39 protein-coding genes (1 of these 39 running past the window's edge) are annotated in these 57,671 nt (G+C 65.3%); 9 read left to right on the top strand and 30 right to left on the bottom strand.

Going from position 1 to position 57,671, the window contains the following annotated elements:
* The 9 genes from SR3_RS03845 to SR3_RS03805 all read right to left on the bottom strand — a co-directional run.
* Positions 1–2,340: the 5' portion of an efflux RND transporter permease subunit gene (locus SR3_RS03845; protein WP_068080975.1), read on the bottom strand. 837 nt of this gene lie to the left of the window's left edge; the window shows 2,340 of its 3,177 coding nt (coding positions 1–2,340); the start codon lies at positions 2,338–2,340; its stop codon lies off the left edge, out of view.
* Positions 2,341–2,347: 7 nt separating this feature from the next.
* Positions 2,348–3,646, bottom strand: coding sequence for an efflux RND transporter periplasmic adaptor subunit (locus SR3_RS03840; RefSeq protein ID WP_084454892.1), 1,299 nt, complete (start codon positions 3,644–3,646; stop codon positions 2,348–2,350).
* Between the two features lie 255 nt (positions 3,647–3,901).
* On the bottom strand, positions 3,902–5,734 hold the full coding sequence (gene glgX, locus SR3_RS03835; protein ID WP_068080973.1) for a glycogen debranching protein GlgX: 1,833 nt from the start codon (positions 5,732–5,734) through the stop codon (positions 3,902–3,904).
* A gap of 18 nt (positions 5,735–5,752) precedes the next feature.
* Complete coding sequence (locus tag SR3_RS03830) at positions 5,753–7,393, bottom strand: alpha-D-glucose phosphate-specific phosphoglucomutase (RefSeq protein WP_068080971.1); 1,641 nt, start codon at positions 7,391–7,393, stop codon at positions 5,753–5,755.
* Entirely contained in the window at positions 7,390–8,940 is a 1,551-nt protein-coding gene (glgA, locus tag SR3_RS03825) for a glycogen synthase GlgA (RefSeq protein ID WP_068080969.1), read from the bottom strand. The genes SR3_RS03830 and glgA overlap by 4 nt, the downstream gene beginning before the upstream one ends.
* A gap of 1 nt (position 8,941) precedes the next feature.
* A complete protein-coding gene (gene glgC, locus SR3_RS03820) occupies positions 8,942–10,210 on the bottom strand; it encodes a glucose-1-phosphate adenylyltransferase (protein WP_084454891.1) in 1,269 nt (422 codons plus the stop codon).
* Positions 10,207–12,471: a 1,4-alpha-glucan branching protein GlgB gene (gene glgB / locus SR3_RS03815; protein ID WP_084454890.1), complete on the bottom strand. Its 2,265-nt coding sequence runs from the start codon at positions 12,469–12,471 to the stop codon at positions 10,207–10,209. The genes glgC and glgB overlap by 4 nt, the downstream gene beginning before the upstream one ends.
* A complete protein-coding gene (locus tag SR3_RS03810; protein WP_407668147.1) occupies positions 12,468–14,879 on the bottom strand; it encodes a glycogen/starch/alpha-glucan phosphorylase in 2,412 nt (803 codons plus the stop codon). Before SR3_RS03810 ends, glgB begins: the two co-directional genes overlap by 4 nt.
* A gap of 265 nt (positions 14,880–15,144) precedes the next feature.
* Positions 15,145–17,238 carry a RelA/SpoT family protein gene (locus SR3_RS03805; RefSeq protein ID WP_068081331.1) on the bottom strand — a complete coding sequence of 698 codons (2,094 nt, stop codon included), beginning with the start codon at positions 17,236–17,238 and terminating at the stop codon, positions 15,145–15,147.
* Between the two features lie 265 nt (positions 17,239–17,503).
* On the opposite strand from SR3_RS03805, the gene SR3_RS03800 reads away from it, so the two are divergent.
* On the top strand, positions 17,504–19,333 hold the full coding sequence (locus tag SR3_RS03800; protein ID WP_307558614.1) for a M28 family peptidase: 1,830 nt from the start codon (positions 17,504–17,506) through the stop codon (positions 19,331–19,333).
* 109 nt (positions 19,334–19,442) lie between these two features.
* On the opposite strand, the gene SR3_RS03795 is transcribed toward SR3_RS03800, so the two are convergent.
* The 5 genes from SR3_RS03795 to sdhC all read right to left on the bottom strand — a co-directional run bounded on the left by SR3_RS03795 (position 19,443) and on the right by sdhC (position 24,213).
* On the bottom strand, positions 19,443–19,748 hold the full coding sequence (locus SR3_RS03795; protein WP_068080959.1) for a hypothetical protein: 306 nt from the start codon (positions 19,746–19,748) through the stop codon (positions 19,443–19,445).
* Between the two features lie 138 nt (positions 19,749–19,886).
* Positions 19,887–21,365, bottom strand: coding sequence for a M28 family peptidase (locus tag SR3_RS03790; RefSeq protein ID WP_245653758.1), 1,479 nt, complete (start codon positions 21,363–21,365; stop codon positions 19,887–19,889).
* Positions 21,366–21,605: 240 nt separating this feature from the next.
* Positions 21,606–23,414 (bottom strand): succinate dehydrogenase flavoprotein subunit, encoded by a 1,809-nt coding sequence (gene sdhA, locus SR3_RS03785; RefSeq protein ID WP_068080956.1) that lies wholly within the window; start codon positions 23,412–23,414, stop codon positions 21,606–21,608.
* A gap of 1 nt (position 23,415) precedes the next feature.
* Entirely contained in the window at positions 23,416–23,799 is a 384-nt protein-coding gene (gene sdhD, locus SR3_RS03780; RefSeq protein ID WP_068080954.1) for a succinate dehydrogenase, hydrophobic membrane anchor protein, read from the bottom strand.
* Positions 23,800–23,811: 12 nt separating this feature from the next.
* Positions 23,812–24,213 (bottom strand): succinate dehydrogenase, cytochrome b556 subunit, encoded by a 402-nt coding sequence (sdhC, locus tag SR3_RS03775; protein ID WP_068080952.1) that lies wholly within the window; start codon positions 24,211–24,213, stop codon positions 23,812–23,814.
* A gap of 222 nt (positions 24,214–24,435) precedes the next feature.
* Between sdhC and SR3_RS03770 the strand changes: the two genes are divergently transcribed.
* Positions 24,436–25,485 (top strand): 50S ribosomal protein L11 methyltransferase, encoded by a 1,050-nt coding sequence (locus SR3_RS03770; RefSeq protein ID WP_084454889.1) that lies wholly within the window; start codon positions 24,436–24,438, stop codon positions 25,483–25,485.
* Between the two features lie 214 nt (positions 25,486–25,699).
* On the opposite strand, the gene SR3_RS03765 is transcribed toward SR3_RS03770, so the two are convergent.
* The 6 genes from SR3_RS03765 to SR3_RS03740 all read right to left on the bottom strand — a co-directional run bounded on the left by SR3_RS03765 (position 25,700) and on the right by SR3_RS03740 (position 32,342).
* A complete protein-coding gene (locus SR3_RS03765) occupies positions 25,700–26,464 on the bottom strand; it encodes a class I SAM-dependent methyltransferase (protein ID WP_245653757.1) in 765 nt (254 codons plus the stop codon).
* Positions 26,465–26,570: 106 nt separating this feature from the next.
* Positions 26,571–28,739: an NAD-dependent DNA ligase LigA gene (ligA, locus tag SR3_RS03760; RefSeq protein ID WP_068080948.1), complete on the bottom strand. Its 2,169-nt coding sequence runs from the start codon at positions 28,737–28,739 to the stop codon at positions 26,571–26,573.
* Positions 28,740–28,748: 9 nt separating this feature from the next.
* Complete coding sequence (locus SR3_RS03755; RefSeq protein ID WP_068080945.1) at positions 28,749–29,426, bottom strand: GNAT family N-acetyltransferase; 678 nt, start codon at positions 29,424–29,426, stop codon at positions 28,749–28,751.
* A 296-nt stretch (positions 29,427–29,722) separates the two neighbouring features.
* Positions 29,723–31,408 (bottom strand): DNA repair protein RecN, encoded by a 1,686-nt coding sequence (gene recN, locus SR3_RS03750; RefSeq protein WP_068080943.1) that lies wholly within the window; start codon positions 31,406–31,408, stop codon positions 29,723–29,725.
* 83 nt (positions 31,409–31,491) lie between these two features.
* Positions 31,492–31,752, bottom strand: coding sequence for a hypothetical protein (locus SR3_RS03745; protein ID WP_157098613.1), 261 nt, complete (start codon positions 31,750–31,752; stop codon positions 31,492–31,494).
* 113 nt (positions 31,753–31,865) lie between these two features.
* Positions 31,866–32,342 carry an RrF2 family transcriptional regulator gene (locus SR3_RS03740; protein ID WP_068081320.1) on the bottom strand — a complete coding sequence of 159 codons (477 nt, stop codon included), beginning with the start codon at positions 32,340–32,342 and terminating at the stop codon, positions 31,866–31,868.
* 239 nt (positions 32,343–32,581) lie between these two features.
* Between SR3_RS03740 and SR3_RS03735 the strand changes: the two genes are divergently transcribed.
* The gene (locus SR3_RS03735) at positions 32,582–33,043 is read left to right on the top strand and encodes a hypothetical protein (protein WP_157098612.1); all 462 of its coding nucleotides are present in this window, start codon (positions 32,582–32,584) and stop codon (positions 33,041–33,043) included.
* Positions 33,044–33,118: 75 nt separating this feature from the next.
* Here the strand turns inward: SR3_RS03735 and SR3_RS03730 are convergent, their stop codons facing one another.
* Together SR3_RS03730 and dapA are read right to left on the bottom strand one after the other, a co-directional pair.
* Positions 33,119–33,898, bottom strand: a complete 780-nt coding sequence (locus SR3_RS03730; RefSeq protein ID WP_068081317.1) for an outer membrane protein assembly factor BamD — start codon at positions 33,896–33,898, stop codon at positions 33,119–33,121.
* A gap of 265 nt (positions 33,899–34,163) precedes the next feature.
* A complete protein-coding gene (gene dapA, locus SR3_RS03725; RefSeq protein ID WP_068080936.1) occupies positions 34,164–35,045 on the bottom strand; it encodes a 4-hydroxy-tetrahydrodipicolinate synthase in 882 nt (293 codons plus the stop codon).
* Between the two features lie 111 nt (positions 35,046–35,156).
* Between dapA and SR3_RS03720 the strand changes: the two genes are divergently transcribed.
* On the top strand, positions 35,157–37,418 hold the full coding sequence (locus tag SR3_RS03720; RefSeq protein ID WP_068080933.1) for a lytic transglycosylase domain-containing protein: 2,262 nt from the start codon (positions 35,157–35,159) through the stop codon (positions 37,416–37,418).
* A 2-nt stretch (positions 37,419–37,420) separates the two neighbouring features.
* On the top strand, positions 37,421–37,975 hold the full coding sequence (gene mobA, locus SR3_RS03715; protein ID WP_068080928.1) for a molybdenum cofactor guanylyltransferase: 555 nt from the start codon (positions 37,421–37,423) through the stop codon (positions 37,973–37,975).
* Here mobA and cobA read toward each other — a convergent pair.
* The 7 genes from cobA to SR3_RS03680 form a co-directional block, all read right to left on the bottom strand.
* Positions 37,941–38,723: a uroporphyrinogen-III C-methyltransferase gene (gene cobA, locus SR3_RS03710; protein WP_068080924.1), complete on the bottom strand. Its 783-nt coding sequence runs from the start codon at positions 38,721–38,723 to the stop codon at positions 37,941–37,943. The genes mobA and cobA overlap by 35 nt on opposite strands.
* Before the next feature lie 50 nt (positions 38,724–38,773).
* Entirely contained in the window at positions 38,774–39,142 is a 369-nt protein-coding gene (gene nirD / locus SR3_RS03705; RefSeq protein WP_068080922.1) for a nitrite reductase small subunit NirD, read from the bottom strand.
* The gene (nirB, locus tag SR3_RS03700) at positions 39,139–41,637 is read right to left on the bottom strand and encodes a nitrite reductase large subunit NirB (protein ID WP_068080919.1); all 2,499 of its coding nucleotides are present in this window, start codon (positions 41,635–41,637) and stop codon (positions 39,139–39,141) included. Before nirB ends, nirD begins: the two co-directional genes overlap by 4 nt.
* A gap of 234 nt (positions 41,638–41,871) precedes the next feature.
* Positions 41,872–43,239, bottom strand: coding sequence for an alginate export family protein (locus tag SR3_RS03695; RefSeq protein ID WP_245653756.1), 1,368 nt, complete (start codon positions 43,237–43,239; stop codon positions 41,872–41,874).
* Positions 43,240–43,477: 238 nt separating this feature from the next.
* A complete protein-coding gene (locus tag SR3_RS03690; RefSeq protein WP_068080917.1) occupies positions 43,478–44,686 on the bottom strand; it encodes an ABC transporter substrate-binding protein in 1,209 nt (402 codons plus the stop codon).
* Complete coding sequence (locus SR3_RS03685) at positions 44,683–45,264, bottom strand: ANTAR domain-containing response regulator (protein ID WP_068080909.1); 582 nt, start codon at positions 45,262–45,264, stop codon at positions 44,683–44,685. Before SR3_RS03685 ends, SR3_RS03690 begins: the two co-directional genes overlap by 4 nt.
* Positions 45,265–45,507: 243 nt before the next feature.
* Positions 45,508–47,196: a bifunctional protein-serine/threonine kinase/phosphatase gene (locus SR3_RS03680; RefSeq protein WP_068081311.1), complete on the bottom strand. Its 1,689-nt coding sequence runs from the start codon at positions 47,194–47,196 to the stop codon at positions 45,508–45,510.
* Positions 47,197–47,303: 107 nt separating this feature from the next.
* On the opposite strand from SR3_RS03680, the gene SR3_RS03675 reads away from it, so the two are divergent.
* The gene (locus tag SR3_RS03675) at positions 47,304–48,527 is read left to right on the top strand and encodes a nitrate/nitrite transporter (RefSeq protein WP_068080906.1); all 1,224 of its coding nucleotides are present in this window, start codon (positions 47,304–47,306) and stop codon (positions 48,525–48,527) included.
* A 203-nt stretch (positions 48,528–48,730) separates the two neighbouring features.
* Here the strand turns inward: SR3_RS03675 and SR3_RS03670 are convergent, their stop codons facing one another.
* A complete protein-coding gene (locus tag SR3_RS03670) occupies positions 48,731–49,702 on the bottom strand; it encodes a LysR family transcriptional regulator (RefSeq protein ID WP_068080904.1) in 972 nt (323 codons plus the stop codon).
* Positions 49,703–50,201: 499 nt separating this feature from the next.
* Here SR3_RS03670 and SR3_RS03665 point away from each other — a divergent pair, with 499 nt between their 5' ends.
* The 3 genes from SR3_RS03665 to SR3_RS03655 all read left to right on the top strand — a co-directional run.
* A complete protein-coding gene (locus SR3_RS03665; RefSeq protein WP_068080901.1) occupies positions 50,202–52,991 on the top strand; it encodes a bifunctional diguanylate cyclase/phosphodiesterase in 2,790 nt (929 codons plus the stop codon).
* A gap of 201 nt (positions 52,992–53,192) precedes the next feature.
* Positions 53,193–54,782 carry a TolC family protein gene (locus SR3_RS03660; protein WP_068080898.1) on the top strand — a complete coding sequence of 530 codons (1,590 nt, stop codon included), beginning with the start codon at positions 53,193–53,195 and terminating at the stop codon, positions 54,780–54,782.
* A 120-nt stretch (positions 54,783–54,902) separates the two neighbouring features.
* A partial coding sequence (locus SR3_RS03655) for a beta strand repeat-containing protein (protein WP_068080895.1) occupies positions 54,903–57,671 on the top strand: 2,769 nt, incomplete at its 3' end.

Here is a 57,671-nt window from a genome sequence, read left to right as displayed (position 1 = left end):
CAGACTGTCACGCTGCTCGGCCTTCAAACGCACCATGATCGAGAAGTGGCGGTCGGTGCCCTTCTCATACAGGTCACCCGGCGATTGCCCGCCGATGGCGGCCTGCACCACGGCGTTGATGTCGTCGGGCAGGATGCCGTAGCGGCTGGCTTTCACCCGGTCGATGTCGATGCGCACAGTGGGTTGGCCCAGCGACTGGAACACGCCCAGATCGGTGATGCCCTGCACCTTCTGCATCTCGGCCTTCAGCTTGTCGCCCAGTTGCACCAGCGTTGCCAGATCCGGCCCGAAGATCTTGACCGAATTGGCACCCTTCACGCCCGAGGCGGCCTCCTCGACGTTGTCCTCGATATACTGGCTGAAGTTGAACTCGATGCCCGGGAAGCGCTTCTGCAGATCGGCGTTCATCTGCTGCGTCAGCTCTTCCTTGGTGATGCCGCCGGGCCATTCCTTGGCGGGCTTCAACGGCACGAAGAATTCGGCGTTGAAGAAGCCGGTGGCGTCAGTGCCATCGTCAGGCCGCCCCTGCGCCGAAAGCACGCTTTCGGCCTCGGGATAGGTGGCGATCACCTTGCGGATGGCGTTGACCGTCGGCTGGCCGCCCTCAAGGCTGATCGAGGCAGGCAAGGATGCGCGGATGTACATGTTGCCTTCCTCGAGATGGGGAAGGAACTCCACGCCCAGCGAGCGCATGCCGAACATCGCGATGATGAACAGCAGACACGCCCCGCCCAATGTCAGCAGACGGTTGGCCAGAGCGAAACGCGCGGCAGGCACATAAAGCCCGCGAATGCGCGCCACCAGCCAGGTATCCACCTCATCCAGATCATCGGGCAGCAGCATAGTGGCCAGCACCGGCGCGATGGTGAAGGTGGCGATCAGACCGCCCAGAATGGCATAGGCATAGGTCTTGGCCATCGGGCCGAAGATATGCCCTTCCACACCGGTCAGCGTGAAGAGCGGCAGGAAGCTGGCGATGATGATCGCGGCGGCAAAGAAGATGCCGCGCGACACTTCGGACGAGGCATGCAGCACCGACGACAAACGCGTCGCCAGCGAGAAGTGGCCATGGCCAGATTTCACATGCTCGGATCGTTCGACCATATGGCGGAAAATGTTCTCCACCATGATGACGGTCGCATCCACCACCAGACCGAAGTCCAGCGCGCCCACCGAGAGCAGATTGGCGGATTCGCCCTGAAGCACGATGATGAGCACCGCGAAGGAGAGCGCGAAGGGGATGGTGATCGCCACGATGATCGCGCTGCGCAGGTTGCCCAGAAAGGCCCATTGCAGCACGAAGATCAGGATGATGCCCACCACCATGTTCTCGATCACGGTCGAGGTGGTGTGGTTGATGAGATCCGAGCGGTCATAGATGCGTTCGAGATGGACGCCGGGCGGCAGGATGCCACTGGCGTTGATATCGGCCATCTGCTGCTTGACGGCGGTGATGGTCGGCATCGACTTGGCGCCGCGCTGCATCAGCACCACGCCTTCCACGATGTCGTCATCCTGGCCGAAACCGGCGATGCCCAGACGCGGCTCATTGCCAATCTCGACCTGCGCCACGTCCTTCAGCAGCACCGGGACGCCGCCATTGGTCGTCACCAGCACATTGTTGATCTGCTCGACCGACTGGATCAGGCCCACGCCGCGCACGATGGCCGCCTGAGGACCGAAGTTGATCGTCTGGCCGCCCGCATTGGCGTTGGAGTGACCGATGGCCTGCATCACCTGCGCCACCGTGGCGCCGTGACCGTTGAGCTTGTTGGTGTCGACCGTAACCTGATAGCTGCGGATCTTGCCGCCCCAGCCGGTCACATCGATGACGCCGGGGATGGCCTTGAACTTGCGCTCCAGCACCCAGTCCTGCAGCGTTTTCAGGTCCATCACCGAATAGCCCTTGGGGCCCACGACGCGGTAACGGAAGATTTCGCCGATGGGGCTGGTGGGCGAGATGCCCGGCTGGGCCCCGCCCGGCAGCGTGCCCATCTGCGACAGGCGGTTGATCACCTGCTGCTGGGCTTCCTGAAAGGTGTAGTCGTAGGTGAACTGGATCTTCACGTCGGACAGGCCGAAGAGCGAGATCGCGCGGATGGTGTTGAGATGCGGAATGCCCGCCATCTGCACCTCGATGGGGATGGTGACGTTGCGCTCCATCTCCTCGGCCGAAAGCCCGGAGGTCTGCGTGACGATCTCCACCATCGGCGGAACGGGGTCGGGATAGGCCTCGATGTTGAGCTGTGAAAAGGCAATGCCGCCCGCCGCCAGCAAGGCGACAAGGAAGCCGATAATCAGCATGCGGTTACGCAGCGACAGGCGGATCAGACTGTTCATGAGCGTATCAGTTGTCCAGCCCGGCTTCGTTGACGAAGATCGCCCCGGTGGTGGCCACCACCTCGCCCGCCTTCAGCCCTTCGGTGATGCGCACGCGCCCGCCGCTGCTGTCCGCCACCTGCACCTCGCGCGAGACGAGGCGACCATTGCCCTGCGAGATCCACACGCGGGCGGCATCGCCCTCATGGATCACAGCCTGGGCCGGCACCGTCACGCCATCGGGGCGGTTGCCCGTGTTGACGGCATGGCGGATGGTGAAGTTGGCGAACATCTGCGGCTTGAGCGCACGATCAGCGTTCGCGATCGTGGCGCGCACCGGCAGGCGGTGCGTGGTGGGATCGAGCTGCTGGGCCACATTGTCGATGGTGGCATGGAAGACCCGGTCCTTGAGGCCCGGCACCGTCACATCCACCCCGTCGCCCAGATGGACGGCGGAGGCATCGCTTTCGGCCAGCTGCGCCACCAGCCATACGCGGCTGGGATTGGCGATGGTCAGCACCGGGCTGGAGCCGCCCGACTGCACATACTGCCCCGTCGAGACCGAACGCTGCGCGATCACGCCCGCGATGGGGGCGTGGAACACGGTTTCGGCGTGGAGCCCGCCGATGTCGCCCGCATTCTGCAGCTTGCCGATCTCGGCGCCGGTCTTGCCGAAGACCACCAGCTTGTCGCGCGCGGCGGCAAGGGCGCTTTCGGCGCTGCGCTGGGCGGCCTGAGCCGCCACGAAATCGTTCTGCGCCTGCTGATAATCCTTCAGCGCGCCGCCGGCGGTCTTGTAGACCTGCTCGGCGCGGGCGAGGTTGGCCTGCGCCAGCTTCAACTGCGCGTTGGCGCTGGCATGCTGGGCGGTGGCGGCAAACAGCGTGTTGCGCGCATCGACCACATCGCCGGTGCGCACCCTGAGCAGCGGCTGGCCCGGCGTCACCTGAGCGCCCGCCTGCACGAACACATCGGTCACCTGCCCGGAGTAAGGCAGGAAAACCGGCGTGGAGAGCGTATCATCCGCCGCGATCTGGCCGGTGGCATTGGTGCGCTGGTAATCGTCGCCAGCGTCCACGCGTTCCAGCTTCACGCTAGCCATCTGGCTCTGCGACAACTGGACCACGCCGGGCGGGAGCGGCGCCGCGGGCTTGTCCTCATGATGGAACAGGGTTTTCCCCAGCATCACCAAAGCCGCGATGCCAGCAATCCCGGCCCCCGCCAGGATCAGATAACGCACTTGCACCGATTTGGGCAAAGCATGACGAGCGTCGGCCGAATCATGGCCAACACCATCATGCCCGCCAGACACGTGGTCAGCAGACATTCCAATTCCTATCCCCAAAATCGCCGGGAAGATTCCGGCAGATTTTGCCAAAGCCACACTGCCTTATGCGTCAGCCCGATTGAACTCAAGCTTTCCGGTCAGGCAGGGTGATTCCCCTGCCCTGTGGCGACAAGACAAGACAATTCGGTGACGGATGGCAAGGAAAGCCGTTCTTTTGGCCGGAAAACGCCGTTCTGTCGCGCATGGTGGCAGACTGCCCCATGCGCTTCGCCAGCAGGGGATGGGGTAAATGCCTCAGGCTTCCGCATCCCTGTCATCCAGCCGAACGCTGTGCGCTTTGCGATCAATGGCAAAGCGATAGGCCGAGCTGGTGTAGGCCAGGGCATCGGCCTCAGGTACTTCCCAATCGGCGATGCTCATGGCTTCGCCTTTCGCGTTCAGCCATAGGCCATCCTCTGGGAATTGCTCGAAACTTTCCACCCGCGCCGCGCGCCATGCCGACAGGCCAGCCACAAACCCCTCAAGCGCCAGATCGCGGGCATGCCAGTCGATCCAGCCGATGGGACTGTCCTGACAATAGGCGTTGTTGTTGCCCTGCTGACTTCGACCGAATTCATCACCCGCCGTCAGCATGATCGTGCCCGTGCTGGCGAACAGCGTGGCCAGCAAGGCGCGGGCATCCCTGGCGCGCGCCTCCACCACCTGAGGGTCTTGGCTCGGGCCTTCCACGCCATGGTTCCAGCTGTGATTGTCGCCATGGCCATCGCGGTTATGCTCGCCATTGGCCTCATTGTGGCGCTGATCGTAGGACAACAGATCGGCCAGCGTGAAACCGTCATGCGCGGCGAGGAAATTGACGCTACGGCAGGCCTGTTCGCCAAAGATATCGCTGCTGCCCGCCAGCCGCGTGGCCAGAGCGCCGATGCTGCCCTCTCCCTTCCAGAAGCGGCGCAGATCGTCGCGGAAACGGTCGTTCCATTCCAGCCAGTTGTCGGGAAATTGCCCCAGCTGATAGCCCCCCGCGCCGATGTCCCATGGCTCGGCGATCATGATGCGGTCGGCCAGCACGGGATCGGCGGCGATCTCGTTGAACAGCGGCGCATGGGGATCGTAATCGGGACTCCGCGCCAGCACCGGCGCCAGATCGAAGCGGAAGCCATCCACGCCGACCTGCTCGACGAAATGGCGCAGGCTGGCCAGGGTCAGCGTGCGGACATGCGGCTGCGCGAAATCCAGCGTGTTGCCGCAACCGGTGATGTTGACCAGCTGGCCATCGCCGTCATGGGCATAGGTTTCATTGTCCAGCCCGCGCAGTGAGAGGATCGGCCCCTCCTCATCGCTTTCCCCGCTGTGGTTGAACACCAGATCGAGGATCACCCCGATCCCCTCGCGATGCAGCGCCGCGACAGTCGCCCGCAATTCAGCCACCCCGCCCGGACAAAGCCCCGGATCGAGCGCCATCATCGCCACCGGATTGTAGCCCCAGAAATTGCGCAGCCCGAGCGGCGGCAGATGCCGCTCATCCACCCATGCGGTGATCGGCATCAGCTCCACCGCGCTGACCGACAGTTTCTTCAGATGCGCAATGATCGCCGGATGGGCCAAAGCGCCGACGGTGCCGCGCAAACCTTCCGGCACGTCGGGATGCAACAGGGTAAAGCCCCGCACATTCAGCTCATAGATCAGCCCGCCGCGCCTGAAGAGCGGTGCTTCATGCGGCGCCGCCTCCCTCTGCCCCGGCACGATGGCGTGAGGCACCAGCCCCAAAGTATCGACACCATAATCCGACAGCGCCAGATCATGGACGAACCGCCGATCCAGCTCGACAGCATAGGGATCGACCAGCAGCTTGCTGGAATCGAACCACAGGCCCTTTTCCGGCGCCCATTCGCCATCGGCGCGATAGCCATAGGCGGCGCCTGCCAGATCGCCTTTCAGCGTGGTGCGCCAGAACTCGCCCTGCCGGTGCATCGGCGTGCGATATTCCTCACCCTGAGCAAAGATGCACAGCGACACGCCACTGGCCCGGGGGGAGCGCACCGCGAAATGCGTATAGGCCCCACCCTCGCCGGCGATGACATGGGCGCCCAACTGGGCCTCCAGGGCAATCGTCGCGGCGTCATCCATGGTTCGGTCCCTTTTGGCTCAGGTGATCACATCGGGCTGCGTGCGCCCCGTGTGGCGCGTGATGCCCGCCAGTTCCTGAGCCGCCGCGATCAGATCGGCGAGCATATCGGGCGTCTGAGCCGCCAGATCGCCGCCGACCGGCTCATAACGCTCAAGATAGACGCGCAGAGTGGCGCCCTCCGTGCCGGTGCCGGACAGGCGGAAGACAATGCGCGACCCGCCCTCGAACAGGATGCGCAGGCCCTGATTCTTGCTGACCGAGCCATCGACGGGGTCGGTGTAGGCGAAGCTGTCTGCCGTAGCGATGGTCAGCGGGCCCACAGCCTTGCCGGGCAGCGCGGGCAGCGAGGCGGTCAGCTCAGCGATCAAAGCATTGGCCGCTTCTGTGGGCAGCGCCTCATAATCGTGGCGGGCGTAATAGTTGCGGCCATAGGTCGCCCAATGCTCGGCGGCCAGATCGCAGACGGGGATCTGGCGAACGGCAAGAATGTTGAGCCAGAGCAGCACCGCCCAGAGCCCGTCCTTCTCGCGCACATGGTCGCTGCCGGTCCCCGCACTTTCCTCACCGCAGATGGTGGCCATGCCCGCATCGAGCAGATTGCCGAAGAACTTCCAGCCGGTCGGCGTTTCAAAGGCGGGAATGCCCAAAGCCTTGGCCACCAGATCGGCCGCCGCGCTGGTGGGCATGGAGCGCGCGATGCCCTTCAAACCACCCTTATAGGCCGGGGCCAGATGAGCATTCGCCGCCAGCATCGCCAGACTGTCCGAAGGCGTGATGAAGATGCCCTTGCCCAGGATCAGATTGCGGTCGCCATCGCCATCGCTGGCCGCGCCGAACGCAGGCGCATCGGCATCGAACATCGTGTCGAACAGCACCTTGGCATGGACCATGTTCGGATCGGGGTGATGGCCGCCGAAGTCCTCCAGCGGCGTGCCGTTGCGCACCGTGCCGGGGCGGAAACCGAGGCGCTTTTCGAGGATCTCATGGGCGTAAGGCCCGGTGACGGCATGCATGGCGTCGAAGGTCATCGACAGGCCCTCCTTCACCGCGCGCCGAATCGCGTCGAAATCGAACAGGCTTTCCATCAGCGTGGCGTAATCGGCCACGGAATCGATCACCTCGACGGTCAGCCCCGCGACATCGGTGCTGCCCTGCACATCCAGATCGACATCGGGCGTTTCCACCGTCAGCCAGCGGTCGATGTTGGTGGTGCGTTCATAGACGGCATCGGTGATCCCCTCGGGCGCGGGGCCGCCATTGGCGATGTTGTATTTGATGCCGAAATCTTCATCCGGCCCGCCCGGATTGTGGCTGGCCGACAGCACCAGACCACCGCTGGCGCCATAATGGCGGATCACATGCGAGGCGGCGGGCGTCGAGAGAATGCCCCCCTGCCCCACCAGCACCCTTCCATAGCCATTGGCCGCCGCGATGCGGATCGCCTGCTGGATCACGGTGCGGTTGTGATAGCGGCCATCGCCGCCGATCACCAAAGTCGCGCCCTTTTCAGGCTTCACCACATCGAAGACGCTCTGAATGAAATTCTCGGCGTAGTTTTCCTGAGCGAAGATCTTCACCTTCTTGCGCAGGCCCGATGTGCCCGGCTTCTGCCCCGCAAAAGGCGTGGTGGGCTTGGCGATGACGGTCAGCGTGCTCATTGGTCCCCCGGGAGGTTTAGGGCGCCCTCAGCCGAGGGCTCTTGAACATAGGTGCGGTAGAGGGCGGCATAGGCCGCCGCGCTCTGGTTCCAGCTGAAATCCATGCGCATGCCGGCGCGGCGAACTTCGGTCCACACATCCTGCTGGCGATAAAGATCGACGGTGCGGGTGATGCCCAGCGCGAAGTTCTGGTAATCCACCCCGGCGAACTGGATGCCGGTGGCGGCGCCCGCCTTGATCGCGGCCAGATTGGCATCGACCACGGTGTCGGCAAGGCCCCCGGTGCGCGCCACCACGGGCACGCAGCCATAGGCCAGGCCATAAAGCTGGGTGAGCCCGCAAGGCTCGAAGCGACTGGGCACAAGAATGGCGTCACCACCCGCCTGCATGCGATGGGCCAGTGCCTCGTCATAGCCGATGCGCAGCGAAACCCGGCCCGCATGACGCGCGGCGCCCCTGTGCAGTTCGCTGACCAGCGCGGCGTCACCCGTGCCCAGCAACGCCAGACGCCCGCCAAGGCCGACCAGATGGTCCAGCACCTCGCAGAGCACATCCATGCCCTTCTGCCAGGTCAGGCGACTGACCACGATGAACAACGGACCATCATCGCGGTCGAGGCCGAATTCCTTTTCCAGCGCGCGCTTGTTGGCCACGCGCTTCGCCAGCGCGCGGGCGGAGAACCGGGCGGCGATGGTCTTGTCTTCGGCGGGGTTCCAGTCCTGGGCGTCGATGCCGTTGACGATGCCGCGCACATTGTCGCCCCGGCTCTGGATCAGGCCTTCCAGCCCCATGCCGAACTGCGGGCTGCGGATTTCCAGCGCATAGGTGGGCGAGACGGTGGTGATGCCATAGGCCGATTCCAGCCCGGCCTTCAGAAAACCGACGCCGCCGTGATACTCCACGCCATTGACCGCCCATGCCTCGGGCGGCAGGCCCAGACGCGGGAAGACGTCCGCCGGATAATAGCCCTGGAAGGCCATGTTGTGGATCGTCATGATCGAGGGCACGGCGCGCCCTCCCGCAGGCGGCGCGAATTTGAGATAGGCCGGGGCCAGACCTGCCTGCCAGTCATGGGCGTGGAGCAGATCGAAGGTCATGCCCTCCACCGCGCCGCCCGCCACATCGGCGCCCGCGCGCGACAGGGCGGCAAAGCGGCGCCAATTGTCGGCCCAGTCGCGCCCGGAGCCATCGGCATAGGGGCTGCCGTCGCGGTTGAAGAGGTGCGGCGCGTCCAGCACCAGCAGATCGCCCGCCTGATCGCCATCGAGGTGGCCCGAAAGCAGGCGCGCCGGGCCGCCGAACAGGTCTTTCCATTCATGGACCACCGGCGGCGCGGCGGGTTTCCTGGCCTTTCCCCCCTTGCCCTTGACGCCCTTGGCGACGGGCGGGCTCAGGCGCGTGAGCACCTGTGGGTAGCCGGGGATCATCACGCTCATCTGCACGCCATGGGCGGCGATGGCATGGGGCAGAGCGCCCACCACATCGGCAAGGCCGCCGGTTTTCACCAGCGGCACAGCCTCCGAAGCGAGCGAGAGAACACGGATCATTCTATCGCCCCGCCAGATATTGATCCATCATCGCCTTGGTGATGAGGCATACACCATTTTCCGTGCGGCGCCAGCGGGTTGCGTCCAGTTCAGGGGCTTCGCCCACCACCAGATTTTCCGGAATGCGCACGCCGGAATCGACGATGACACGCTTGAGCGAGGCCCCCCGCCCAATGTTGCAATAGGGCAGGATCACCCCTTCGCTGACGCTGGAGTAAGACCCCATCTTCACGCCGGTGAACAGCAGCGAGCGATGCGCCGTGGCGCCCGAGACGATGCAATCCTGCGAGATCAGCGAGGACACGGCAGAGCCGCGCCGCCCTTCCTCGTCATGCACGAACTTGGCCGGGCTGGCGACGACCTGATCGGTCCAGATGCGCCAGTCGCGGTCATACATGTTGAGGCGGGGCACCACGTCCGTCAGGTCCAGATTGGCCTCGAAATAGGCGTCCAGCGTGCCGACATCGCGCCAGTATTCGCCAATTTCCTCCGCCGCGCGCACGCAGCTTTCGGTGAAGCGATGCGCCACCGCCTTGCCGTGCTTGACGATGCGCGGGATGATGTCATGCCCGAAATCGCGGCTGGAATTGGGGTCCGCCGCGTCTTCCTTCAGCCGGTCGAACAGGTATTTGGTGTCGAAGACATAGATGCCCATGCTCGCCAGCGACCAGCCAGGCATGCCGGGGATCTCGGGCGGATTGGCGGGCTTTTCGACGAAATCGGTGATCGTATCGCTCTCGTCGACATGCATCACGCCAAAGGCCGTCGCCTCTTTCTGCGGGACGACCAGACAGCCGATCGTGACATCCGCGCCGCTGTTGACATGCTGGCGCAGCATCAGCTCGTAATCCATCTTGTAGATGTGATCGCCCGCCAGAATGACCATATATTTCGGGGCATGCGCCGCGATGATGTCGATGTTCTGATAGACCGCATCCGCCGTGCCTTCGTACCACTGGCTTTCGGAAACGCGCTGGCTGGCGGGCAGAATGTCGAAGCTCTCGTTACGCTCGGGGCGCATGAAGTTCCACGCGCGGTTCATATGGCGGATCAGGCTGTGGGCCTTGTACTGCGTCGCCACGCCGATGCGGCGGATGCCCGAATTGATCGCGTTGGACAACGCAAAGTCGATGATCCGGCTCATGCCCCCGAAATAGACGGCAGGTTTGGCGCGGTTGTCGGTCAACTCCTTCAGGCGGCTTCCCCTGCCGCCCGCCAGCACATAGGCCATGGCCTCGCGCGCCAGTGGTTGTCCGGAGGTGTCCCTCATGCAGCCTTCTCCCCTTTGGTCTTCTGACCCGTTCCTTTGCCAGAAGCCGCCCGCACGGCAGCCCTGGCGGTATCCTTCTTGCCGGTCCATTCCAGCATCACCGTGGCGAGCGGAGGCAGCACCATCGTGGCAGCGCCATCACGCGCCACCACGCGCCCCATATTGCCCACGCCGCTGCCGCCATATTCGATGGCATCGGTGTTCACGATCTCGGCCCAGATGCCGTCATGCGGCAGAGGGACGCGATAGTTTTCATGCACATGCGGCGTCATGTTAGCGATCACCGCGACCGGATGTTCCCCCGGCGCCTTGCGCAGCCAGGCAAAAACCGAATTTTCGGCGTCATCCACGATCAGCCATTCGAAGCCCTCCGGCTCGCAATCGCGGGCGTGGAGCGCGGGCTTTTCGCGGTAGGTGCGGTTGAGGTCGCGCACCACATCGCGGATGCCGCGATGGGGGGCGTAGTCCAGCATGTCCCAGTCGAGCGCGCGTTCCTCGGACCATTCACGGCGCTGCGCGAACTCCTGCCCCATGAACAGAGACTTCTTGCCCGGATAGGCCCACATCATCGCGTAATAGGCGCGCAGAGTGGCGAATTTCTGCCAGTCATCGCCCGACATCTTGTGGATCAGGCTGGCCTTGCCATGCACCACCTCGTCATGGCTGAGCGCCAGCACGAAATTCTCGTCGAAGGCGTACATCAGGCCGAAGGTGATGTCGTCATGGTGGTATTTGCGATGCTCGGCCGCGCGCCCCAGATAGCGGAGCGTGTCATGCATGAAGCCCATGTTCCACTTGAAGCCGAAGCCCAATGCGGAAGGGCGCCCGGCGGGCGACGGCGCCTCCACCTCATAGGCGGGCGTGGTGGCGCCGGGCCAGCTTGTCGCTTCCTCGGCAATGGTGAGGAAGCCGGGGTGCGTGGCATGGACAGCGCGGTTCATGGCGCGCAGGAAATCCACCGCCTCCCAGTTCTCGCGCCCGCCCTGATCGTTGGGGAGCCAGTCGCCACCCTCGCGGCTGTAATCGCGGTAGAGCATCGAGGCCACGGCATCGACGCGCAAGCCATCGACATGATAGCGTTCGGCCCAGAACAGGGCGTTGTTGACGAGGAAGGCGGCAACCTCGCGCCGCCCGAAATTGTAGATGGCCGTGTTCCAGTCGGGATGGAAGCCGAGCCGCGGGTCTTCATGCTCATAGAGCGCGGTGCCATCGAAGCGGGCCAGCCCATGGGCATCGGTGGGGAAATGGGCGGGCACCCAGTCGAGGATCACGCCCACCCCCGCGCGATGCGCGCCATCGACAAAGCGGGCAAAGCCCTCCGCATCGCCGAAGCGGGCCGAGGGAGCGTAAAGCCCGGTGGTCTGATAGCCCCATGAGGGATCGTAGGGATGTTCGGAGATCGGCAGGAACTCGATATGGGTGAAGCCCATATCCACCACATAGGGGATCAGCCGGTCGGCCAGCGCATCCCAGGTGAGGAACCAGTCGTCATCGTCGCGCTGCCAGCTGCCGGGATGGACCTCGTAGATCGAGATCGGCACGCGGCGCGGGTCGACGCTGGCCCAGTGCTTGATATGGGCTTCATCGCGCCAGTCGATCTTCACCGGATGGGCGGTGATGCTGGCGGTGGCGGGGCGCAACTCGCTGGCCAGCGCGAAGGGATCGGCCTTGAGCGGCAGCAGCGTGCCATCCTCGCCCACGATGCGGAACTTGTAGGCGTGGCCCGCGCCCAGAGCGGGCATGAAGATTTCCCAGATGCCGGTGTCGGCGCGGCGGCGCATCACATGGCGGGCGCCATCCCAATGGTTGAAGTCGCCCACCAGCGCCACGGTCCGCGCATGCGGAGCCCAGACGGCGAAATGCACGCCCTGCGCGCCCTCATGCTCGATGAGATGCGCGCCCAGCTTGTCGAAGAGGCGCAGATGGCTGCCCTGCCCGATCAGATGATCGTCGATCGGCCCCAGCACCGGGCCAAAGCTGTAGGGATCATGGACCAGCCAATCGTGACCATGGCCGCTGGCGCGATAGCGCACCGGTTGAGGGGCGCCGTCCAGCGTCCCTTCGAACAGGCCCCGCCCATCGACCTGCTCCAGCACGCCCAGAGGCATGCCGGACAGGCTTTGCGCTTCAACCCTTTGCGCCCCCGGCACGATCACCCGGGCGAAGGCGCCCAAAGGCCCCCGATGCACCCCCAACAAAGAGAAAGGATCACTGTGGCGCCCTTCGATCAGGGCCGAGATGGCGTCTTGGTCTGGGTTCACAAAACGCCCCAAATGTCCTTTGCATATTCTGCGATGGTCCGATCCGAAGAGAACCAACCAACATTGGCAATGTTCCGTATCGCACTGGCGCGCCATGCTTTTTGGTCGAGCCAGCGGGCATCGACATCGCGCTGGGCGGCGGCATAGGAGTCGAAATCGGCGGCGACCATGAACCAGTCATGGTCATGCAGCCCGCCCATCAGCCCGGCATAGCGGTCCGGATCGTCCGGGCTGAAGACGCCGCTGGCAATGGCATGGACGGCCTGCTGCAGCTCTCGGCTGTTGTCGATGATCGCGCGCGGATCATAGCCATTGGCGCGTTTCTCGTTCACCTCGGCGGCGGTGAGGCCGAAGATGAAGATGTTGTCGTCACCCACATGGTCCTTGATCTCGATGTTGGCGCCATCGAGCGTGCCGATGGTCAGCGCCCCGTTCAGCGCGAACTTCATGTTGCCCGTGCCCGAGGCTTCCATGCCCGCCGTGCTGATCTGCTCGGAGAGGTCCGCCGCCGGGATCAGGCGCTCGGCCGCGCTGACGTTGTAGTTGGGCACGAAGACCACCTTGAGCAGCCCGCCCACCGTGGGATCGCTGTTCACGCGGCGCGCAATGTCATTGGCCAGTTTGATGACCAGCTTGGCGTTGTGATAGCTCGACGCCGCCTTGCCGCCGAAGATCTTCACGCGCGGCACCCAGTCCTTTTCGGGATGGCTGCGGATCTGGTCATAGAGCGCCACGGTCTCCACCAGATTGAGCAGCTGGCGCTTGTACTCATGGATGCGCTTGATCTGCACATCGAAGAGCGCATCGGGATCCAGCCGCACGCCCATCAATGATTTGAGATGCGCTGCCAGCGCCACCTTGTTGGCGCGCTTCACCTCGGCAATGCGCTCGCCGAATTGGGCATCTTCGGCCAGATCGTTCAAAGCCGTCAGCTTCTGCGCATCGTCGAGGAAATCGGGGCCGATGGCGTCCTTGATCAGCGATGTCAGACCCGGATTGCACTGCTGCAGCCAGCGGCGCGGGGTGACGCCATTGGTCTTGTTGTTGATCCGCGTGGGATAGAGCTTGTGGAGATCGGCGAACACCGTGGTCTTCATCAGATCGGTGTGCAGCGCGGCCACGCCATTGACGCTGTGCGCACCCACGAAAGCCAGATTGGCCATGCGCACGCGGCGCTCGCCACCTTCATCGATCAGGCTGATCGCGGCGATCTGCTCAACGCTCATGCCCGCCTTGCGCGCCTCGCGCAGCACGCGGCTGTTGATCGAATAGATGATCTGCATGTGGCGCGGCAGCAGCCGCTCGAACAGCGGCAGCGGCCAGCTTTCCAGCGCCTCGGGCAGCAGCGTATGGTTGGTGTAGGCGATGGTGCGCTTGGTGATGTCCCATGCCTCGTCGAAGTCCAGATTATGAACATCGACCAGCAGGCGCATCAGCTCCGCCACGGCCACGCTGGGGTGGGTATCATTCAGCTGGATCGCGGCGCGGTCCGGCAGGGTGCGGATGTCCTCGTCATACTGCACATGGCGCCGCACGATGTCCTGAATGGAGGCGCTGGAGAAGAAATACTCCTGCCGCAGACGCAGCTCCTGCCCGGCGGGCGTGCTGTCAGCCGGATAGAGCACGCGCACGAGGCTGTTGGCACGCACCTGCGCCTGAAGCGCGCCAGCATGGTCGCCCGCGTTGAAGGCATCGAGGCGCAGCGGATCGGGCGCATTGGCCGTCCACAGGCGCAGCGTATTCACGCGCTTGCCGCGCCAGCCCGCCACCGGCGTATCGATGGCGCTGGCCTCGATCTGCTCCTTGGGGTGCCAGGTGACGCCGCCCGAAGCGGTTTCCCCCACCTCGCCGCCGAAGCCGACGAAATAGCTGCTCTCGCGCCGGTCGAACTCCCAGGGATTGCCGTGGCTCAGCCAGGTTTCGGGCAGTTCGACCTGCCAGCCATCATCGATGCGCTGGCGGAACATGCCGTTGAGGTAACGGATGCCATAGCCGTAAGCCGGAATGTCCAGGCTGGCGAGGCTCTCCATAAAGCAGGCGGCCAGACGGCCAAGGCCGCCATTACCCAGCGCGGCATCGGGCTCCAGCTCTTCCAGCTGGGCGAGATCGAGGCCATGGTCGCGCAGCGCCTTGGCCATCTCATTGGTGAGGCCCATGTTCGACAGCGCATCGCGCATCAGCCGCCCGATCAGGAACTCAAGGCTGAGGTAATAGACCCGCTTGCCGCCGGTATCATAGGTGCGCCGCGTCGAATCCATCCACGCGTCGACGATCTTGTCGCGCAGCGAAAGGATGGCGGCATGGAACCAGTCATGCGGCTTGGCGGCGCGCTCATCCTTGCCGATCCGATGGCGCAGCACATCGAGCACCAGCTCATGGATATCGTCAGCAACGGCGGTGTCGGGCAAAGGCTGCACTCCCAGACGGGGCCGCGCGCATCTAGCACTCCGCGCGACCGGTTATTCCTGATGCCCTTCGCGGCGGTGGGGCTGGTCCAGCGGTGTTTGCACACCCCCGGCCAGCCCTCTCCTCTTCCCATACTTCCAACTGCGGAGGCTAAGCCAGACAAGGCCGCCGAGACAAGCATCTATCCACCAAGCGGTGAAATTTTTCCGCCCGGTGCAGGCTTCCTAGAGACAGAGTGTTGCGCAAAGCTTTCCGGAGCGTTGCCGATCAAAGCCTTTCGGCCTGAGCCACCGATCCGCTGGCCCGCAGCGAGGAGACGATGCGCGTCAGATGCGCCAGATCGGCCACATCCAGATCGACCTCATAGGTGCCGAAAAGCTCGTCGCGGCTGGCCATCTTCAGGCTGACGATGTTGGCCTTGGTGCTGGCGAAAATGCCGGTCACCTCGGCCAGCGTGCCGGGGCGGTTATAAAGCACGCAGCGCACCCGCCCGATGGCCCCGGTGGTGCGCGCGCCCCACGAAAGATCGAGCCAGTCGCTGTCCTGACCGCTGGCCAGCACGTCACAGGAAATGGAGTGAACCTCCACCCCCACGCCGGGCTTTTTCACGCCCACGATGCGGTCGCCCGGCACCGGGTGGCAGCATTCGGCCAGATGGAAGGCCAGACCGGGGGTGAGCCCCTTGATCGAGATGGCGCGCTCCTGCTTGGGCCACTGGTCGGTTTCGGCCAGAGTCTTGGCGCTGCCGGGCAGCACGGCTTCCATCACCGCGGCATCGTCCAGCTTGGCGCTGCCGATGGCGACCAGCATCTCTTCCTCGGTCTTGAAGCCGAGGCGCTTCACCGCCTCGCCGCGCGCCTTCTTGCCCACCTTGGTCGGCAGGCGCTCGACCAGCTCGTCGAAGAGATCCGCGCCGATGGCGGCGATTTCCGAACGCTCTTTGGCGCGCACCGCGCGGCGGATGGCGGCCCGCGCCTTGCCCGTGACGGCAAAGCCCAGCCATGCCAGCTGCGGGCTGGCGCTGCGGTTCTTGATGATCTCCACCACGTCGCCATTGCCCAGCGCGGTGCGCATCGGCACATGGCGGCCATTGATCTTGGCGCCCACCGCCATGCTGCCCAGATCGGTATGCACGGCATAGGCGAAATCGATCGGCGTCGCGCCCTTGGGCAGCTGATGCAGCGCGCCCTTGGGGGTGAAGGCGAAGATGCGATCCTGATAGATCGCCATCTTGGTGTTTTCGAGCAGCTCCTCGGCATCGTGGCTGTCGTCGATCACCTCGATCAGGTCGCGCAGCCAGCCCACCTGCCCATCGGGCGCCACGCCGCCCTGCTTGTAGCTCCAATGCGCGGCGAGGCCATATTCATTGGTCTCATGCATGTCCCAGGTGCGGATCTGCACCTCCATACGCATGGAGTTCTCATAGATCAGCGAGGTGTGGAGCGACTTGTAGCCGTTGCTCTTGGGGGTCGAGATGTAATCCTTGAAGCGCCCCGGGATCATCTGCCAGGTGGTGTGCAACAGGCCGATGGCGCGGTAGCAATCCTCGACATTCTCGACCAGCACGCGGAAGGCCATGATGTCGGTGATGCTGTCGAAGGAGACATGGCGCTCGGCCATCTTGCGCCAGATCGAATAGGGGTGCTTCTCGCGCCCCCAGACCTGACATTTCACCCCCATCGAGGTCAGCGTCTGGCTGATGGCCAGCGCGATCTCGTCGACCTGCCCGCCATCGGTCTCGCGGATCTGCGACAGGCGCGCGGTGATGGTCTCGTAAGCCTCGGGCTCCAGCTGCTGGAAGGCCAGCAGCTGCATTTCGCGCATATACTCATACATGCCCACGCGCTCGGCCAGCGGGGCATAGATTTCCATGGTTTCCTTGGCGATGCGCCGACGCTTGTCCTCGCTCTTGATGAAGTGCAGCGTGCGCATGTTGTGCAGCCGGTCCGCCAGCTTCACCAGCAGCACGCGCAGATCCTCGCTCATCGCCAGCAGGAACTTGCGCAGGTTTTCCGCCGCGCGCTCCTTCTCGGTCATCGCCTCGATCTTGGAGAGCTTGGTCACGCCATCGACCAGACGCGCCACGGCGGGCCCGAACAGTTTCTCGATCTCGTCAACCGTGGCCAGCGTGTCCTCCACCGTATCGTGGAGCAGCGCGGTGATGATCGTCTCGATGTCGAGCTTCAGCTCGGTCATCAGCCCGGCGACTTCGACCGGATGGCTGAAATAGGGGTCACCGCTGGCGCGCTTCTGGCTGCCATGCTTCTGCACGGTATAGACATAGGCGCGGTTCAGCATCGCCTCGTCCGCGTCCGGGGCGTAAGCAAGCACTCTTTCGACAAGTTCGTATTGGCGTAGCATCGTGGGATCAATGTGGGCGATGCGCCACGGGCGGGCAAGCCTTAAAGGGCGATTTGTCTGATCGACGATATGCTTTTGATGCGTGTTGGCCACAGGGTGTGCCTCTATGGCCAGAGGATGGCGGGATACGTCAAATCCCCCAAGTCGGCGCAACTCATCCCTTGCACGGGGCCTCTTGCCGTTGCATCCAACTCCCGTAATAAAGATACCCTTTCGCGCAAGGATTCTAAAGCGCGCCGAACAGTTCTGGGAGCCGCCTGATATTATGACCACCTTCCGCTCCGCCCTGCGCTCTCTTGCGCTGGTGTCTGTCGCTTCGCTGGCGCTGGCCGCCCCTGTCGCCGCGCATGACGATGATGATGCGCTGGACATCGCGGGCATGACGCTGGGCATGGGCCCGCAGGCCCCCGCCAAGGAGGCCCCGGTCTCCATGGCCGGCCCGACCATCGCCGAGGCCGCCCTGCCCCTCGACCCGCGCTTCTCGCCCGCGCGCATTCAGGCCGATGTCACCTTCTTCGCCGACGATCTGCTGCTGGGCCGCGACACCGGCAGCCAGGGCCATGAGATCGCCGCGCGCTATGTCGCCGCGCGCTTCACCGGCCTGGGCCTGACGCCGATGGGCGACACTACGGAAAAGGGTCGCAGCTGGCTCCAGCGCATCACCTTCCAGAAGACCACCCGCGCCGACGGCCCCTCGGGCGTGGACTTCACCGGCGCCAATGGCAAGCCGGTCACCTTCGCTCAGGGCAAGGACGCGCTGGTCGGCATCTCGGTCACCGAGAGCAAGCTGGACGTCTCCGCCCCGCTGGTCTTCGTGGGCTATGGGCTTGAGAACTCGCAATACGGCCTCGACGATTACAAGGGGCTGGATGTGAAGGGCAAGATCGTGGTCCTGCTCTCGGGCTTCCCCAGCGGGCTCCCTTCCGAGGAAGCCGCGCATATCGGCGCCACCAAGGGGGAGGCCGCCGCCGCCCATGGCGCCATCGGCATCATCACCATCGGCACAAACGCCTCGCTGAAGGTCCGCCCGTGGGAGCGCAGCCTGCAATATGCCGGCACCCCGCGCTTCAACTGGGTCGACACCACCGGCCCCAACGCGGGCAAGGCGCATGACAATGCCACGGGCCTGCGCGCCAGCGCCTCGATCGACAACGAGGCCGCCACGGCCCTGCTGGCGGGCGCGCCGCAGTCGCTGCCGCAGATCCGCGCTCTGGCCGACAAGCCCTGGATTGGGGGCAAGCCGGTGGCCGTGAAGGGCTTTGCGCTGAAGGGCAGCGCGCGCATCTATGGCAACTTCGCCTCGACCCGCGTGACCAGCCCCAATGTCGCGGGCATGATCCCCGGCAGCGATCCGGCTTTGAAGGACCAGTATGTGGTGCTCTCGGGCCATCTCGACCACCTCGGCGTCGATGCCCCCAAGCCCGGCGAACCGGCGGACAAGGATCGCATTTACAATGGCGCGCTCGACAATGCGGCAGGCACCTCCACCCTGCTGGAAGTCGCCCATGTGATGGCGCAGGAGGCCAAGCAGGGTAAGGGCCCGCGCCGCAGCGTGATCTTCCTGGTCTCCACCGGCGAGGAAAAGGGCCTGCTGGGCGCCGATTTCTTCGCCCGCCACCCCGCCGTGCCGGTCGAGAAGATCGTCGGCAATGTCGATCTCGACATGCCGGTGCTGCTCTATCCCTTCACCGATCTGGTGGCCTTCGGCGCGGATCACTCCACGCTGGGCAAGATCGTGGCCAATTCGGGTAAGGCGATGCAGCTCTCGCTCAGCCCCGATCCCATGCCGACCGAGAACATCTTCGTGCGCTCGGACCATTATATGTTCGTGAAGCAGGGCGTGCCCGCCGTGTTCCTGGCCACCGGCTATGGCAATGGCGGCGCGGCGCAGTGGACCCAGTTCATGAAGACCACCTACCACAAGCCGGGCGACGACCTCTCCCAGCCCATCAACTGGCGCGCGGGCGCCCGCTTTGCCGAGGCCAACTGGCGCATCACCAGCGCCATGGCGGATTCGGACACGCCCCCGCTGTGGTACAAGGGTGATTTCTTCGGCAACCTCTTCGCGCCCAAGGCCGCGCGCGCCGAGAAGTAAGCGTTAAAGGAGCGTGGTTCGCCACGCTCCTTCAAACAGACAAAAGAAAACCGGCGGGGGCATGATCGCAGCCCCCGCCGGTTTTTTCTTTCAGATCGTCAGGCGCCGATCAGCACTTCACGAACTTGCCCTTGGCGTCTTTGCAGGGCCCCTTCTTCTTGGCGGGGGCGGCGGCAGGCTCGGCCTTGGCCATGGGCTTCATCGCCGGAGCGGCCGTCATAGCAGGCGCGGCCTTCATCGCGGGAGCCGGAGCCGCCTTCATGGCGGGGGCAGCCTTGGCAGCGCCGTCGGGCTTGGCGCCGGGCGTGCCGCACTTGGCGAACTGGCCCTTGGCATTGCGGCAGGTGGCCGCTTCGGCAGTGGCGGGAACAGCCAGCAGAGCCAGCAGCGCCATGGGCAAAATCAGTTTCTTCATGTCATCCCTCCTCAAGAGACAAGCAGCGCCAAGCACAGCCGCGAGCGCCGATGCGGAAACTATTGCGCGGCGACCGAACCGTCAATGAACAGCAACGCGACAACAACAATTTACGTAACGATTTTCAACGCTCCACTTTCAACGCTCCACAGTGGAGACCGCCGCCGTCCAGCGGCGCGGATCGGCGAAGAAATGCACCAGAGCCACATGGAACCACACATCCTCGGCAGCGCCGCCCAGCTCCAGTCCGGGCTTCACCACATCGCCGGGGCGGTGATAGTCGGTCTCCAGATAATGCTGGAAACGCGGCCTGTCGCCATAGGCAGAGGTGACCATCACGGCGGGAATGTCGTGGCTGATCAGCGCCCAGCCATCCTGCCGCTTGAGGAAAGTGTTGGGCCAGTCGGAATTGGCGAGTTTGCGATGCTGCTCCTGCGCGACGGTGGCCAGGCCGGAATCGAGCCGCGTCATTCCCGCCCCCACCACGCCCAGCGGCCCTCCGGCAGGAGCGATGGCGATGGAATCGAGGTTGAAGGCCGCCACGATCTTGCCCAGCGGCAGCGGCGGGCTTTCAGCAAAGGCCTCCGCGCCCAGCAGGCCCATTTCCTCGGCGGTGGTGGCCAGAATATAAACGTCGCGATCGAGCGGCCCGGTCTGATTATGCGCCAGACGCCGGGCGATCTCGGTGAGGCCCGCGATGCCGCTGGCATTGTCGATGGCGCCGTTGCAGATCAGATGCTCGCCGGGTTTGCCCGTGCCGCAGGTGCCGAAATGGTCCCAATGCGCCAGCAACAGCACCGCGCCTTCCTCGGGGTGGCGGCCCGGTATGCGGCCGATCACATTATGCGTGCGGATCGTGGTCTGGCGGGTGGTCGCCTCGAAATTGGCGGTCAGATCGAGCAGATGCGGCGCGAAATCCGGGCGATTGGCCTCATTGGACAGCGCTTCGAGCGCCTCGCGCCCGCCCAGCAGCCGCGCCATGCCTTCCATGGTGATATAGGCTTCCAGATCGCCCTCGGGCGCATCGTCAGCCAGGGCGAAGCCCTGATGCCGCCGCCGCTCGCTGACCGAAGCCAGCGTGCGATAGCTGTCGAGAATGGTCAACACCGCCGCCGCGCCGCCCTCCAGCAAGGCGTTCTGACGCACCGCCAGCGGCAGCACATCGCCGCCCACGCGCGGCGCGGGCTTGTCGAAGATCACCGCCACCCGGCCCGCCAGCTCGGTGCGCGAGGGCAGATCGCCCGACATCCGCCCCACGAAATAGAAAGGCGCATTGCGCACCATGCCGCGCCGCCCGAAGGTCATCACCCGCACATCCCCGGGCGGCAGCAGCACCGGCCTTCCGCGCCGCGCGAAATCCGCATGCGATCCCACCGGCTCGCGCCCCACCAGCGTCACTGGCTGAAACCACGGATGGGCCGGATCATTGGTGCCCGAGACCAGCCCGATATCGAACCATTGCTTGGCCAGATAGCGCAGGGTCTTCTTCTCACCCTCCGTGCCCGGCTCGCGCCCGGCGAAATCGTCGCTGGCCAGCTGGGTGATGCTGGCGAGCAATTGCTGCTCCAGCCCGGCATCATGGCGCGAGGAGGCAGCCCCCAGCGGCTGCCCAAACACAGCGCAAACCATCGCCATGAGAGACAGGGAGATACGGCTGACCCGCAAGTTTCGATTCGTCGCCGACGTGACCCACTTCATCGGCACGTAAACCATCACAAACTGGGCCGCCCGGCAAGATGCTTCCTGCTGCACGAGCGAAGGACACACAGCATCGTCATCCGGCAACAGGCGCGCAACAAAAAGGGCCGGAAAGCCTGCGCCTTCCAGCCCCTTCTGTTCAAACCGCGCAGGAAGCGATCAGTAAACGCGCTTCTTGGGCTTGATGTAGCTGACGTCGTCGGTCAGCGTGTATTCGTGAACCGGGCGGTAATCCAGCTTCACGCCGCCGCCCTTGCCGCCCCAGCCATCGAACCAGGCGACGGTGTGCTTCATCCACTCGGCATCTTTGCGATCGGGGAAGTCCTCATGCGCGTGGGCGCCGCGGCTTTCCTTGCGGGCATGGGCACCATGCAGCGTGACCGAAGCCTGGCTGATGAGGTTGTCCAGCTCCAGCGTCTCGACCAGATCGCTGTTCCAGATCAGCGAGCGGTCGGTCACCTTGATGTCCGTCATGCGGGCATAAGTGTCGGCCAGCTTGGTCTTGCCTTCGGCCATCAGCTCGTCGGTGCGGAACACGGCGGCGTGCTGCGACATGGCGCGCTGCATCTCGGTGCGGATTTCCGCCGTCGAGCTGCCGCCATTGGCGTTGCGGAAGTGATCCAGACGGCCCAGCGCCAGATCGGCCGAATCCTTGGGCAGTTCAGGCTGGGCGCTGCCCGGCTTGATCAGCTCCTTCAGGCGGTGGCCGGTGGCGCGACCGAAGACCACGAGATCGATCAGCGAGTTGGACCCCAGACGGTTGGCGCCATGCACCGAAACGCAGGCCGCCTCACCCACGGCGAACAGGCCGGGGACCACATGGTCCGGATTGCCGTCCGGGCCGATGGTCACGACTTCGCCGTGATAGTTACAGGGGATGCCGCCCATGTTGTAGTGCACGGTGGGCACCACAGGCAGCGGCTGACGGGTCAGATCGACACCGGCGAAGATCTTGCCGCTCTCGGTGATGCCCGGCAGACGCTCACCCAGCACCTTGGGATCGATGTGATCGAGGTGCAGGTAGATGTGATCCTTGTGCGGCCCCACGCCGCGACCTTCGCGGATTTCCAGCGCCATCGAACGGGAAACCACGTCACGCGAGGCCAGATCCTTGGCCGAGGGAGCATAGCGTTCCATGAAACGCTCACCCTCGGAGTTGGTGAGGTAACCGCCCTCGCCGCGCGCGCCCTCGGTGATCAGCACGCCCGCGCCGTAAATGCCGGTGGGGTGGAACTGCACGAATTCCATGTCCTGCAGGGGCAGGCCGGCGCGCAGCACCATGCCGCCGCCGTCGCCGGTGCAGGTATGGGCCGAGGTGGCGGTGTAATAGGAACGGCCATAGCCGCCGGTCGCCAGCACCACGGCCTGCGAGCGGAAGCGGTGGATCGTGCCGTCATCCATGCACAGCGCGATCACGCCGACGCATTTGCCATTGTCCATGATGAGGTCGATGGCAAAATATTCGATGAAGAAGTCGGCGTCATACTTGAGCGACTGCTGATACAGCGCGTGAAGCATGGCGTGGCCGGTACGGTCAGCCGCGGCGCAGGTGCGCTGCACCGGCGGGCCTTCGCCCATGTTCTGCATGTGGCCGCCGAAGGGGCGCTGGTAGATCGTGCCGTCGGCGTTGCGGCTGAAGGGCACGCCGGCGTGCTCCAGCTCGTACACGGCGGCAGGGGCCTCGCGCACCATATATTCGATGGCGTCCTGGTCGCCCAGCCAGTCCGACCCCTTGACGGTGTCGTACATGTGCCAGGTCCAGTGGTCGGGCGTGTTGTTCTGCAGCGAGGCCGCGATGCCGCCCTGCGCCGCCACGGTGTGGCTGCGGGTGGGGAACACCTTGGTGATGCAGGCGGTCTTCAGACCGGCTTCGGCAGCACCCATCGTGGCACGCAGGCCCGAACCGCCCGCGCCAACCACCACGGTGTCATAGATATGGTCGATGATCTTGTAGGAAGGGGCGGACATCTCAAGCAGCTCCCAGAGCGAGGCGGGCGATGGTGAACACGCCGTAGAAGGCGGCGCCGAAGACCACGAGGTTCAGCGCGGCCAGCGCGACGAACTTCGTGCCGGCTTCATGCAGATAATCCTCGATCAGGACCTGCATGCCCAGGCGCACATGCCAGAACACGGAAATAATCAGCAGCGACAGCGCCACCGCCGACACCGGGCTGACGATCCAGTCATGCACGGTGATGTAGTTGAAATTGGGCATCAGCAGCAGCGAGACGGCGAACCATGCCGTCAGCACCAGATTGCCGATGGCCGAGACGCGCTGCACGATCCAGTGATGCGCGCCCGAATGCGCCGAGCCCAGCCCGCGAACGCGGCCGATCGAGGTTCCGTTACCCATCGTTTCTCTCCCTCAGCGCAGCAGCAGGATGGCCCAGAAGGCCACGGTGAGCAGCACGCCGAACACATGCGTCAGGATCGACCACATGTTGTTCGTCTTCACCTCGAAGCCGCCGCCGATGTCCATCAGCAGATGGCGCAGGCCCGAGCACAGATGGTTGAAATAGGCCCAGCTGATGCCCACGAAGACGATGCGGCCCAGCGGGCTCACCGCGAAGGCAGCATATTTGGCATAGGCTTCAGGACCGGCGGCCAGCGTGCCCAGCCAGCACAGCAGGGCGCCCAGCCCGACCACGGCCAGACCATTGCCCGACACACGGTGCATGATCGAGGTGAACATTGCCGGGCCCCAGCGCCAGATCGAAAGGTGCGGGGAAAGCGGCCGTGCCTTTTTGCCAGTGGCGCCTTGGGCCATCGGTGGAATCCTTTGTGTTTGCTGCATTCACGTTGCTGCATTGCGGGACATATCCCGCGCGAATGCTTCCCATAGCCAAAACGTGACACCATGCAAGCGTCAGAAAGGCCTTACGACCATCTGCCGTTCAGCTTCTTGCCATACGCATGCACTCCCGACGCATATCAGCCGGTAAGCCGACTGCCCCTTGGCGCGGCCGGGCACTGGCGCTATGCCGCGCGCATGGCCCGTAAACCCGCATCCCAGAACCCCGTCACACCTCCCGCCAATGAAGCGCAGGAGCAAAGCTGGCAGATCACCCTCTTCGGCCCGCGCTGGCAGATCGAGGCAGCACTGATCGCCCATGAAGACGCCTGGGACTGGGATGATGAGGTCATCCTTTCCGGCTGCGAAATCGCCGATGACAAGCCCGAAGACTGGCGCATGGACGTTTTCCTGCCCCGCAAGCCCACCGCGCAGGACCGCAGCGCGATCAAGGCGCTGTTCGCCGGGGAAAACGGCGCCGGAAACAAAGGGGGGGGCAAGGCCCCCAAAATGATCGAGGAATGCCTGGCCGACCAGGACTGGATCACCCTTTCGCAATCCGGCCTCGAACCCATCCACGCCGGGCGTTTTATCGTTCACACGCCTGACTTCCCCGTGGAGGCTCCCAAAGGCATCCGCGCCTTCACCATCCCCGCCAGTCGCGCCTTCGGCACCGGCCATCACGCCACCACCGCCGGATGCCTGACCATGCTCAGCCTGATGAAGGCCGAGGGTATGGTGGCGCGCAACATCGCCGATATAGGCACCGGCACCGGCCTTCTCGCCTTTGCGGGCCTGCACCTGTGGCCCCGCGCGCTGGCCACCGCCTCGGACATCGATGCCGCCTGCCTCGGCGTGGTGGAGCATAACATCGAGATCAACGGCATTGCCCCCGGTGCCAGCCCCGGCCAGCTCACCATGCTGATCGCCGACGGCATGGACGACCCCGTGCTGCAATCGCGCGGGCCCTATGATCTGCTGATCGCCAACATCCTCGCCGGGCCTTTGATCGAACTCGCGCCCGATTTCGCCAAGGCGCTGGTGCCGGGCGGGTCGCTGCTGCTGGCCGGGCTGCTCTCCACGCAAGAGGATCAAGTGCGCGCCGCCTGCCGTCGCGCCGGACTGAGGATCGCGCGCCGGGCCGTGCATGGGGACTGGTCCGTACTGTGGCTGCGCAAGCGGGCCGATGTCCGCGTGCGGGCAAGCAGGCCCGGACAGTTGCCGGATTGGGCGAAGAGTTGGAAGTAAGGGATTAAAGAATAAAGAGAAATGCGAGGGCCATCGCCCTCGCGCTCCCTTTAATGTCTACCTTGCGCACAACCTGTCCAGCAGGTGCGGGTTCTTGGCGCCATAGCACCCGCAGGTGGAGAGGCTGGGCGCTCGGATCGCGTGCCACGATCCTATCGCCGGAAGACGTCATGGGAGCGCGAGGGTGTTACACCCTCGCGCTTATCCTTCTGCCTTACTTCCCCTTGGGCTTCTGGAACAGAAACACGAACTGATCCGTCTTGTCGTGGATCTTGAACACGCTGACGGTGTGATCGTCGGCGGCATTGGCCAGCGCTTTGCTTTCACCCACCAGCTTGAACCCGGCCTTGGCGACTTCGCTCTTCACCAGCGCGGGATCGATGCGGTGCAGGGCGTCGGTCTGGCTGTCACCCGTGCCAGCAGCCCCCGCGTGGTCCGTCACGAAATAGTAGCCGCCGGGCTTCAGAGCCTCGAAGGCGGCCGCATTGGTGGCTTCGGCATTCCCGCCGTGGTGGTGGAGGTCGTGGTAATTCTGGCTGGTCCACACCAGATCCAGCTTCTCGGGCGCCGAGAAGGCCGGGCCGCGCACCAGCGAGACATTGGTGTAGTTCACATCGGGCACGACCTTGAAGTTAGCGGTGCCTCGGGTGGGGCCTTCCCCGGGGATCCACGAATAGACCGCGCCCTTTTCACCCACGATCCTGGAAATCAGCCGCGTGAAATAGCCGCCGCCGGGCAGCAGTTCACCCACCTTCTCGCCGGGGTGAACGCGGGCGAAGGCCAGCAGGGCGCCGGGCTTGCGTGCCTCATCGCGCGAGGTGTCCGTTTCGGGGCGCGCCTTGTCGGCCAGAGCGGCGGCGATGGCGGGCGATGCGCCTACCGCATGGGTCGGCTTGGCGGTAGCCAGCCCCGCGCCCAGCATGCCAAAGCTCAGCGCCATGGCCAAAGCCGCGCCGCGTCCTACAGACTTGCTTATCATCGCACTCTCCCTTGGGACGCCGTCAAAGCGAGAGCGTCGCGGCGCTATGGCTAATCCAATCGCGCCCGGGCCCCAAGAGGGAATTGCCGTATAGGGTTATGAAGAATTATCCCGCGCGCGCAACGATCTGCGCCCACTCGGCTTCGTCGATCACCGGGATGTTCAGCGCGGCAGCCTGCTTCAGCTTCGAGCCCGCGCCGGGCCCGGCCACCACCAGATCGGTCTTGGCACTGACCGAGCCCGCCGAGCGCGCGCCCAGCCTTTCGGCCTGCGCCTTGGCCTCGTCGCGGCTCATGGTTTCCAGCTTGCCGGTGAAGACCACGGTCTTGCCCGCCACCTCGCTGGCCATGGTCTCCACGACGTAGTCGGGCGGGCTGACCTCGTTCATCAGATCCTCCCACACATCGACATTGTGCATCTCGTGGAAGAAGTCGATCAGGCCGACGGTCACCTCGGGGCCGACGCCGGGCACGCCGATCTGGGCCGCCATCTCATTGGCCAGCTTGCGGATGAAGCGCGCCTGATCGGGGGTCTTGGCATCCTCGACCGCTTCGGCGAGTTCGGCGTGGTAGGTGGCTTCCTTCTCGTCACGGTGGCGGGACAGCACCTCGATCTTGCGGCGCAGCGCATCGAGCGTGACAAAGCGCTTGAGCAGATCGCGCGCCGTCACCACGCCGACATGGCGAATGCCCAGGCCAAACAGCAGCCGCGCGGCATCGGGCTGGCGCTTGGCCTCGATAGCTTTCAACAGGTTATCCACAGACTTATCCTGCCATCCCGGCCTGCCGACGATCTCGTCGCGGCGGGCCTTCAGGCGGAAGATGTCGGCGGGGCTCTCCAGCCAGCCAAGGCCGAAGAACTCATCGATGGTCTTTTCGCCAAGCCCTTCAATGTCTAAAGCGCCACGGCTCACAAAATGCTTGAGCCTTTCGGTGCGCTGGGCCGGGCAGATCAGGCCGCCGGTGCAACGCACATCGACCTCGCCCTCTTCGGCGACGGCCTCGCTGCCGCATTCGGGGCAGTGATCGGGGAAGATGAAGGGCTCGCGCTCCTCGTCGCGGGTGACGTTCTCCACCACCTGCGGGATCACATCGCCCGCGCGCTGCAGCACCACGCGGTCACCCACGCGCACGCCGAGGCGCCCGATCTCGTCGCGGTTGTGCAGCGTGACATTGGTGACGGTCACCCCGCCCACCAGCACCGGCGCCAGACGGCCCACCGGGGTCAGCTTGCCGGTGCGGCCGACCTGAATGTCGATGGCCTCCAGCGTGGTTTCGGCGCGCTCGGCGGGGAATTTGCGGGCGATGGCCCAGCGCGGCGCCTTGGCGACAAAACCCAGACGCGCCTGCCATTCCAGCGAGTCGACCTTGTAGACCACGCCGTCGATTTCATAGGGCAGACCGGCGCGGCGCCGGGCCAGATCGTTGTAATAGCCGACCGCGCCGTCCAGATCGCGCGGATGCCATTCCTCCAGAGCGGTGTCGAAGCCCCAGCCCGCAATGGCCTCCATCACGCCGCCCTGCGTGGCAGCAGGCAACGCGGAATACGCGCCCCAACCATGCGCGTAAAACCGCAGCGGTCGGCTGGCGGTCACCTTGGCATCTTTCTGCCGCAGCGAGCCAGCAGCGGCATTGCGCGGATTGGCGAAGATCTTCTCGCCCTTCTCCTCCTGCGCGGCGTTCAGAGCGGCGAAGGCGGCCTTCTCCATATAGACCTCGCCGCGCACCTCGAAGAGGTCCGGGACGTTATCGCCCTGCAACTGCTGGGGAATATCGGCGATATGGGCCACGTTGGGCGTCACATCCTCGCCCACCTGACCATCACCGCGCGTGGCGGCGCGCACCAGCACGCCCTTCTCATAGCGCAGCGAGCAGGACAGTCCGTCGATCTTGGGCTCCGCCGTCATCGGCACGGCGGCATCCTCGGGCAGCGCCAGAAAGCGGCGGACACGCGCGACAAACTCGGCCAGTTCCTCGTCGGAAAAGGCATTGTCCAGGCTCATCATCCGCACATCATGCGTGACCTTCGAGAGGGGAGACGCCGCCACCTCGAACCCGACCTTGTCCGTGGGCGAATCGGCGCGCTTCAGATGCGGGAACGCCTCTTCCAGCACCTCATTGCGGCGGATCAGCGCGTCATAGGCCGCATCCTCGATCTCGGGCGCGTCATCCAGATGGTATTTCTGGCGGGCGCGGTTGATCTGGCGGGCAAGCCGCATCAGCTCATTGGCGGCATCGGCATCGGTCAGGCTGGAAAGATCTTGCGGGTCACTCATAGCCGTCCCTTAGCCGCGCCGCAGCGCCATCGCCACCAGCCTTGAGCGCTGATGGAAACCCAACTGTTCATAAAGCGCGATTGCTCCGGCATTATCCGCCCAGCTGTGCAGAAAAGCCGCATCGCCGCGTGCCGCGAACCCCGCCATCACCTTGCCGATCAGCTTTGCCGCATAGCCACGCCCGCGGAACGCCGGATCGGTGCACACCCCGCTGACCTCCGCGAGTCCCTCCACGGGGCGCATGCGCTCTCCGGCCATGGCCATGACGCGGTTGTTCTGCCGGATGCCGTAAAAGGCTCCGTAGAGATGGGTTTTCGCGCCCCAAGGCCCGGGCTGGTTGGCCAGCGCGAGAGAGGTCATGTCTGCCACGTCGCTTTCGCCCAAAGCTTCGATGCCCTCCGGATCGAAAGCCGGAGGAGCGCCCTGCGCCACCATCTGCGTCAACACGCCCTGCTTCACCACGCGCAAGCCTTGGGGCGGGACGAAAGCCTCGGGCTCGACCAGCCAGATTTCATCCTCGTCACGCTGCAGCAGATCGATCAACGTGTGCTCCTCGCCGGGCGCGGCGGCGGCGAAGGGGCCATAGCCGGGGTCGATCCTGAGCGCGGTTTTCGCGGCATTCCATTGCGCCAGAGCAGCTTGTGGGCCGTTAAGAGCAGACCAGACAGGGCGATCCAAAGGGGACATGAAGAGCCTTCAAGAAGAGATATGCGAGGGCCTCTTAGCGAGCGCTTGTCGCGAGCGACAAGCTATGGCGCCCTCGCGCTCCCTTTAATGCCTTCGTCGCGCCCTGACCATCGGGCAGGCACGGGTTCTGAGCACCGCAGGCTTTAAAATTTCGAGGACAGCGCACGGATTTGAAGAGGATTGCCTGCGACGCCTTGGCTTGCGCGGGTGGAGAGACCGGGCGCAACGATCAGGGGGCCACTGCCTGATCGCCGGGAGGCATAAAGGGAACGCGCGGGATGGCCCTCGCTTTTCCCTCAAACCCCTTCCAGCAACCTCTCAGCCTGAGCCCGAGCTTCCGGCGTAATTTCCGCCCCAGACAACATGCGCGCGATCTCATGCCGCCGCCCGTCTTCGTCCAGCTGCTGGACGCCGGTGCGCGTCACCGTGCCATCGCTCGATTTGGCGATAAAGTAGTGCTGCCCCCCGCGCGCGGCGACCTGCGGGCTATGCGTGACGGCCAGCAACTGCCCCCCGCCCTGCCCGCCAGCCAGACGCGCCAGACGCTCGCCAATGGCCTGCGCCACCGCACCACCGACGCCGCGGTCGATTTCATCGAAGATGACCGTGGCCGCGCCGCCCTCTTCGGCCAGCGCAACTTTCAGCGCGAGGATAAAGCGCGACAGTTCGCCACCCGAGGCGATCTTGGCCAGAGGCGCGAAATCAGCACCGGGGTTGGTGGCGATCATGAACTCCACCGCATCGACGCCGCCGGCCCCCCAGCGCTCCTCGGGCAGACGCAGGACAGCGGTGCGGAAGCGGGCGGCATCCAGTTTCAGCGGAGCAAGTTCGCCCTTCACCGCCACGTCCAGCTTTGCGGCAGCTTCCACGCGGGCGACGCTCAGTGCTTCGGCCAGCGCGCGATATTCCAGACCGCCTTCGTGCGCCGCCTTTTCCAGCGTGGCGAGGCCTTCCTCGCCCGCCTCGATGGCCTCGAGTTCCTCACGCATGTCGCGCATCTTGCCGGGCAGGTCGTCCACCGCGCAGCTGTGCTTGCGGGCGGCGGCGCGCAAGTCGAACAGGCGGGTCTCGATGCGGTCGAGGGCCATGGGATCGTGGGCCAGCGCTTCCACCGCGCGCTCGATGCGCTCCTCGGCCTCGCCCGCTTCGATCATGGCGCGGTCGAGGGCTTCCAGCGCCTCGCCCAGCAGTTCATGCTCGCCAGCAATGCGGTCGAGGCGGCGCGAGGCGGCGCGCAATTGCGCCAAAGCGCTGTCCGAGCCGGTGAACAGATGCGAGAGTTCCGCCAGATCGCCCGAAAGGCGCTCGCCCTTCTGCATATCGGCGCGAGCGGCGGCGAGGTCATCCTCCTCACCCTCCACCGGGGCCAGCGCCGCCAGTTCGGCGACATGGGCCAGCAGCAGATCGCGATCTTCCGAAGCTTTTGCCAGGCGGGCGCGGGCCGTGGCCAGCGCATCCTCGGCCTTGCGCCAGCGGCGCCATGCGGTTTCCACCGCGCCCGCATCCACCCCGGCGCCATGGCCGACATAGCGGTCCAGCAAGGCACGGTGCCCGCGCGGATTGACCAGACCGCGATCATCGTGCTGGCCATGGATTTCGACGAGGAAGGGAGCAATCTCGCGCAGCAGCGCCACGCTGACCGGCTGGTCGTTGATATAGGCGCGCGATCCGCCATCCTGTTTCAACTGACGGCGCAGGATCAGTGGCTCGCCTGGCTCCACCTCCACCCCGGCCTCGCCCAGCGTGGCGGTCAGGCCTTGAGCCAGATGGGCGCCGTCAAAGCTGGCGACAACGCTGGCGACGGTCTCACCCGCGCGGATCAGGCCGAGATCGGCGCGCGCGCCCAGCACCAGCCCCAGCGCGTCGAGCAGGATCGACTTGCCCGCACCGGTTTCACCGGTCAGCACGCCCAGGCCAGCATGAAAATCGAGGTCAAGCGCCTCGATCAGCACGATGTTGCGGATGGATAGGGTCGTCAGCATGTTCGCGCGCTGTTCTAGCGCAGCCAGACTGGCGCGTCACCCCGCTATTACGATTTTCGTAAAAGCTGCGGTGATATTAACCATCACATCAGGAAGCGATAGAGGCCCGCGCCCACGGCGACCAGCCACACGGCGGCGATCAGCACATATTCGATATGGATGGTGCGATCGGAACCGGCGACGGAGAGCTGCTCGCTGATATCCTCCGGCGAAAGCCAGATGGCTTCGAGCACGTCATTGGCCGGAGCGCGGCGGGCCGAGTCCAGCACTTCACGCGCCAGTTCAGCAGCAGCCTGTTCATCCAGCAGCGGTGCAGAAGACGAAAATTGCGGTGAATAACCCATGGACGTCAGCCCCGATTCGGGGCTCGACAGTCGGCCCGCTGAGAGCTTTTCTAGGGCTTGGACATTAACAGATGTTCACTTGAGCATCGTTAATAAAATCCTAGCGGCACACCCTAGCGAAGACCCTTATTGACGCGAGAAGGTCTTGGTAAATCAGGTGATTGCTCGAAAGGAGCCTCCACCTCGATGGGGTCGGCCAGAGTCAATCTGTCGAGCATGGCGGCCATTTCGTCGCGCAGGGCCAGCATCACCCCGCGCAGCCGGCATTCAGCCTCCGGCAGGCAGTTTGTGCAATGCTCATGGGCATAGCGGCTGGCGCAGGGCACCAGCGCCAGCGAGCCGCGCGTCAGCCGAATGATGTCACCATAACGCACGTCGCAGGGAGGCAGCGCCAGCTCATAGCCGCCCTCACGCCCGCGATGCGAGATCACCACGCCCTCACGCACCATCTCCGAAAGGATGACGGTGAGGAATTTGCGCGGAATGTTCTGGGTCTGCGCGATATCGTCGAGCCGGATCGGCCCCTGACGATAGCGATCAGCCAGATGCTGGAGCGCACGGATCGTATAGCGGGTTTTTTGCGAGAGCATGGGTCTGGTCAGCCGGGGGAGGCGCGACACGCGCAACCCTCTGTCGTCTCTTGAAGCGCTTCTTGGCGAGAAATGTCAACCTCGGCGCTAGATTTTTAACATTGACGCGCGCGTGATCGACACAATCGATCAAGGTAGAGCTTTCCGGCGCAAACAATCACCTCACCGCAGGCAAGGGTTAAGTTAATGGACGACGCCAGCCAGACATGGCAAAAGGGCGCCAATCAAGGATGACCGTCATGCTCCCCCTTCTGATGGCCCTCGCCCTCATGGCCGATGGCCCGACCAATGTCCCCAGCCACGATGGCGGGGTCTGCGCAGGCTTGTCCTGGATCACGCTGGCGCCGGGAGAAACCGCCACTGTCGATCCTGGCCCCGATTTCGAAGTGCTGCGCTTCTCTGGTCCGCTGGGTCCGGAAGACAATTGGTGGAGCGTCTACAGCGGCAATCACCCGCAGGTGAGCGGCAATGGCCCCGTGCTGCTGGAGCGTGACGGCGTCACCGTGCGCAGCGCCCTGGCGAACGGGCTGTTTCGCGGCTATGTCGCCCAGAAGGGTGACGCCTCCAAGAACGAAGAGATCAACCACTTCTTCGGCTCGATCTTCACCGGCACCCCCAGCGACAAGGCGATCTTCGAGCGGATCGATTTCGGCCACAAGCGTGACCAGTTCTGCGGCAAGGAAAAGCCCGCAGAGAAATAAGCCTTCGGCAGACCAGCAAAAAGGCCCCGCAGGCGATGCCGCGGGGCCTTTTTCATGCCATCGATCCTGAAAGCCTCAGCTGACCTTCAGGCCCGGATCATACTTGTTCATCAGCTTGTAGGCCTTCTCATACCACTCGCTGCCGGGATAGTTGGCGCCCAGCACGGCGGCATACTTCTGCGCCTCTTCGGGCAGGCCGATCGAGAGGTTGCTCTCCACCAGACGGAACAGCGCCTCCGAAGCATGGCTGGTGTTGCCGTAGTGATCCACCACATTGCGGAAGCGGATGTCAGCCGCCAGCCAGCGACCGGCGCGCTCATAGAAACGGCCGATGTCCATTTCCTTGCCCGCGAGGTGGTCGTTGATCAGATCGATCTTCAGGCGAGCGTCCACCGCGAAGCGCGTGTCGGGATAGCGGCGCACCACATCGTTCATCGCGCTCAGCGCCTGAAGCGTGATCTTCTGGTCGCGCGTCACGTCCTGGATCTGCTCGTAATAGCACAGGGCGATCAGGTAATAGGCGTAGCCCGCATCCTTGTTGCCCGGATGGATCGAAAGGAAGCGCTGCGCGGCCTGGATCGCCTTGGTGTAATCCTTGCCGCTGTAATAGGAGAAGGCGCTCATCAGCTGGGCGCGGCGGGCCCAGGGCGAATAGGGGTGCTGGCGCTCGACCTCGTCGAACAGCGCGCCCGCCACCTTGGCGTCGCCATCATCCAGCTTCCGCTTGGCGGCCAGGTAGAGCGAATCGACGTCACGCGCCACATAGGCGGTGTCCTTCGCCTTGCCGCCCTTCCCGGCACAACCCGCCGTCAGAGCGACCGCCATGGCGCAACCGGCCAGAGCAAGCGCACGCATCGGCGACAGGGAAGCAAAGGGCGAAATGCGGGGCGATGCATGATCCATGACCAGCGCCTATAACCAGCCCTTGGCTGAACGCCAAGTGAAAGGCGTGGGTGCCCTGCCCCGGTTGCGACACTTTTTGTCTTTTTCCGCAGGGGCAGAAAGGGAAAGGTATAAAAGGAAGAATGCGAGGATGTTACACCCTCGCGCTCCCATGACGTCTATCGGCGAAAGGACAGTGGCACACGATCGTCGCGCGCCACCTCACAACCTGTTCTGGTCAGATCAACCCGGCGTGTTCCAGCGCCTCATCCACGGCCTTCTTCGCCTCGGCGCTGGCTTCCACCAGCGGCAGGCGCAGCTCATCCTTGAACCACGGATGCACGCGCGAAAGGGCGTACTTCACCGGGCCCGGCGAGGCATCCTCGAACATTGCGTAATGCAGCGGATAGAGAACATCGTTCAGACGGCGCGCCTCGGCCAGATCGCCCGCCGCGCAGGCCGCCTGGAACTGGGCGCACAGCGCGGGCGCCACATTGGCCGTCACCGAGATGCAGCCCACGCCGCCCGCCGCAAAGAAGGGCAGCGCCAGCTCGTCGTCGCCCGAAAGCTGGCAGAAGTCCTTGCCGATGCCCATGCGGTGGTCCGTCACGCGCGACAGATCGCCGCTGGCGTCCTTGATGGCCACGATCTTGTCGGGATAGCGCCGCGCCAGCTCGCACACCGTTTCCGGCTTGATGTCCGTCACCGTGCGCGCGGGCACGTTGTAGAGCACGATCGGCAGGTCGTTATGCTCGGCCAGATAGGAAAAATGCGCGATGAGCCCCGCCTGGCTCGGACGGTTGTAATAAGGCGCGACCAGAAGGGCGGCACTGGCCCCGCTCTTCTTGGAGAAATTCATGTGGAGAAGCGCATTCTGCGTGTCGTTCGAACCGCAGCCCGCGATCACCGGAACCCGGCCCGCCGCCTGCTCCACGCAGAGTTCGATGACCCGATGGTGTTCAGCGTTGGAAAGGGTGGAATTTTCTCCCGTGGTGCCGCATGGAACGAGGGCCGAGGAACCGTTCTCGATCTGCCAGTCCACCAGGCGGCGAAAGGCGGCCTCGTCAAACGCCCCGTCGCTAAAAGGCGTCACCAGAGCGGGAATGGAACCGGAGAACATGGACTTGTATTCCTGATTATGCCCCAGCCTGAGGGCGCCTGCCATTCCGGCATCCACCCGACCCGAGCCGTTACGATCACTCGCCAGCCTGATAGGGAGCCATTGCCCCATATGTCCACCCCTTCCTTCGCCCCCGCTCCTGTCATGGCTTCCCCCTCTCCGCGCGCGAAGGCAGCGCGCCTGCACCGCCGGATCGCCGCGCTTTCGCTGACCGTGCTGGTCTGCATGGCCGCCCCCGCGCAGTGTCAGGACGGATCGGAATGGGACCGCGCCCGCGCCCAGCTTCTCAGCACCGCGCCGGGCAGCATCGGCCCGGCGATCAGCCGCTGGCGCCAGCTGGTGGGCACCGATTCGGCGGGCTTCGATGCCTATGCCAGCTTCCTGCTGGCATGGCCCGGCCTGCCCGATGAGACCCGCATGCGCATGAATGCGGAGAAATCCCTCGCGCTCTATCCGGTGGATGCCGGTCGCCTTGTGGCCTTCTTCGACCGCTTCCCCCCGCTCACCAACCCGGCCCGCGCGCAATATGCGCTGGCTCTGGCACAGGTGGGCCGCCCCGAGGCCGCGCAGGTGGCCCGCGCGGCATGGCGCGGCGGCACCATGGCCGACACGGCGGAAACCGCGATCCAGCAGCGCTGGGGCAACAGCTTCACGCAGGACGATCAGAACGCCCGCCTCGATGCCGTGCTGTGGGACGGCAACCGCACGCAGGCCCAACGCGTGCTGCCCTATGCCAGCCCCTCGCTTCAGGCGGTGGCTCAGGCGCGCCTCGCCATCCAGAGCGCCAATGGCGGCAGCGACGCGCCCAATGGCAGCGTCCAGCCCTCCGACGATGCCGCCGCGATGGAGGCCGCCACCCGCGCCGCCAACCCTGGCCTGTTCACCACGCCGGTGCCAACCTCCTCCTACGCGCCGCCCCCGCCGCCGCCCGCGCCGGTGGTGCCGCCACCCAGCGCGGAAATGCTGTCCGATCCCGGCTATCTGGTCGACCGCGCCCGCATGCTCTTCCGCCAGAGCCGCGCCTATGAGGCGGCCAGCATGTATGCCCAGCGCCCCACGCCGACAAAGGCGGCGCTGGACGCCCGCCGCTGGGTGCAATCGAACCTGATGGCCGCCCGCGCCGCCGATCCGCGCACCGCGATCAATGTGGCCCTGAACGCGCAGAACGGCTTCGCCCCGGGCACAGACATCTCGCGGCAGGCCTTTGGCGTGCGTGACGATTACACCTCGCTGATGTGGCTGGGCGCCTCGCAGGCGATGTGGGCGCAGAGCGATTACATGTCGGCCTCGACCTTGTTCGCCCGCTATGCCGGAGCCGCCCGCACGCCCCAGACCCGCGCCAAGGGCTATTATTGGGCCGGTCGCGCGCTGGAAAAGGCGGGGCAATCCTCTCAGGCCCGCACCTATTTCCAGTCCGCCTCGGCCTTTGCCGATGAGTATCATGGCATGCTCTCGCTCGAACGCCTTGGCCTGCCGCTGCCCCCGCTGGGCGATCCGCGTCACCCCACGCCCGACGCCCGCGCCCGCGCCGCTTTTGCCGCCCGCCCCATCGCTCAGGCCGCGCGCGAACTGGCGCGCGACACCGACTGGACCACCGCGATCAAATTCTTCCGCGAACTGGCCGATCAGGCGAAAACCGAGCAGGATTTCGTGCTGCTGGAGGATTTCGCCCACAGCATCGGCCGCCGCGATCTGGGCGTGATCGGAGGGCAAGCGGCGGAGAACCTCGATATTCCCGGTTTCCGGGCCATGGCGTTCCCGCTGATGCCGGTGCCCGCCGGGGCCAACTGGACCATCGACCATGCCATCACAAGGCAGGAAAGCCAGTTCAGCCAGTATGCCATCAGCCGCACCGGCGCGCGGGGCCTGATGCAGCTGATGCCCGCCACCGCCGCCGATCAGGCGCGCAAGCTGGGCATGGTCTATAGCCCATCCACGCTTAGCAGCGATCCGCAGGCCAATCTGCAGTTGGGCGACGCCTATTTCGCGCGGGTGCTGGCGGGCTTCAACGGATCGTATCCGCTGGCGATCGCGGCCTATAACGCTGGCGGCGGCAATGTGCGCAAATGGCTGGCGGCGCGCGGCGATCCGCGCGGCGGCTCGACCGACAACTGGGTCGACTGGATCGAGAAGATCCCCTTCAGCGAGACGCGCGGCTATGTGCAGCATGTGCTGGAAAACGCCGTGGTTTATGAGGCGATGAACCCGTCCCGCGCCAAGATGAGCCGGGGCAACACCCCGCTCAGCCACTTTATCAAGGTGCCCGCGCCAGCACCCGTCACCGCCCTGCCCCCCGCTCCGGTGGATAGCGCGCCGGCCGATGGCTTTGTCTCGCAACCGGTGGTGCAGCAGATCCCGCCGGGCGCGAACTGAGGATGCGCGTGCTGGGCGCCGTTCTGGCGGGCGGGCGCTCATCGCGCTTCGGCAGCGACAAGGCGCAGGCCTTGCTGGAGGGCGTAAGCCTGCTCGATCATGCGCGGGCGGCGCTAGCGCCCTTTTGCGAAGAGGTGGTGGTCTGCGGCCATCCCCATCCCGGCGCCCGCGTGCTGGCGGATCGCCCCGCGCCCGATATGGGTCCGCTGGGTGGGCTGAACGCCGCGCTGCATGAAGCCGAGGCGGGTGGTTTCGACGGCGTGCTGGTCACCGGCTGCGATATGCCCAGCTTTCCGCCTGCTCTGGCCCATGCGCTGATCGGTGAAGGCGCGGCGGTGCTGGAAGGCCAGCCGCTGGCCGCATGGTGGCCCGCCACTCTGGCCGAACTGTTGGACCGGCATCTGGCCGAAACCAGCAAGCATTCGATCCATGGCTGGATCGAGCGGGTTGGCCCCCGCATCGTCACCATGCCCGATCTGGTGCTGCCCAACATCAACCGGCCCAGCGATCTGGACGCGCTGGTTAACGCTCCGCCTTCAGCACCTCTTCCACGCTGACGAAACGGCCCTGTCCACGCGGGGCGACAGCCTCACCGATCAGCAGCAGGGTGGGGTCATCATCGCTGATCGTGGCGACAAGGAAAGACAGGGCCGCCAGCTTGCCCCGGATCAGGCGTTCATCGGGGCGCGAGACATTCACCGCCACCATCACCGGCGTTTCCGGATCGCGCCCGGCGGCGATCAACTGGCGGGCAATCTCGCCCGCCGCCGCGCGGCCCATATAGATGCCTAGCGTGGCATGCGGGCGGGCCAGAGCTTCCCAATCCAGCTTGAGCGGTTCGCCAGCCTTCAGATGCGCGGTGACGAAGGTGATCCCCCGCGCCGCGCCGCGCAGGGTGAGCGAGGCCTGTCCGCCCGCCGCCGCCGCGCTGGCCGTGGTCACGCCAGGGCAGACCCGCAAGGGCACACCATGGGCGGCAAGGTGATCCATCTCCTCGGCGCTGCGGCCGAAGATCGAGGGGTCGCCGCCTTTCAGGCGTACCACCTTCAGGTCTTCACGCGCGGCCTCCAGCAGCAGATCGTTGATGCTTTCCTGCGCCTTGCTGTGCCGGCCAGAGCGCTTGCCCACGCCGACCAGCCGCGTTTCCGCACGGGCCAGCGCCAGCACGCCCGCACCGACCAGCGCGTCGTAGAAGATGACATCGGCGGCGCGGATCAGCCTTTCGGCCTTGCGGGTGAGCAGCTCTGCATCCCCCGGCCCCGCGCCGACCAGCCAGACCATGCCGGCAGGGAAATCATCACTCATGGCTGGTCTCCATAAAGGTCATGATAGCGGCAAAAGCGCCGGGCGTATACTCAGGCGGCGCGCTCGGGCGCCATGGCGCCGATCACCGCCTCGCGCAGCAGATAGAGGCGCCCGGCATCGACTTTCAGCGGCACGGTCGGCACGCAGCCCTTGTCGTCACCCAGCGCATGGCCGGTTTTCAGGCTGATGTTCCAGCTGTGCAGCGGGCAGGTCACCACCGTGCCATGGACGATGCCTTGCGAAAGCGGCCCATGCTTGTGCGGGCATTTGTTGACCAGCGCGAAGAACTCGCCGCCCATCGTGTGGAAGATGGCGATCTCCTCAAGGTTTTCACCGTTGGGGGCCTGCACCGGCAGGGTGCGGGCATTGCCGGGGCTGATCTGGGTTACGGGGCCAATATCGAGCCAATCGCCGATCATTCCGCGGCCTCCTTGATCTGCATGGTGGGAAAGGGGCGGAACTCCGCCAGATGCTGGTGCAATTCGGCATCCTCGCCCTTGGCGCGGCGGGCCCATGGGTCGTCCTGCATAAAGCTTTGCGAATAGCGGAAGCGGGCAGCCAGGTGCTGCACGGCCTCGGGATCATCGAAAAGCCCGGCCTTCACATGATCGAGACCGACACGCTCGATCCACGGCGCGGTGCGTTCCAGATACCACGCCTGCTCACGATAGAGCTGGATGAAGGCGGCGCAGATATCCAACGCCTCCCGCTCGGTGGCCACCTTGCACAACAGATCGGTGCCGCGCAGATGGATGCCGCCATTGCCGCCGACATGCAGCTCATAGCCGCTGTCCACGCAGATCACGCCGAAGTCCTTGATCGTCGCCTCGGCGCAATTGCGCGGGCAGCCGCTGACGGCGATCTTGAACTTGTGAGGCATCCAGCTGCCCCAGGTCATCTGCTCGGTCTTGATACCCAGCCCGGTGGAATCCTGCGTCCCGAAGCGACACCATTCGGAACCCACGCAGGTCTTCACCGTGCGCAGCGACTTGCCATAGGCATGGCCCGAGACCATCCCGGCGGCGTTCAGATCGGCCCAGATGTCGGGCAGATCCTCCTTTTTGATGCCGAAGAGATCGAGGCGCTGCCCGCCCGTCACCTTCACCATGCGGGCGCCATATTTGTCGGCGGCGTCGGCGATAGCGCGCAGCTCGTTGGGGGTGGTCACCCCGCCCCACATGCGCGGGACGACCGAATAGGTGCCGTCCTTCTGAATGTTGGCATGCATGCGCTCATTGACGAAACGGCTGCGCTGATCGTCGACATAAACGCCCGGCCAGGCGCAGAGCAGGTAATAGTTGAGCGCCGGGCGGCAGGAGGCGCAGCCATCGGGCGTGGTCCAGTGCAGTTCCTGCATGACCTGCGGGATGGCCTTCAATTCCTTTTCGAGGATCAGGCGGCGCACATCGTCATGGCTGAACTTGGTGCATTTGCAGAGCGTCTTGGGCCCCGCCTTCACCTCATCGCCCAGCGTGATGGCCAGCAGGCTTTCCACCAGCCCGGTGCAGCTGCCGCAGGAGGCCGAGGCCTTGCACTGGCTGCGCACCGCATCGAGCGAGCAGGCCCCGCCATGGATGGTGGACACCACCATGCCCTTGGTGACGCCGTTGCAGCCGCAGATCTCGGCATCCTCGGAAAGCGCCGCCACCGCCGCATGCGGATCATTCGAGGCACCACCGCCCATAGCGAAGGCCTGACCGAAGATCAGCGCCTCGCGGATGTCGGCAATATCCTCGCCGCGCTTCAGCAGGTCGAAATACCAGTTGCCGTCGGCGGTGTCGCCATAAAGCACCGCGCCGACCAGCTTGTTCTCCTTGACGATCACCCGCTTGTAGAGCCCGCGCGCGGCATCGCGCATCACGATGTCCTCACAGCCCTCCCCGCCGGAGAAATCGCCCGCCGAGAACAGATCGATCCCCGACACCTTCAGCTTGGTGGAGGTGACGGACCCCTCATAGCCGCTGGGCGTGCCGGTGGCGGCATCGGCAAGGCTGCGGCACATCTCCCACAGCGGCGCGACCAGACCATAGCACGCCCCGCGATGCTGCACGCATTCGCCCACGGCCATGATCGCCGGATCGCTGGTGAGCATATGGTCATCGACCAGAATGCCGCGCTCCACCTCCAGCCCGGCCAGCCTGGCAAGGCCCGTGGAGGGCCGGATGCCGACCGCCATCACCACGATGTCGGCGGGAATTTCCTTGCCGTCCTTCAGGCGGACACCGGCGACATGACCGTCCTTCTCAAGGATCGCGGCGGTGTCGGCGCCGGTCAGGATGGTCTGGCCACGGCGCTCCAGCTCGCTTTTGAGCAGCCAGCCGGCGGCCTCATCGAGCTGGCGCTCCATCAGCGTGGGCATCAGATGCAGCACCGTCACATCCATGCCGCGCAAGGCAAGGCCGTGTGCTGCCTCCAGCCCCAGCAACCCGCCACCGATCACCACCGCATGGCCGCCTTTTTCGGCAGCGGCCAGCATCTTGTCGACATCGTCGAGATCGCGGAAGGTGACGACGCCCGGCAGATCCTTGCCCGGCACCGGGATGATAAAGGGATCGGAGCCGGTGGCGATCAGCAGGCGGTCATAGGGTTCGGTGCGGCCCGATCTGGCGGTGACCGTCTGACCGGCGCGATCGATGGAGACCACCGGATCGCCCGAAATCAGGGTGATGTTGTTCTGCGCATACCAGTCGGCGCCGTTGATGACGATGTCGTCGAAGGTCTTCTCGCCCGCCAGCACGGGGGACAGCATGATGCGGTTGTAATTGACCCGGGGTTCGGCGCCGAAGATCGTCACCGTGTAGCGCGTGGCATCGCGCGCCAGAATCTCCTCGACGGCTCGGCATCCGGCCATGCCGTTGCCGATGACGATCAGCCTTTCGGGCCGGTCGGTCGGGATGGGATGAAGGGCGGTCATGGCGTAGCTCCCCGGACAGACGCGCCAACGCAAAAAGCCGCCACGAACCCAAGCCGAAAGGCTGGATCGAGGCGGCGACGTTGCCACGCAAATGAAATGATGAAGCACCCGACCCCGGCGAATCGCCCCTCTTTGGGCGGCGAGATCAGATGGTGTGAAAGCAATTTACCGCTTCCACCCGCTTTCGCCAAGCAACTTTTTTGCAGCGCAGCGAAATGGGGGGAAGCAGAGGTTTCAAAAGCCGAAATCGGCCTCCAGCCAGAACTTTCTGGTATCAACACCAAAGCCCTTGGCGACATAGCTGGCATATTTCACCAGCCATCCCACCCTGCCCGTCTTGAGGCCGACCGAGGCATCGAACTCATTGCCGAATTTCACATTGCCCACATCGCTGCCGAACCAGTGATAGCTGGCGGCATAGGTGAGCCCGGGCAGAACCTTCACCTTGGGAAATTTCCCCGAAAGGCCCACATAGGTGTCGCCAAGGCCCGCATTGGGCGTGGTGAGGAAGATGTCCGCCCAGCCGTCGAACTTGTGCAGCGTGGCCATCGGCGTCTGCATCGACCATGTGCCGCCCACCGCATTGGCATCGGCGCCCATCAGCTCATAACCGACATTGGCGGTCTGGTTGTGGATTGTCAGCGCGGCATCGCCGAGGAAATAGTTAACACCATAACCCCTTGTGTTGTTGCCGTAATTCGATTGGCGGGCATAGCTGCCGGTCAACCCCAGAGAGACTGTTTTCGCCAGAGGCAGCAGCGTGGCGAAGCGCATGCCATAGGTCTGAGAACTGTCGAGTTGGCCGCGCGCGGCAGGCAGGTTGATAAAGCCGGTCTTGTCGTAATCGAGCAGATAGGCAAAGCCCTTCAGCGTGATCGGCCCATCCTTCACCCCGCCATTCACGAAAATGAATTTGCCCGAATAGTAATCGCGCGGATTGCCATAGGCCCCATAAATCGAATGCTGCTGGATGGCATAGGTGGCATCCAGATCGAACACGCCCTGATGCACCTGCGCGCGGGCTGCATCGAAGACCTGCTCATTCTGCCGCCAGCCCACCGAGCCGACAAAGCGCTGATCATCAAGGTTGATGCGCTGGCGGCCCACGGTCAGCGTCAACGCCTTTGTAGCGTACTGGATTTGCACGCGGTTGAGGCCCAAAGTCTGCGGATCGGCAATGGTCGCCAGCGACGGGCGATACTGGTTGTTGCCGGGCACCGCATAGGGAAAGGCGTTGTAGCCCTTATCGAAGGCCAGCGTGCCCACCGCCTCGGCCAAAAAGCCCAGATGGGTGGAGGCGTCCCTGATCTCGAAACCGGCGCGGGTGCGCAGGGTGACGGCATCGGCGCTCTTGCTGGTGGCGTCGACATCCTCCCAGCGCAGCCGCATATCCAGCATGGGATCGAAGGTGACGCCATCGCCGACGGTGATTGGATCACCAAATTTCGGCTGCGCAGGCGTGCCATCGGCCCGTGCAGGCGCGCCCCAGGCCAATGGTGCGGCCATCGCGGCCAGTGCCAGAGCACGGGTGGTTTTGAACGTCCCCATCATATCCCCCTGTTCGATATGGCGATGGCAGGACGCAGCGATGCCCTCAGACATGCGGCCCTCACCGCAAGCCTGGCAGATCATCGCCTCAACACGAAAAAGCCGCCTCGATCAGCCCCTGATGGGGTTAACCGGGCGGCGTCCTTGCCACGCATTGTTGCTGTCCGATGCAGGTTCCTCGCGGCTCATCCTTGAGCCGCACCTTGCATCTGCGAAGAAGGCTAGGGGATCAGCCGCGTTTCTGGCAAACCCTATTTTTGCGAGCGCGAAGACTAATTTTTAGAACGCACCGTTATGGCAAATCGGCGACATAGCCTGTCACATCCAGCGGATCGAAGATGCGCCCATCAAAGAAACGGTTGTCTTCCAGGATCATATTGCCCTGCTGCGTGGAGACGGCGGTGATCTGGTTGAGGCTGCCTTCCACCTTGGAACTGGCCCCCGGAAGCGGCTCATCGGTGCCCAGCAGCGCGGCCCGATAGACATCCGGGCGGAACACCCGGCCGGCACGCGCCGCATCCTCCTGCGTGACCGCCATCCCCTCCCAACGCGCCATCTGGCTGTAGAGCCATTGCGCCTGGCTGACCCAGGGGAAGTTGGCCGCCTCGCGATATTGGAACATGAAATCAGGGAAGTGGATCAGCTTGTCACCACGATGCAGCAGCAGACGATCGGCCAGAGCCCGCTCGATCAGCTCGGCATTGCCGCCGAGATATTCGGGCCGGGCCAGAATACGCGCATGCTCGCCCAGCGCGGCGGGATCGACGAAATGCTGCGCGGCACGGCGCAGCGCGCGCACCAGCGCCTCGACCTCTGCGCGCCGTTCCTCCAGCACCGGCTCACGCATGGCCAGCACCTTTTCCACGCCGCGCCGCCAGATCTGCGCCGTGGCCAGCACGATGGTCCCTGCCCCGCGCTCGACCGCGACACTGTTCCAGGGCTCGCCCACGCAAATGCCGTCAACCTCGCCCGCCTCCAGCGCATCGGCGCAGAAGGGCGGCGGCACGGTGGCGATCTCCACATCCTTGTCAGGCCGAATACCGCAGGCCGAAAGCCAGTAGCGCAGCATGTAATTATGGCTGGAATAGCGATGCACCACCCCGAAACGCAGCAGTTTTCCCGCCGCGACACGCTCCTCCACCACGGCGCGCAGAGCCGCGCCCACCAGCGCCGGATCGCCCAGCTGGCCTTGCGGGCTGACCCTTGCCGCCAGATCGCTGCGCAGCGTGATGGCATTGCCGTTGAGCCCCAGCACAAAGGGCACCGACAGCGGCTGGGCGGGCCGCCCGCGCCCCAACGTGGTGGCGATGGCCAGCGGCGCGACCATATGCGCGGCGTCCGTCTGCCCGTAGAGCAACCGGTCCTGAACGGTGGCCCAGCTGACATCCTTGACCAGCCGCAGCGACAGGCCCTCGGCCCGCGCAAAGCCTTCCTCATGCGCCAGGATCGGCAGGGCCGCATCGACCAACGGCAGGAAACCGATGGAAAATTCTTCGCTCACGCATGGCCTCCCATCAGTCTGTGCGCGGTGACGACGGCATCGGCGATCTCGGCGATGCGGCGCCCCTGGTTCATCGCCGTCTTGCGCAATTCGGCATAGGCCTCCGGCTCGCTGATGCGGCGGCTGGTCATCAGGATGCGCTTGGCGGCATCGACGGCCTCGCGCTCGGCAAGGCGCCCGCGCGCTTCGGCCAGATCCGATTGCAGGCGGGAATAGGCACGGAACCGCCGGATCGCCAGATCGAGGATGGTGCGGATGCGATGGGGCGCGAACCCATCGACCACATAGGCCGAAACCCCGGCATCGATGCTGGCCCCGATCGATTCCTCGTCCGATTCGTCCACGAACATGGCGATGGGCCGGTCCAGCACGCGGCTGACAGCGAAATATTCCTCAAGCACGTCGCGGCTGGGGTTGCCCAGATCCATCAGCACGATGTCGGGATCGATCTGGCCCATGCGCGCGACAAGGCCCCGCCTTTCGGTGACGACAAAGATCTCGCAATCCTCAAGCGCGGCAAGGCCTTCCCGGATCACCGAGGCCCGCACGGCGCTTTCATCGACGATGGCTACACGCATGCGTGCGAGGGTGGCGCGAGCGGCGCCGCTTGGCAATGGGGCATCGGGATGTGATTTCGCACTTGCATCAAAAGGCGCGAATCGGCATTCTCGGTTGCAAGGCCATGCGCAAAGACGCGCCCGGCCATGGTGATGGCTCCACGCCTCACCGCTTTTCCATCCTCGCTTCGGCAATGGCGCCGCCGGTCCATCGGATCGGTCCTTCCTTCGGGAGATTGGCCCATGTCGTTGTGTACGCCGTTGTCATTTCAGCACCAGAGACGCAACCAGCGCGATCAGCAGTACAAGGCTGACAGCCTGCCAAAAGCGCACCGGATAACGCTCGATCAGTGGCAAGGGCCGCGTCGGGCGACGCTCGACCGCGGCGCCGCCTTCCAGCGCGCGCAGCAGGTCGACCACATCGCCGAAACGCTCGCCCGGCTCGATGGCGACGCAACGCATCAGCACCGCCTCGGCCCATGCGGGCAGATCGGGGCGGGCCTTGCCGGGCGCATCGGGGCGGCGGAAACGCGGGCGGCTGAAGGCTTCCACCTCGCCATAGGGCCAGCTTTGCGCGAAGAGGCGCCACAGGCAGACGCCCAGCGCGAACTGGTCGGTGGCCTCATCGCCAGCATGCCCGCCGAACATTTCGGGCGCCATGAAGGAGGGCGTGCCGGGGATTTCATCATGGGCGAAATCCTCGACGCGCGGCAGACGGGCGACGCCCAGATCGATCAGCCGCACGCTGCCATCCTCCCCAAGGATCACATTCTCGGGCTTGATGTCGCGGTGGATGATGCCCAGGCGATGGAGCGCTGCCACGCCGCGCGTCAGGGCAATGGCGATGCGCATCCCCTCTCGCAGCGAGACGGGATGCGCCAGCCGCACCTCCAGCGTCTGCCCCTCGTAATAGGGCTGGACGCCATAGAGCCGGGTCTGGCGCTCGGCGGCGACGGGATAGGCCGCGCCGACAAAGGGGCTGGCCACGCGGCTGCCCACCAGCATTTCGCGCGCGAAAGCCGCCCGCGCCCCGCTTTCGGACAGCAAAGATGGCTTGGGAAACTTCACCACCACCGCCTGCCCGCCCGCCGTATCGCGGGCGCGGAACAGGCGGGTGTAGCGCCCGTCGGAGAGCAAGGCCTCCAGCGCAAAGCCATCGACGCTTTCGCCCTCATGCGGCGGCGGCAGGATCGGCAAAGCGGCGAGACCGCCCGCAATGGCATCATGGCTGACCGCCGGCAGGCTGACCACATCGATCACCAAAGCGGTTGCATTGTCCTGCCCGCCGGCTGCCAGCGCCGCCTCGACAATCGCCTCGGCATCGGCCTGCGCCGAATGGCGCACGCCCAGCAAGGCGCTCAGGCGGCGCGGGTTGAGCAGACCATGAACGCCATCGCTGGTCAGCAGCAGGCGGTCATGCTCGGCGAGTGCAAGTTCATGATGATCCAGCCGCAGCTGGTCTTCCAGCCCCAGAGCGCGCAGCAGGATATGGCGGCGATCCGGATGGGAATGGGTGTGATCGCTGGTGATCTGGCGCAGCGTGTCACCGCGCAGATGCCACGCTCGGCTGTCGCCCACATGCAGCACATGCGCCTTGCGGCCACGCATCACCAATCCGGTGAAAGTTGTGGCGGTGTGAGCCATGGTCTCGCCGCGCCCCATCGCGGCCAGCCAGCGGTTGTAGGGGGCCATCACGCGCTCCACCGCCGCCGCCACGCCGATGGTGTCGGGCTGCGCGTAATAGCCCTCGATCAGCGTGCGCACTGCCAGCTCAGCCGCCGCGCGCCCCTGCCTGCCGCCGCTGACGCCATCGGCCAGAGCGGCGACCATGCCGTGGCGCGCCCGCTCGGTCTCGCTGCCCAGCCAGGCGCCCGCGAAATCCTGATTGTCGGCGCGCGGGCCCTGACCGCTGGCCCAACCCACCGCGACCCACAATCTGCCGTCCTGAACCACGTGCGTCCCTCCCGTGCCCGTATGCACGCGATTGGGACCGCCCTTCACCCGGCCCGTCAAGCCGGTTTCATCCATCAATCCAAACGCCCCGGGGGGAGCATCGACCGATGACTGACGACACTTTCTGGAAATCCGGCCACCGGCCCACGCTGATCATGGCCTTCCTCTATTTCGACGTGGCCTTCATGGTGTGGAACCTGCTGGGCCCGCTGGCGCCGATCTTCTCCAAGGTGATGGGCCTCAGCCCGGCGCAGAAGGGCTTTGTCGTCGCGGTGCCGACGCTGGCGGGCGCGGTGCTGCGTCTCGTCAACGGCTTTCTGGCCGATCGCATCGGGCAGAAGACCACCGGCATCATCAGCCAGATCATCGTCATCACCGGATTGCTGGGCGCCTGGCGTCTGGGCGTCACCACCATGGACGGGCTGATCGCGCTGGGCGTCGTGCTGGGCTTTGCGGGGGCCTCCTTCTCGGTGGCGCTGCCGCTGGCCGGGCGCTGGTATCCGCCCCAGCATCAGGGCAAGGCGATGGGCATTGCCGGCATGGGCAATTCGGGCACGGTCTTTGCCGCCATCTTCGCGCCGCTGCTGGCGAAGATCTTCGGCTGGAGCGATGTGCTGGCGCTGGCCACCATCCCGGCCACCATCGTGCTGATCGCCTTCGTGATCTTCGCCAAGGACAGCCCCAACCAGCCCGCCCCCAAACCCTTGGGCGAGTATGTTGCGGGCTATTTCAAGATGCTGGCCCAGGCCGATGCCTGGTGGTTCATCCTGTTCTACGGCGTGACCTTCGGCGGCTTTGTGGGCCTGTCTTCCTCGCTGCCGATCTTCTACACCACCGAGCTGGGCCTCACCCCGATCTACGCCGGTTACGCCACCGCCAGCTGCGTCTTTGCCGGATCGATGGTGCGCCCGCTGGGCGGCGCTCTGGCTGACCGCATCGGCGGCATCCGCACCTTGAGCATGGTCTATGCCGTGGCGGCGATGCTGCTGGCGATCATCGCTTTCGCACCCGTGGCCTTCCCGGTGATGTTCCCGCTCTTCTTCGCCACCATGGCCACGCTGGGCGTCGGCAATGGCGCGGTGTTCCAGCTGGTGCCTCAGCGCTTCCGGCAGGAGATCGGCGTGATGACCGGGCTGGTCGGTTTCGGCGGCGGCGTGGGCGGGTTCTATCTGGCGTCGTCGCTGGGTCTGGCCAAGCAGTTCACCGGCACGCAGTCGATGGGCTTTCTGATCTTCGCCGCGCTGGCTCTGGTGGCGCTGGCCGGGCTGACCAGCGTGAAGCGCCGCTGGCGCACCACCTGGGGCGCCGCCGTGCAGGGCGTTCGCATCTGACCAAAGAAGAAGGGGTGTGCGGACCCACTCCACACACCCCCAGTTGCTCGGCCCAAGGTCGGCCAAGGGCCCGGACGCCATGGTGGAGACATGACGCCCGGGCGGTTGAGGCACCGGTCCGAGCCAGATTCGAACCGATGCCTCGCAGCGAAGCCCTTGGCGCTGACCCACCAGCTGCACCGGGCTTCGTTTTCTTTATTCTTTTAACGCAGAGCAGGCTTTTCAGATGTTTGCGCCAGCAGATCGATCAGCCAGGACAAGGCCTGATCGCCCCGGCTGCGCTCGCTCCAGAGCGCGCGATAGATGAAGTGGCCCAATTCGCGGGGCGCTTCGACGATGCGCCACAGGCCACAATTCTGCTCCATGGCGAGGCGCCTTGGCACTGTGGCCAGCAGAGGTCCGGTGAGCATGGCAGGCGCCAGATGGGCATAGGGCAGCGTCATCACCACGCGGCGAGCCTTGCCGATGGCGCCGCCCTGCCCTTCCATCGCATCCTTGCCGTCATGCGTCGGGACCAGAGCGATATGGGGGCATTCGAGATATTCACTCAGCGCCATCCGGCCTGAGGCAGCCTGCGGGCTTGCCAGCCATGGATGATCGGGGGCCATCACGCAGACCAGATCGTCCGCGAAGAGCTGGCGCTGGTGATGCTGGGTCGGATCGGCCTCGCCGCCCGTCAGGATCAGATCGACATCGCCCGCCGCCAGAGCGCGATAACTGTCGCGGGACAGCGGCAGGATGTCGATGGCGGCATGCGGGGCCTGATCCATCACGGCGCCCAGCGCCGAACCCACAACGGTTAAAGCGCCATAATCGCTGGTGGCGATACGAAAGCGCCGCGTCAGCGTTTCGGGCACGAAAGGCGCCACGCTGACCAGCGAGGACACGCCCTCCAGCCATGAGGTCAGCGGCTCGGCGATGCATTGCGCGTAATGCGTCAGCTGCATGCGGCCATTGGCGCGGATCAGCAGCGGATCGCCGAAAAGATTGCGCAGCCGCGCCAGCGAGCGGCTGACGGCCGGCTGGCTCATGCCCAGATGCTCGGCTGCGCCGGTCACGTTGCGGCGGTTGAGCACCACCGCCAGAATGCGCAGCAGATTGAGGTCCACCGTCGCGGGATGAAACCCGCCCGAGGCGCCGCAGAGCGCCTGATGAGAGAGAGGATGGGTCGCCATGGAAACCTCAGAGCGCCATCGCAAGGGAAGGTGCGGCACCCGCAGCCGCTCCAGACGCGCCGGGCGAGGGAGCGGGGAGCGGCTGGGGTGCCCACCGAGGCTGAGCGATGGCCCACTCAGCCGCAGCAAGGGAACGGGCTGGCGAAGGGAACCGGCCCGAGGGTTGAAACAGGCCCGCGGACCAGACAATCTTTCCGGCATGAAAACCGGTGAGGGAAGAGAAGATCATCGGCGGCTCCTGCGTTCGAGATATTGATATAGATTCGCAATATCAGAACGCAAGCAAAACCCGACATATCCCTGGCGTCATATCCATTATATGCCCGATGCATGATGGCCTGCGGCGGCCACCGCCTTTTACGGGTCATCCCTCATTCCCCGGATATCAGGCTTAGCAGGCCGTTCACCGCGATGGGCTAAAGCGGGATCACCGAAATTCCGGGACTTTTCGAGCGGCAGCGGGACCAGACCTCGAACAGAATCCCCCAACAGGGCGCCTATGACCTCTTTCTGGATGTGCCTGCGCGACCAACACGACCATCGGCTGATCCTGCTCGCCGGGCTGGTCTGCATGGTCGGCGCGCTCTGCGCCGTGCTGCTGATGCGGCAGGCGCGTGACTCCTGGCCCGAGCGTTCCACGCGCTGGGTGGCCGTGGCCGGGCTGACGGCGGGCTTCACCATCTGGGCCACCCATTTCATCGCCATGCTGGGCTATCTGCCCGGCGCCGCCATCGGCTTCCGCCCGGGGCCCACGCTGGCTTCGCTCAGCATTGCCGCCATCTCCACCTGGCTGGGCTTTTCGCTGGCGCTGCGCTTTCGCCAGCGCGCCATGCAGGCGCTGGGCGCTGTGGCGGTGGGCATGGGCATTTCGGGCATGCATTATGTCGGCATGATGGCGCTGGCCCTGCCGATGCGCATCGCGCTGGACTGGCATTTTGTCGCCCTCTCGCTGATCTTTTCCGTCGCGCCGCTCTATCCGGCGATGATCCTTTGCCTTGATGGTCACGGGTATCGCAGCAGCCTGAAAGCGGCCTCGCTGGCCTGCCTTGCGGTGCTGCTGCTGCATTTTACCGGCGTGGCCGCCATCCGGCTCACCCCGCAGCGCCTGAGCGTCAACGACGGTCTGATCCTCTCCACCCAGACCATGGCGGCGGCCATCGCGGTGGCGGCGCTGATCGTGGTGGCCAATTGCCTGATCGTGCTGATCACCAGCCGCCGCAACCGCGAGGCGATCCACGCCAGTGAGCGCGACTTCGCCCTGCTGGCGCGCGGCATTTCCGATTACGCGCTCTATATGCTCACCCTTGACGGGCATATCGCCAACTGGAACGCGGGCGCCCAGCGCCTGCTGGGCTATGACGAGGCCGAGGTGGTGGGCCGCCATGTCTCGATCTTCCACACGCCGACCGACCGCGCGCGCGGCACCCCCGCCAAAATCCTGACCACGGCGCTGGAAAGCGGCAAATACACCGGCGAAGGCTGGCGGCGGCGGCGGGATGGCTCCTCCTTCTGGGCCCATTTCTCGCTGGAGCTGATCGCCGATGCCGATGGCCGCCCCATCGGCCTGGCCAAGATCACCCGCGACATGACCCGCCTGAAAGAGGATCAGGACCGGCTGGAAAGGCTGACCGCCCAGCTCGACACCGCGCTGGACAACATGCATCTGGGCCTGTGCCTGCTCGATGCGCGGCATCGTCTGGTGCTGCACAACCGGCGTTTCGCGCAGATGTGGGAGCTGGACGAGGAGGATCTGCCCGCCGGCCTCGATCTGGACCTTCTATGCGCCCGGGCGCTGGCCTCCCGCCTGACCCCGCCCCTTCATGACGGCGGGCATGGGCAAGCGATGGCCGCCATGATGTGCCAGGCCGTGCGCAGCGCCGATGCCGGGCCGACCATCGGCGAATTCGACGAGAATCTGGTGCTGTCCATCGTCAGCCGCACCCTGCCCGATGGCGGCCTTGTCGCCACCTTCGAGGACATCACCGACCGCCGCCGCTCCGAGGCGCGCATCGCCTATCTCGCCAGCCATGATGCGCTCACCGACCTGCCCAACCGCGCCCGCTTCAGCGCCTGGATGGAGGCGGAACTGGCCCGTGCCCATGCGCAGGACAAGCATTTCGCCCTGATCGCCTTCGACCTCAACAGCTTCAAGGAGGTCAACGATCTGCGCGGCCAAGCCGTGGGCGACCGGGTGATGGTGGAGCTTGCCGCGCGCCTTAACGCGGTGCTGCATGAAGGAGAAATGGTGGCCCGCCTTGCCGGTGACGAATTCGCGGCAGGCAAGCAGCTGACAGGCGACAGCGATCTCGATGTCTTTGTGGGCCGCCTCGCCGCCTGCTTCGATCAGCCTTTCGACAGCGAGGAAACCCCCATCGTCCTGACAGCCCGCTTCGGCATCGCGGTGGCCCCGCTCGATGCCGAAACGCCCGAGGCTCTGCTCAACAACGCCGATCTGGCCGCCCAGCGCGCGAAAGCCAGCGTGGCGGGCAACATCGCCTATTACGAAAGCGGCATGGATCGCGCCGCCCGCACCCGTCGCCAGATCGCCGCCGATCTGCGCATGGCCATCGTGCGCGACGAGTTCCACCTGCTCTACCAACCCCAGCACCGCGTCGCGACGGGAGACCTCACCGGCTATGAGGCGCTGATCCGCTGGAACCACAGCAGGCTGGGCGTGGTCTCGCCCGATGTCTTCATCCCCGTGGCCGAGGAAACCGGAGAGATCATCGCCATCGGCCAATGGGTGCTGCGCCGCGCCTGCAACGATGCCGCAGGGTGGCCCGATGATCTGAGCGTGGCGGTTAACCTTTCCGCGATCCAGCTGATGCAGCCCGATCTGGTGCGCCATGTCGCCCAGATCCTGATCGACAGCGGCTTGCCTGCCCGCCGCCTGGTGCTGGAAATCACCGAAAGCGCGATCATCGCCGACAAGGCCCGCGCCCTGCATGTGCTGCGCCAGATCAAGGCTTTGGGCATCTCCATCGCGATGGATGATTTCGGCACGGGCTATTCCTCGCTCGATACGCTGCATGCCTTCCCCTTCGACAAGATCAAGATCGACAAGTCGTTCATGCTGCAGGCCTCCACCAGTCATCAGGCGGTGATGATCATCCGCGCCGTGGCAAGTCTGGGCCGCAATCTGGGCATCCCCGTGCTGGCCGAGGGCGTGGAAACCGCCGAACATGTCGCCCTGCTGGCGCAGGAAGGCTGTGACGAGGCGCAGGGTTATTATTACGGCATGCCGATGGAGCTGCCTTCGCACGGCGATCTGGACCGCGCCATTCTGTAAAGGCCGGAGAAGATTAACAATGCTCCAAGACGTGAAAAAACAAGACCAAGAATAGAAAATGGCGGGTTAACTAGGAACTTTCCCCTCAGCATTTCCCCGCAGGCTCCATTTGCCGGATCGTATCGGCTTCGTGGTTAAAAGCTGCTTATGGTTTCTTTTTTCCAAAATTTGAGACACCGTAAGGGACAACTCGGCACCGCCTTGAGTGCCGCCACGCTGGCCTGCGCCCTGCCGCAACCGGCTTTGGCCAAGCACTCCAAGACCCCGCCCCCCTGCACGCAAGACTGCCCGCCCCAACCGGGCTTTATCGCCCTGCCCACCGCGGACGCCGAATTCTGGGCCGGTTTCGGTTCGCCCGAACTGTCCTCGCTGATCGCGCAGGGCCTTGCCGCCAACCAGGATATGGCCAGCGCCAAGGCCCGCCTCACTGTCGCCCGCGCGCGGCTCAAGGCGGCCAGTTCCAAATTCTTCCCCTATGTCTCGGCCTCGGCCAATGGCACCAAAAACACCACGGTGGTGGGTGACATCCTGCAATCGGGCCTGCTGCCCAGCGCCGAGATCGACATCGGCTACGATCTCGACCTGTTCGGCGCCAACCGCGCCGCCCGCCGCGGCGAAAGGTCGCGCTTGAAGGCCAGCCAGCAGGATCTTGCCGCGCTGCGCCTCTCGCTCTCCTCGGAGATCGCGCGGGCCTATATCGCCATCTCCGCGATCGACGCCGAACTCGCCACGCTCAGCACGCAAAAAGGCATGGTCGACAACCTCGCCCGGCTGATCCTGATCCGCACCGCCGAGCATGAATCCGGCGCCTTCGAATCCGGTCTTGTGGTGCAACAGCAGGCTAGCCTGCTGGCCCAGCTCGAAGTGCTGCGGGAAAACCGGCAGGAGGTGCTGGCCAGCCTCGCCGTGCTGGTCAATCAGGAGCCGGGGCAGATGCAGCTCTCGCCCATGCCCTTCACCAATCTGGCCCTGCCTTCGCTGGGTGAGGTTCAGCCCAGCGACCTGCTGGCCCGCCGCCCCGATATCCTCGCCGCCGCCGACCGGCTGGAAGGCGCGCGCTTCGACGAGAAATCGGTGCGCGCCTCGCGCCTGCCCAGCGTCAAGCTGAGCGCCAGCGGCGTGGTCGGCATCGCCACGGGGGGCGGCTTCGCGGCCTTGGCCAGCGCGGGCGGCACGCTGTTTGCCGCGCTGTTCCAGGGCGGCGCGATCACCGCCCGCAATCAGGAGGCCCATGCCATCAGCGACGATGCGCTGGCCGCCTATCGTAAAACCCAGCTTAACGGTTTGCGTGAGGCTGTCAGCGGCCTGGCCGCGCAATCCTCGGCGCAGGCGCGCGAAAGGCTGTGGCTGCTTTCGATCGATGCGGTGGGCCGCTCGGCCCGTGTGGCGCAGGCGGCCTATCTGGAAGGCGAAGTGCCGATCAATGTGGTGACGGATGCCCGCGCCAATGAAATCGCCAGCCGCCGCGCCCTGATCGAGGCCCGCCGCGACCGCATGAACGCCACCATCGACATTTACCGCGCCATGGGCGGCCCGCCCGCCCCGGCAGAGGTTGTGGCCCCCATCCCCACGATCCTGCCGGTCACGCCGAGCGATGCGGCGCCTTCAACGCCCTCGTCCCCCCTGCATCGCAAGATGGCGCCACCCACGGCAAGCACGCAACCGCCGGTCTCAACGCCCGCCGTCAGCCAGGCGTCTCCGCCTGTCACGCCGCCAACGCCAGACGCCCGGACTTCCGCCATTTCCACCGGCAATCTCGCCGCCACCGCAACTAGGGATTTTTATCGTTAATCCTTTGCATGCGCGCTCCCTGCGCGATCAGCTAGGCCCCGTTTCACGGCCCAATAGGCCTGAAGGGCTAAGTTGGAAGAGTGCGGAACCTCACGTGTGCCGCTTAGGAGCTTGAAGACGATGCCCGATCCTGACACCAATCTTGATGCCAAGGTCTACGAAGCGGTTGATACCCTTGGCCTTAGCGGAAACCTCTCGCCCCTGAGCAGTCTCGATCAGGCTGCAGGCAGCCTCGCTTCGACCCCGCAAACGGTTGCAAGCGGCATCGCGAATCACCTCGACAGCAGCCTGACGGGCGGCCTTGGTCCGGTTAACAATCTGGCAGCAACTCCGCTCAGCAGCGGCAACACCTTCAGCAACCTGCCCGGCCTGAACTTCAACCAGGCCGAGCAGGGCGGCACGGTCGGCGGCCTGACCGCAGCCGTTCAGCCCGTGCAGCAGACCGCCTCGCTGGGCCAGCCCGGCAATCTGACGCCCGAAGTCGGCGCGGGGCAGCTCAACGCCGCGACGCAGAACGTTCAGAACGCGATCAATCAGGCCACCGCGGCAGCTCAGGGCGCCGGCCCCTCGGTGACCAACGTCACCAACAACATCGGCGGCACTGGCACGAACGGCGCTGACGGCGTGAATGGCGGCACCGGCGGCACGGGTGCCCCCGGCGCTCCGGGCACCACCACGGTCATCGAAGTCCCCGGCAGCGGCGGCACCAATGGCGCCAACGGCTCGAACGGCGGCAATGGCGGCGGCGGCAATGGCACGGATGGCACCCCCGGTGCGCCCGGCCTGAACGGCAATCCCGGCGCTCCCGGCACCAACGGCCATGATGGCACGCCCGGAACGCCCGGCGGCCCCGGGCCGTCTGGCCCGTCTGGTCCCTCCGGCCCGACCGATGGCCCCGGTGGCCCCACCGGCCCCACGGATCCCACCGGCCCCGTCACCACGCCCGACACCGATCTGATCGCCAATGTCGACGTCAATCATGTGCCCGGCGTGGGCGATGTGAACCTTGGCGCCAACATCAACCTCGACCCCATCGAACATCTGCTGGGTCAGGACATCGACCTCAATCTGGGCAGCATCGTCAACACCTCGCCCATCACGGGCGCTCTGAACGATGTGCTGGGTGGTCTGGGCACGGGCCTTGGCACCGGCGGCAGCACGGGCCTGAACATCACCACCGGCCCCACCGTGGACCACAGCCCCACCGACACCGATCTGGTGGTCAACACCGCCACCGCGATCCCGGGTCTGGGCACCACGGGCCTGAACGCCAACGTCAATCTCGATCCGGTCGAGAACCTGCTGGGTCAGGACATCGACATCAATCTGGGCTCGGCGCTCGATGTCGCCAACCTCACCGGCAACCTCACGCCCGCCATCACCAACATCACCGCCCCGCTGGGTGAGGCCCTCGCCCCCGTCACCGGCCCTGTCGGCGATGTGGCGAACAGCCTGCTCGGCACGGTCGGCGGCCTTACCGGCGGCGCAGTCACCGGCTCGCTGAACCTGCCCGGCAGCACCGGCAACAGCGCGCTGGGCCAGGCGGTCAACAATCTGACCGAAGACCTCTCGCCCGTCACGGCCCCGGTGAGCCAGGTGCTGAGCGACACGCTGAGCACGCTGAACGATGCCACCGCCGCCACCGGCGGCGTGGCCGGCATCCTGAACGGCCTTGCCGCCCCGCTCTCGCCCGTGACCGGGGCGCTTTCGCCCGTCACCAACCTCGTCAATTCGAGCGGCCCCGTGCGTGAAGCGGTGGAAGGGCTGAACGGCGTGGCCAATGAGCTGGTCGGCAATGTCCTCTCCAGCATCCCCAACGGCGCAGGCAGCCCCACGGCCGCCATCGGCAACACGCTGGGCAGCGTGCTGGGCAGCACCACCGGCCAGCTCAACGAAGCGCTGGCCCCTGTCACCGGCGTGGTGGGTCAGGCGCTGGGCGACACGCTGGGTCAGCTGACCGGCGCGGCCGGCAACACCGGCGCTTCGGCGCCCCTTACCGCGCTGGGCGACACGCTGGGCGCCCTCACCGGCGGAAGCGGCGCGACGGATCCGGTCGCCGCGATCAACGGCGCCCTTGGCGGCGTGGGCAATGTGGTCAACGGCACGGTCGGCTCGGTCGAGAACGCGCTGAACGGCGCTCTGGGCGGCCTGACGGGTGCTGCTGGCGGCACCGATCTGACCAGCGCGGTCAATGGCGCGCTGGGCCAGGTCACCGGCGCCCTTAATGGCGCGGGCGGCACGGGTGTCGGCAATGCGCTTGAAGGCGCTCTGGGTGGCCTGACCGGCGCTCTGGGCGGCGCTGGCACCACCGATCCCACCTCGGCGCTGAACAGCGCGCTGGGCAATGCCACCAATGCCGTCAACGGCGCGCTGAGCCCCGTGACCGGCACGCTGAACGAGGCGCTTGGCGCGCTGACCGGCGGCGTTGGCACCGGCGATCTGGCGGGCACGCTGAACAATGCCCTGGGCGGCCTGACGGGCGGCCTGGGCAGCGGCGCCAACCCCACCTCGACGCTGAACGGCCTTGTCGATAACGCCACGGGCACGGTGACTAACGCCCTGAACGGCACGGTCGGCAACGCCGTGAACGGCCTAACGGGCGCGCTGGGCAATGGCCTTGGCGGCGCCACCGATCCGACTGCCGCCCTGAACGGCGCCCTTGGCGGCCTGACCGGCGCTGTGAACGGCGCGACCGGTTCGGTCGGCAACACGCTGGGCTCGGTGGCCAACGCCCTGAACGGCGAGCTGGGCACCCTGGCGAGCGATCCCACCACTGCGCTGAACGGCGCTCTGGGCGGCCTGACCGGAGCCCTCAACGGCACGGTCGGCAACGCGGCCAACAGCCTGACCGGCCAGCTCGGCAACGCCGTGAACGGTCTCACCGGCGGC

Origin of the sequence: Novosphingobium rosa NBRC 15208, from assembly GCF_001598555.1 — a bacterium.
Taxonomy (GTDB): Bacteria; Pseudomonadota; Alphaproteobacteria; order Sphingomonadales; family Sphingomonadaceae; genus Novosphingobium; species Novosphingobium rosa.
Note: the sequence above shows the minus strand (reverse complement) of the source record. Positions and strands in the feature narration are given on the sequence as shown.

Excerpts from the sequence above, each read along its gene's own strand:
- SR3_RS03805 (WP_068081331.1), bottom strand. The coding sequence starts at position 17,238 with ATGCTACGCCAATACGAACTTGTCGAAAGAGTGCTTGCTTACGCCCCG.
- SR3_RS03840 (WP_084454892.1), bottom strand. The coding sequence starts at position 3,646 with ATGTCTGCTGACCACGTGTCTGGCGGGCATGATGGTGTTGGCCATGAT.
- sdhA (WP_068080956.1), bottom strand. The coding sequence starts at position 23,414 with ATGTCCGCCCCTTCCTACAAGATCATCGACCATATCTATGACACCGTG.
- nirB (WP_068080919.1), bottom strand. The coding sequence starts at position 41,637 with ATGACCGCCCTTCATCCCATCCCGACCGACCGGCCCGAAAGGCTGATC.
- mobA (WP_068080928.1), top strand. The coding sequence starts at position 37,421 with ATGCGCGTGCTGGGCGCCGTTCTGGCGGGCGGGCGCTCATCGCGCTTC.
- SR3_RS03675 (WP_068080906.1), top strand. The coding sequence starts at position 47,304 with ATGACTGACGACACTTTCTGGAAATCCGGCCACCGGCCCACGCTGATC.
- glgC (WP_084454891.1), bottom strand. The coding sequence starts at position 10,210 with ATGAGGGACACCTCCGGACAACCACTGGCGCGCGAGGCCATGGCCTAT.
- glgX (WP_068080973.1), bottom strand. The coding sequence starts at position 5,734 with ATGGATGACGCCGCGACGATTGCCCTGGAGGCCCAGTTGGGCGCCCAT.
- SR3_RS03830 (WP_068080971.1), bottom strand. The coding sequence starts at position 7,393 with ATGAGCACGCTGACCGTCATCGCCAAGCCCACCACGCCTTTTGCGGGG.
- SR3_RS03720 (WP_068080933.1), top strand. The coding sequence starts at position 35,157 with ATGTCCACCCCTTCCTTCGCCCCCGCTCCTGTCATGGCTTCCCCCTCT.
- ligA (WP_068080948.1), bottom strand. The coding sequence starts at position 28,739 with ATGAGTGACCCGCAAGATCTTTCCAGCCTGACCGATGCCGATGCCGCC.
- SR3_RS03665 (WP_068080901.1), top strand. The coding sequence starts at position 50,202 with ATGACCTCTTTCTGGATGTGCCTGCGCGACCAACACGACCATCGGCTG.
- SR3_RS03765 (WP_245653757.1), bottom strand. The coding sequence starts at position 26,464 with ATGATAAGCAAGTCTGTAGGACGCGGCGCGGCTTTGGCCATGGCGCTG.
- SR3_RS03685 (WP_068080909.1), bottom strand. The coding sequence starts at position 45,264 with ATGCGTGTAGCCATCGTCGATGAAAGCGCCGTGCGGGCCTCGGTGATC.
- SR3_RS03770 (WP_084454889.1), top strand. The coding sequence starts at position 24,436 with ATGGCCCGTAAACCCGCATCCCAGAACCCCGTCACACCTCCCGCCAAT.
- nirD (WP_068080922.1), bottom strand. The coding sequence starts at position 39,142 with ATGATCGGCGATTGGCTCGATATTGGCCCCGTAACCCAGATCAGCCCC.
- dapA (WP_068080936.1), bottom strand. The coding sequence starts at position 35,045 with ATGTTCTCCGGTTCCATTCCCGCTCTGGTGACGCCTTTTAGCGACGGG.
- SR3_RS03730 (WP_068081317.1), bottom strand. The coding sequence starts at position 33,898 with ATGCGTGCGCTTGCTCTGGCCGGTTGCGCCATGGCGGTCGCTCTGACG.
- SR3_RS03740 (WP_068081320.1), bottom strand. The coding sequence starts at position 32,342 with ATGCTCTCGCAAAAAACCCGCTATACGATCCGTGCGCTCCAGCATCTG.
- recN (WP_068080943.1), bottom strand. The coding sequence starts at position 31,408 with ATGCTGACGACCCTATCCATCCGCAACATCGTGCTGATCGAGGCGCTT.
- SR3_RS03735 (WP_157098612.1), top strand. The coding sequence starts at position 32,582 with ATGCTCCCCCTTCTGATGGCCCTCGCCCTCATGGCCGATGGCCCGACC.
- SR3_RS03800 (WP_307558614.1), top strand. The coding sequence starts at position 17,504 with ATGACCACCTTCCGCTCCGCCCTGCGCTCTCTTGCGCTGGTGTCTGTC.
- SR3_RS03745 (WP_157098613.1), bottom strand. The coding sequence starts at position 31,752 with ATGGGTTATTCACCGCAATTTTCGTCTTCTGCACCGCTGCTGGATGAA.
- SR3_RS03795 (WP_068080959.1), bottom strand. The coding sequence starts at position 19,748 with ATGAAGAAACTGATTTTGCCCATGGCGCTGCTGGCTCTGCTGGCTGTT.
- glgA (WP_068080969.1), bottom strand. The coding sequence starts at position 8,940 with ATGATCCGTGTTCTCTCGCTCGCTTCGGAGGCTGTGCCGCTGGTGAAA.
- SR3_RS03755 (WP_068080945.1), bottom strand. The coding sequence starts at position 29,426 with ATGTCCCCTTTGGATCGCCCTGTCTGGTCTGCTCTTAACGGCCCACAA.
- cobA (WP_068080924.1), bottom strand. The coding sequence starts at position 38,723 with ATGAGTGATGATTTCCCTGCCGGCATGGTCTGGCTGGTCGGCGCGGGG.
- sdhD (WP_068080954.1), bottom strand. The coding sequence starts at position 23,799 with ATGGGTAACGGAACCTCGATCGGCCGCGTTCGCGGGCTGGGCTCGGCG.
- SR3_RS03670 (WP_068080904.1), bottom strand. The coding sequence starts at position 49,702 with ATGGCGACCCATCCTCTCTCTCATCAGGCGCTCTGCGGCGCCTCGGGC.
- sdhC (WP_068080952.1), bottom strand. The coding sequence starts at position 24,213 with ATGGCCCAAGGCGCCACTGGCAAAAAGGCACGGCCGCTTTCCCCGCAC.
- SR3_RS03695 (WP_245653756.1), bottom strand. The coding sequence starts at position 43,239 with ATGTCTGAGGGCATCGCTGCGTCCTGCCATCGCCATATCGAACAGGGG.